A 57,671-nucleotide genomic window follows, 5' to 3' on the forward strand; every position below is an offset into this window, starting at 1 on the left:
CAGTACTTCCCGAGCGAAATCCCCATTGCGGTGGGACGGACAAGCGGCTTCGTGCTCGATGTCAGTCACTGCACACGGCGGCGCTCAGGGAGCATGCGGCAGGACCAAAAGGCGAAGGCACAGGCGCTCTATTCGACGATTCGGCTCGAACGGGGTGGGATCGGCCGGTCATTCAGGGAGGTGCTGGCGACGAGCCTTGCTGTGCAGCCGCCACAGCCTCAGCGGCCCTTCGTGCTGATCACCGATGAGAAGCCCGACTATGCGCGCCTCGTGCGGAAGCTTGCAGCCTACTGGGGTGAGGGAGGAGGGCGACTCGTGCACCTGAGGATTTCTTCACACCTGCCACGGACGATCCACAATCCACTCTTTTCTTCGAACTACACCGATCGCGAGCTCAGAAAGGACCTGGCGAACCACCATCGTGAGAGTGTCTGCTTCAACCGCAATGTCGCAAACGGCATGCTGCGCCTCTGGGCCTACCTTATGTGGCACAACTACTTAAAGCCCTACCGTATCCGCTGGCCGAAAGGCCGAAGACCCGCCACCCATGCCGAGGCGAGCGGCATCGATGCAGCTGCGCTCGAGAACGTATATAGAAGCTTTTTCGAAGAACGGGCGTTTCTGACACGAAGCCCTTTGAGTCCGACGATGGCGAGAAGCTGGAAGAAGGAATGGCGGACACCGGGGAAGGAGAAGGCGGAGTATATTCCTAGGCTGGCGCTCGCTTGAATAGCGTGTGCTTGATTGTCGAGGTGCGTTCTTCTCAGTGCCCTCTTTTACACAAGGTTGAGAGCACTCATCAGGGATTGCCGCCTCCGAACATCTTCGCCATCGCTCCCTTGTTCTTCACCATCTTTTTCATCATCGACCTGCTTTTTTCGAATTTCTTGAGAAGCCGGTTGACTTCCGCCACTGATGTCCCGCTGCCTTTTGCGATGCGGCTGCGGCGTGAAGGCCCGATAATGAGGTGGTTTTGACGTTCTTTCTTGGTCATTGAAAGAAGAATGGCTTCTTCCCACTTCATTTCCTGCAGATCAATGCGGTCTTCATCGATTTGGCCGGCAAGGCCGGGAATCATCTCGAGCATGGATTTCACTGAGCCCATTTTCTTCATTTTATGGATCTGGTCGAGGTAGTCTTCCAGCGTGAATGTTTCCTGGCTCATCTTGCGCTCGAGATCGAGAGCTTCTTTCTGGTCGTAGACTTCCTGCGCTTTTTCGACGAGAGAAACAATGTCGCCCATTCCGAGAATGCGGTTAGCAATTCTATCGGGATAGAAAGGCTCAAGCCCTTCAATGCGCTCGCTGACGCCAATGAATTTTATAGCCTTGCCAGTAATAGATTTAAGCGAGAGTGCCGCGCCGCCGCGTGTATCCGAATCGAATTTGGTGAGGATGACGCCAGTCACCCCGATTTTCTCGTCGAATGCTTTCGCGATATCGACCGCAGCTTGGCCAGTCATTGCATCAGCGACAAGTAGGCTTTCCACAGGCGACATCGCGTCCCTTATCCGGACTAGTTCCTGCATGAGCGGTTCGTCGATCTGCAATCGGCCAGCAGTATCAACGATGATCACATCATGGCCTTCGCGGCGGGCTCGCGCGAGCGCATTGCGCGCGACCTGCACCGCATCGTTCGAATCTTCGCGATGAATGTCCACCCCGACCTGTCCAGCCAGCACCGCAAGCTGTTCCACTGCCGCAGGGCGCACAAGGTCACATGCCGCAAGCAGCACTTTTCGCCCTTTATTCTTGAGCATATTAGCTAGTTTTGCAGCAGTAGTTGTTTTGCCCGATCCCTGGAGGCCCAAAAGCAAAATAACACTCTGAGTATCCGTTCCCTTGAGCGCAAGATCCTGCCGCTCGTCGCCAAGCAGCGCAACCATTCGATCGAAGACAATTTTGATGAACTGCTGTCCGGGCGTTACCGAACGCAGAACTTTTTCGCCTTTGGCTTCTTCGAGCGCGCCATTAATGAAGCGCCGGACGACTCTGACATTGACATCGGCTTCCAGAAGCGCGATTTTAATGCGATCGAGCGCATCTTCGACGTTTTTTTCGGAAATCGAAGCCTTGCCGCTTATGGTGCGAAACACATCGGAAAAGGTTTCGGATATTTTTTCAAGCATACTGCATTCCCGTCCTGATTCTCAGAGATTCCCCTTGAGCCCGATATCCGCAGCAACACTTCGCAGAGCGACAATTGTCTCGCCAATCAGCTCTTCGAGCGGCATATCGAGCATCTGTGCTCCTTGCTCGATCACACTCCGCCGCACGCCCGCAGCAAAGGCCGCCGAACCCCATTTCTTCTTTACCGATTTGACTTCCATGTCGAGCACGCTTCGGGAGGGCCGCACATACGCGCACGCAGCAATAAAGCCAGTCAGCTCGTCGGTCGCGAACAGCACTTTTTCCATGACATGGGCTGGCTCCACATCGCTGCAGATACCCCAGCCGTGGCTCTCCACAGCACGAATGAAGGCCTCATCAAAGCCAGCTGGTGCAAGGATTTCCCGCGCGTGGCGCAGATGTTCTTCCGGGTACTTCTGGTAGTCGATATCGTGCAGGAGCCCTACCAGCCCCCAGTATTCCTCGTTTTCGCCATAGCGATGCGCAAAATGCCGCATGACTGACTCGACGGACAACGCATGGCGCCACAAGGATTCATCATTATTCCACTGTCTCCACAATGCCACTGCCTGATCTCTGGTCATGGGATATACCTCTATAGAAAATTTCTGGAACGCTATTGTAGCCGAAGCACTATTCTTGCGCCAGCCTCTATGGCAGTTCCCGGCGGCGGATCCTGCGAAACAACATATCCGTCGCCATTGATAATTACTGTAATGTCGCTGCGCAAAAGCAAAGGCAGAAGCTGGCGTTTCGAAAAGCCACCAAGATCTGGCATTTTGGCGCCTATGACTGCCGGAGCCGGTTCCTGGATAGTGACAAGCCCGTCGTGCATAGCATTCTGGCTCTTGCCTCTCGGAAGGCCAAGAATGCTGATTGCCGACTCTGCCGCTTCACGCAGAACAGGAGCTGCAATCTGCCCTCCGAGATACGAATCCCCTTTCGGTTTCACAATGGCTACATAGATAGCGACTTTCGGATTATCGGCAGGCAGAATGCCCAGCGTGCTTGCGATAAAATCTGTCTCCGAGTAGGCACGGGTTTTCGGATCGATCATTTGGGCGGTGCCTGTTTTTACTGCCATGCGGACATCGGGGACTTTCGCTCGCCAACCTGTACCTTCAAGGCTAGCCGCGGATTCCATTGCAGTAATGATTGCTCTCGATGTCTCGGGAGCAATAACCTTGCGGAGTGCAACCGGCTTATGATTGTATAGTATTTTGCCATCTGCTTGTTCGATGCGCTGTATTGTCTCTGGCTTGAGCAGGATGCCACCATTTGCGACTGCTGATGCCGCGGTTATCATCTGGAGCGCAGTCACGCGGATTTCCTGGCCGATAGCCACCGTTGGTTTCGTGCGAGCAGACCACTTTGCCGGCTCTCTCAGGCTACCTGGATTTTCTCCTGGAGATCCGATACCTGTTTTTTGCGTAAATCCGAAGTTGATGAGACGTGAGTAAAATTCAGCTTCCGACATCCGGTCAGACGCATAGCCGGCGCCAGCATTGCTGCTTTTTGCCAGTATTCCCGCCAAATCCAACATGCCATACGAGTGCAGATCTTTGATGATGATTTGCTCGCCCGAGGGAAGGGTCTTGCGGTATGCTCCATCGCAATTGAATTGCGTTTTCGGTGTTATCAGGCCCGCATCGAGCACCGAAGCCATCGAAAATATCTTGAACACGCTGCCAGGCTCGTAGGAATATACGGACATCCGGTCTTCGCGCTCTGCTTCCTTGAAGGCACCGAAATTGTTCGGATCGAAATCGGGCATCTGGACGTATGCAAGCACTTCGCCAGTGTTGACATCCATCGCCATCAGAAACAGCGATTCAGCGTGATTCTCGTTGAAAGCTTTTCGTGCTGTCTGTTCAAGCGCATATTGAAGATGCGCATCGATGGTGAGGTAGATGTCGCTGCCCCGAACATTTTCGCTGCCTGCCCCTGACAATTCCGTATCATATTTATATTCTACCCCTTCGAGGCCGCGATTCCCTTCGCCGGTGAAGCCAATGAGATGCGAGGCAAGCCTTCCTTCAGGATAGATGCGCCCGCTGATCTCCTCAATGAGAAAACCTGCAAGCTGACCCTTGTCTGCCTGGCTGAGAAGCGGCTTGACTGTATCAATGTCCAGTCTTTTCGCAAGATACACGAAATTCTGGCTGGAGTCCCTGATCTTCTGCTCGAGTGCGTCGGCACTGGTGTTGAGCGCACTCGCGACAATGCGCAAATCCTCATGTATCCGGAACGGATCGATTTCATTTTTCCGGATTGCAATATTGAATTTCGGAATATCGAATGCAAGAACGTTCCCGTTCCTGTCAAGAATTCTGCCTCGCTCGGTTACAGTATTTGTTGACTTTTCTGTTTTGTCCGGGCCTTCGATAGCCAGTACTGCATATCGCACGAGCACTGCTGCTGCAAAAGTGAATAGCACAAAGATGAGCAGACGCAGCCTTCGATTGAAGCGAGCCTGTGCATGATTCTCCATTCAGTTTACCTCTGGGGAATTACTTTGCCGACAAAGGCATCAAAAGTTACAAGTCCGAAATCCCTCGAGTCAATCGATTCGATTCCGTTATCCCCGATCAAAAAATATACTGGCATTGGTTGCTGTTCACGGATTTCGCCAATTCGCTTGATCACTATTTCGTTCGTGCCAGGGCGCAATGCAGCGACAACCTCACCGCGCACAGGGCGTCCCCAGCGGACTATATACCTTCCTGAAGGCAGCCGAATTCCATATGCAGCCTTGAATATGAATACTACCTCCCCGTTGCGGTAATGCGGCAGCATCGATTTGCCCTGCACAATTGCTGCGTCCGCCACAAAAAATCGCAAAAGAATGGCAACTATCACCACCAGCACGATAGTGATCAGTGTGCTGTCGAAAGATTTTGCTGATGCTGGAGGTCTTTTCCACATATACAGAATTCCTTTCCTGCTATTTTCATGGTACATTTCGACAGCTTAGATTAAATTATCGGCTAAATTCTGCCGATACAAGAGAAGCGATGAATCTACAAATTCAGACTGACGATGCCATACTCGAAGCTGAAGATATTCTCCATAAGCCGCTCGTGTCTGTGATGTCAGGAGAAAATTTTGTAGTAACTACTCCTGCAGCACCCCGCTACCGCTCGAACAAAGAGCGCCCTCATTATGTTCCCCAGAATGTCCCCACAAGCAAAACGCCCAAAGCCCGAGCCAAAAACAGAATAGATTTTCGAACATTGTTCCGTTTGAATGAAAAAAAGAACCATGCGCCGAGATCAGGAAAACCGCAGCGAAACAATAATGCCGGAGCTATAAACAGATTCTCGGTCCAACCTGCGATGTTTCCCCGGACTATTGTTGATGTGCCGTCCGAGCTCGGCACAGGAGTACCTGGCGCAGACAAACATCGGCCGTTCGAGCTCGGCCTAGTTCGGCGCCGCCCGGTCGCGCGCAGCACAATGCGCACATTGCTCCAGGGAAAAATGCTGCATGCATTTGCCAAAATTCGTGCGCGATGGATTATCGCTCTTGCCCTGGTGCTCGCCGCCGCAGGAACCGGATTTCTTGCTGCTTCGATAATCTCGAACTCTCATCCTATCATATCCCTTCCAAACGAAAATTCCGCCCAGGATGCCCTTATCGCTATGCTCGAGCCAGAGCCTTCTGCTGTCCAAAACAGCGACACAGCGCTGCCGCCTCTACCCTCCCTTCTGGTCGAACGATCCTATACTGTGCGGCGAGGCGATACACTGCAGACTATTGCGCGGCAATTCGGCCTGCGCGAAGACACCATCATTTCAGCAAATTCCCTCAATTCGAAAACTCAGCTTCAGGTCGGCAAAACTCTCAAGATTCCGAATATGAACGGCGTGTACCACACGGTTAAGCGAAACGAAAGCCTTTCCACAATTTCCCGTGCATATGGCATCGAAATGGTGCGCATTGTTGATGCCAATAACCTAGCTTCGTCAGCGTTGCGGGCGGGCGACCGCCTTTTCATACCGAACGCAAAGCTCGATTCTTCAGTCCTGCGCAATTTTTATGGCGACACCTTCATATGGCCTGTGCGCGGCCCGATTTCATCCCCATTCGGATATCGCACAAATCCGTTCAGCGGAGAGCGCACGTATCATGCAGCAATCGATATTGTGGTGAACAGAGGCACATCCGTCAAAGCCACCCGCGAAGGCAAGGTTGCCGACACCGGATACAATGCAGTATTCGGCAATTATGTGATCATCCGTCATACCGATGGCTACCAATCGCTCTATGCACATCTCGATGCAATTCTTGCCCGCAAAGGAGCACGCGTGAATCAGGGCGAGGTTATCGGGCGCTCCGGCAATACCGGCCAGAGTACAGGGCCGCACCTCCACTTTAGCATTTTCCGCAACGGGCAGGCGGTGGATCCGCGGAAATACGTAAAATAATCCGCGGCTCTGTCTGCTAATGTGCACACAAAGCCATCCTGTTGTTATAAAATATCATACATTTCGCCCAATTCACCCTACCCTGAAACTAGGCCAGATTTTATCTAATTTTTTATAAAATATACATTTAATTTATATTTTCTGCGCTTCCATGCTTTTGGCACAGCTCTTGCAGACTATTCTTCCGAGAACTGCATACGGAGGAACCATCATGACTATTACCGACAACGACGAAAGCCTTTCTCTCTATTTCGATTCGATCCGGAAAATCCCTCTTGTAACCCGACAAGAAGAATCCATACTTGCTTCCAGAATCGCCAGGGGCGACAAGAACGCCCTCAAAAAACTCATTGAAGGGAATCTTCGCCTGGTTGTACGCATTGCAAAATCGATGTGGATGCCGCCCCACTCCCTTATGGACCTCATTCAGGAAGGCAATATAGGGCTTGTAAAAGCAGCGGAACGCTATGATGCTTCGAAAAATGTCAAATTCTCGACCTATGCGGTTTGGTGGATTCGCCAGGCAATATCTCGCTCGCTCGTGAACACAGGCAGGCAGATCAGAATTCCCCATCGCAAGGAAGATGCACTCAGGCGTCTCAATGCGATTCAAATGCGCAAGAGCCTTGAAATCTCGCGCGCGCCGACTGAAAAGGAACTAGCGGATGAACTTGGGTGCAGCGAGGCTGAAGTCTCCAACATCATGCATCTCGGAGACCAGCCGATTGCGCTGGAACAATCCGGAGATGAAGAATTGTCAATACTCGATATCTATGAAGACTGGCGTTACAACCCCGAAAGAGAGATCGAGAGAGCCAGCATAAGCTGGCAAACCGCATGGCTTTTGTCAAACCTCCCTTCGCGAGAGCGAGAAGTCCTCTCGCGGCGCTACGGTTTTGCAGAGGGACGCACCGAATCGCTCAAAGCAGTGGGTGCGGTCGTTGGCTGCTCTGCTGAAACAGTGCGCCATATCGAAAGCAGAGCGCTCAAGAGCCTGTGGCATACAGCCGCACGTGTCGGCCTGACTGCGTAAAACAGCACAGCACCAGAAGAAAGCCCGGCTTGATGAATGGTGCGCGCCGGGGTACCATACATTCTGTGGGCACAACACAGAAGAGACACACCCAAAAATATTCCTTGGTGATAGCCTGTGCGGCATTCGCGGTATTTGCATTGTTCGCGCTTATCAATGCCTGCACCCCTAAAGATTCAAGCAAGAAGCAAGCGCAATCGAGCCGCTATGGCACGCCTGAATATGTGATCGAGCTGCCCCCGGGCTATGAAGACCTCAAAGTCATTCCTGAAAGCCAAAAAGAGCCGCTGACCCAGCCGCCGGCCAATCCGGAGTCCCTGTCCGGCTCTCAGCCTGGAGCACCAGGTGCCGGCGCATCAGTCGCAAGACTTGCCCGGCCTGAAGGCACAGTGCCTTCAGGCGCGCCGGTACTGATCATTGTCATCGATGATGTCGGCTACAACAACGGTGAGCTCAAACCGTTTCTCGAGCTGCCCTTTCCGATTACCTTTGCGGTTTTGCCGCAGCTGCCGCACAGCGCAGATTCTGCGCTCTCAATCCAGAAGGCTGGCAAGGAAATGATTCTCCATCAGCCCATGGAAGCGCTCGGGGGAAACGATCCGGGTCCGCATGCTGTGTATCTTTCGATGGATGAAGCAACTATCGCCAAGACTGTCGCAGAGAACATCGACAGCTTTCCCTATCAGCCCAAAGGCATGAACAACCATATGGGTTCGGCGGTAACCCGCGACAGAAATGCGATGACCCCTGTCCTGAAACTTGTCAAAGAGCGTGGCATGTATTATCTTGATTCTCTCACAACGCCCGGGACAGCGATTTCGGAATTGTGCCGGGAGCTTGGAACACCATATATGGAGCGCAATGTGTTTCTTGACAACAAGAGCGACCGTGAATCGATTCTTGCAGCGATAGAAGAAGGCAAGCGCATTGCGCGCAAGCGCGGTGCAGCCGTAATGATCGGCCATGTATGGTCGACAAACCTCGCCGCTACCCTGATGGAAATCTATCCCGAACTGGTCGAGCAGGGCTATTCGCTTTCGACTATAAGCCAGTACATGCAACTGCAAGCAGAAGAGAATTCCGGACATGCGGATTCTTGGAATTGAGACTTCCTGCGATGAATGCGCCGCTGCAGTCGTAGAAGACGGCCGGCACATACTCTCGAATGTCGTCATGACACAGATTCCTCTGCATGAGCGATACCAGGGAGTAGTGCCGGAAATCGCAAGCCGTGCCCATATTGAATGGATTTTGGGAGCGGTCAGACGCGCTTTGGCGGAGGCACAGCTCGATATCGACGACATCGATGGCGTCGCTGCGACAGCAAAGCCGGGGCTCATCGGTTCGCTTGCGGTCGGGCTTTCGTTCGCAAAGGCTTTTGCATGGGCTCGGGGGCTTCCGTTCAAAGGCATAAACCACATGCTTGCGCATCTCTATGCACCACAGCTTGAGGAAACGATCGAATATCCTTTTCTGGGCCTTCTGGTGTCCGGCGGACATACCATTATCTGCCGCGCTGACGATTTTGACTCGATTGCGGTTCTAGGCACTACCATCGACGATGCTGCAGGCGAAGCCTTCGACAAAGTCGCAAAGTACTATGGGTTCGGCTATCCTGGCGGCCTTGTAATCGATCAGCTTGCTGAAAGAGGCGACGAAAATGCCTTCAAGTTCCCCCTGCCCTCCTTGCATAAAGGAGAACATCGCTACGATGTATCCTATTCTGGCCTGAAAACAGCCGTTATTCATCATCTGCATTCGTACCTGCAGCCAGGAGCAAGCATAAGCCCGGAAAACATCGCCGCAAGCTTCCGGAAAACCGCAATCGACACACTGCTTTCGAGGCTCTATCGGGCGGTCCGCGACACAGGTATCCGGACAATCGTCGCAGGAGGAGGCGTCGCTGCCAACGCCTATTTGAGGCGCGAGCTTGCAGGCAAGAAAGACCTACGCGTATTCTTCCCCCCGCTATCGCTATGCGGCGACAATGGAGCGATGGTCGCAGGCATTGCTTGGCACTATTTCTGCCGAGGAGAAGCTGATGGCTGGGATCTTGCGCCCAGTTCGCGCGTTATGGATTTCAAATGGAGACAGAACCACCCATGATGCCCGCCAGCATGAATATCGAAAAAATCAACCTCGAAGAAGCGGCGCGCATCGCGCTCGCCGAATGCATCGAGCTTAAAAAACAAGAAAATGTGCTCATTATCGCCAATCCGGATACCGAGCAGGCGGAAATTGCCCAGGCCTTCTTCGAGCAGGCTGAAGAAATGGGCGCTTCCCCCCGCCTTCTCTTTCAGCCTGTCAAGACGCAGGCAGATTACGCCGAGGACGAAGTCATAGAAGCGATTGAAGCAGCGCCGCCCGTCATTCTCTCTATCTCGACCGAAAAGCTCGGCAAGGATCGAAAGCGGCTCTCTTCGCCGCTCAAGGCGCCTGATGGCCGCAGCTTCGACCATATTTTCCATTATCTTCTGCATGGAATTTCCGCGATTCGGGCAATCTGGACGCCGGGTATCACCAAGGACATGTTCATTCGAACCGTTCCTGTCGATTACCTGAAAATGCGCGCCGCTGCCGACAGGCTCTCCGCTCTTTTGACTCAGGCGTCTGTGGTCATGGTCAAAAGCCCTGGTGGCACCGACATTTCATTCAGTATTCAAGGGCGTAAAGCCATGCGCGATGATGGCGACTTCCGCTCGGCAGGCAAGGGCGGCAATCTTCCCGCGGGTGAGGTATTCATTTCTCCTGCCATCAAGTCCGCTGAAGGAACCATTGTGTTCGATGGCTCAATTTCGGATATCGAAGGAGATATCGTTATCCAGAAACCAATTGCATGCACAGTGTGCGGAGGCTATGTGATGGGAATCGAGGGCGGAGAAGAAGCCGACCGCCTGGAGAAGGCTTTGATGCGCGGCTTGAATATGGCGTCGCGGCTTTTGCACCAGCAGGGAATGGCACCCGAGACAGCCCTGTCCTATGGCACGAATGCGCGGCACATCGGCGAATTCGGCATCGGGCTTAATCCTGCTGCCCGCATAGGCGGCAACATGCTTGAAGACGAAAAAGTGCTTGGGACAATTCATTTTGCGATTGGATCGAACTATGACGAGGATGCGCCCGCGCTCATCCATCTCGATGGGCTCGTGAAATCGCCGACTGTCGTGCTTCTCATGCCAACGGGCGAAGAAATAACCATAATGGAGCATGGCGCACTTTCGATGGTTGCGGCGCTGACGGAATAATAGCTCGCTTTATTTTCAAGCCCACAGCATTTCCAGACTCGCTTTTATTTTAGGCCCGCTGCCTTCCTATTTCACAAGTGCACAGAAATCGTTATACTCGCACCATATGGAACAGAAGAAAGCAATTCATTGGGCTGACCAGACAGCCGAAAAGATTATCCAGACCTGGGGCGATAAAGAGCTCTATACCTGCGCCTCCGGCATAACTCCTTCCGGAACTGTCCATGTCGGCAATTTCCGCGAGATGATCTCCGTCGAACTTGTAGTGCGCGCCCTGCGGCGTCTTGGCAAGAATGTGCGTTTTATCTACAGCTGGGACGACTATGATGTATTCCGAAAAGTCCCTCTCAATATGCCCAATCCCGAGATGCTTGAGAAATATCTGCGTTTTCCCATAACCATGGTGCCCGATCCCTGGGGGCGGGATGAATCCTATGCCCGGCACCACGAAGTCGATGTCGAAACAATCCTGCCCGAAGTGGGGATTTATCCTGAATTCATTTACCAGGCAAATCGTTACAGAGCAGGCACCTATGCAGAAGGCATGCGCCGCGCGCTCGAAATGCGCGAGCACCTCAAAACGATCCTCGACAAGTATCGCGACGAAGACCATAAAATTCAGGGCGAATGGTGGCCGGTCGCTGTGTTCTGCTCGAACTGCAACCGCGACACAACCGAAATAGACGGCTGGGACGGCGACTGGGGCCTTACCTACCACTGCGAATCCTGCGGCCACAAAGAAACCGGAGATCTTCGCACGCTTAAAGGCGCCAAGCTTGTATGGCGCGTCGATTGGCCCATGCGCTGGGCGTATGAAAAAGTAGACTTCGAGCCGGCAGGCAAGGATCACCACTCGCAGGGCGGCTCCTTCGACACCTCCAAACATGTGGTTGAAGACGTCTATGGGCGTAAACCGCCAGTCACCTTCCGTTACGACTTTATCGGCATCAAGGGCTCGCCGGGCAAAATGTCCTCGTCCAAGGGCAAAGTGGTCGACCTGCCGGACCTCCTCCGCGTGTACCAGCCCGAAATCGTGCGGTACCTCTTTGCGGGCACACGGCCGAACACGGAATTCGTCATCAGCTTCGATCTCGATGTTATAAAGATTTACGAAGACTACGACCGAACCGAGCGCATCTACTGGGGCACCGAAAAAGCAAAGAATGAAGAAATCGAGGCGCTCGAGCGCCGCATCTACGAACTCTCGCAGGTCGAAAGCGTTCCCGAAGAGATGCCCTACCAGATTCCTTTCCGCCACCTGTGCAACATGCTGCAGATTCACCAGGGCAATATCGACAGCGTTATTGCACTTCTGCCTGATCTGAAGCCGTCGCAGGAAGCACGAGTGCGCAGGCGAGCTCAGTGCGCATGGTACTGGATTACTGAATGTGCCCCCGAAGATTTCCGCTTCTTCCTCCGCAAGCCTGGCGAAAAGGCCGAGCTCAGTGAGCTCGAGGAAGCCGCGGTGTGCCGCCTGCGCGATGAAGTGGTCGCCAAGCTTGATCAGTTCGCTCAGGAAAATGAAGTCGCGGAAGCGATTTATGCGGTTGCCCAGGCGAGTGGTATCGAGCCGAAGCAGCTGTTCCGGGCTTCCTATCAGGCGCTTATCGGCAAAGATCAGGGGCCGAGGCTCGCAGGCTTTCTGAAGGCCATCGGCAAGGAAAAGGTGCTGTCGATTCTCGAGCAGTACTGAGAGCTGCTCAGCGGTAGGGCGGCTTTCTGACCGGAAAGCCGCCCAAGGCGTGCCGCCCTTATGACGCGCGGCGCACTTGAAGCTCAACGCAGCCTGCTCGCAGCGCACCAAAGCTTTATTTCATTTTTGCTCATTCACGTGCGCTTTTCTGCGCCTCATCCTCCAGGAACCGCACATCTTCTTCAAACGTGCTCATAGCCCGCAGCCAGAAATCTGGCGTTTCGATATCAAACCCCGCTTTTCGCGCCACCTCTACCGCGGGCAGAGAACCCGTGGCCCTGAGCAGCTCGCGGTAGCGCCGCGCGAACGAAGAGCCCTGCTCCTTATAGATTTGGTACAACCCCACTCCGAACAGCTGTCCGAACGCATACGGGAAATTGTAGAACGACAATGAGGGAATATAATAATGCCCCTTCACCGCCCACATGTATGGGTGCTTAAGCTCGGGCTCCATCGCGTCTCCGTATGTTCGGTTCTGCGCATCGAGCATGAGGGCGCACAGGCGGTCTGCGGTGATTTCGCCATTTGCTCGCTCTTCGAACACGGCCTTTTCGAAATAGAAACGCGAAAGGATATCGACGATGACCTGGCACGCATCCTGCAAATGCATTTCGATGAGCGGCAGCCTCGCGGATTGGTCGAGCTCGGCCATCGCGGCGTTGGACACAAGCGTTTCGGAGAAAATCGATGCTGTTTCGGCAAGTGTCATTGGGTACTGCGACAGCAGCATCGGCAGGTCTTTTATGGTTTCATAGTGCCAGGCGTGGCCGAGTTCATGCGCGATGGTTCCGAGCGAGGAGAATGAACCATCGAAATTGCAGAACACGCGAGGCTGCCGCGCTGCCGGAAAATGCGTACAGTAGGCGCCGCCGCTCTTTCCTTCGCGCGGCTTTGCGTCGATCCAGAAATGCTCGAATGCATGCGCAGCGAATGCGGCCATATCCGGATCAAATGTCCCGAACTGCCGGACAATGAAGTCCCTTGCTTCGTTCCATTGGAATGTGGGCAGCATCGCGCCCTGCCTTTCCACCGGCCCGAACAGGTCATAGAATGCAACCCGCTCGAGCCCCAAGAGCCGCGCCTTGGCTTTGAGATAGCGCCGCCACATAGGGAGCGATACTTCCATTGCGCCAATGAGGGCATCAAGGGTTGCACGCGAAATTCGTGCCTGCGCGAGCGATGCTTCGAGTGCGCTTTCCCAGCCTCGCCTTTTATTGAGCGTGGAAACAGTGCCTTTGACTCCATTAAGGGCTGCAGCAACCGGCATTTCGACCGACTTCCAAATGCCCAGTTCGAGCCTGTACGCTTTCTCACGCACCGCACGGTCGGGATCATATGCAAGGTTTCGGAGTTCGACCATTGTTTTTCGTTCGCCTGTGGCTTCGTCCCATACTGCGCTGGTATTTGCCAGAATTGATTCCTGCAGGCGCGACCATGCATCGGCTCCTGAGCGCCCAAGATCTGCTGCAAGGTCCTCAAGTTCCGGAGCCATCTGATGCTTTTGAAAGAAAAGCGCTTCTTCGAGTACAAAGGCGTACGGAGCAAAACGCGCGTCCGATGCAATCGCTGCCTTCAGCTGTTTTTCGTGCTGTGCAAGCATGTTCCTGAACTGCACGAGCACCGTCGTCGCGGGCACCAGCAGTTCTTCTATTTTGTTGAGCTCGGCAATAACCACAGGATTCTTTGTTTCGGTACTGAACCGCGCATAGACATATGCTGAAAGCGTGTCCGCAAGCACTTCGATCTGGTCGAGTTCGGCAAGAAGCGCCCAAAGCCAGTCCGCAAATGCCGCATCGCCGACCGGCGGCGAAGATTCAACCAGATAATTCTTTGCTTTTTCGAGCATTGCTTTGATGCGCACCTTCGCTTCCCGGTATTTTTCCGATTCAAACCCAGGAAAGACATCATCGAGATTCCATGTGGGCACATTCAATGTTTCTGCCATGATTTCTCCCTTTCAAATTCAATTCAAATCCAATGCTGGTTGCCGTCAGACCAGTCCATGAGCTCTTCAGGCTTGAAGAACAGGGATATTTCCCGAGCTGCGGCCTCGGGCGAGTCGGAGGCGTGGATAATGTTGATATTCGTATGCATCGCATAATCACCGCGAATAGTACCGGGATTCGCCTCTTCCGGCTTAGTCGAGCCGCACATCATTCTGAGGATTTTGATCGCCTGGTCTCCTTCGAGCACCATCGCAACGACCGGGCTGGAAGTAATGTACGCGACTAGCTCATTAAAAAATGGTTTTCCTATGTGTTCCGCGTAATGCTTTTCTGCGAGTTCCCTTGTAATTCGCATTATTTTGAGCCCGATGATATCGAATCCTTTCCTTTCGATCCGGGATATGATTTCGCCTGCGATACGCCGCGACAGGACGCCAGGCTTCAGCATTGCAAATGTGCGCTCTATTGCCATTCAAAAACCTCCGTAATGGCTTTCAGCATATCATGGCTTTTTGGAGATTGTCACCGCTAGATGCTATGAACCGGCGCAACCGGCGGGACTGCTTGCCATCCATTGATTGGAAAGCACCGAAGGTTCATGATACTAAGGATGAACCGGGAATTCCATTATTATGTTGTGTGCTACCTCGCCAGAAAGGCTGGGTTTCCTCCGGAACATGCAGAAACTATCGCGCTTTCGAGCCAGATGGTGGATGACAGCAAACTTCCATGGAAAATAGAAGGCGAACAGAATAGCGGCCATCCGCATACGCTTCCGGCTGACCAATCCGCCAGCTTCATGACCGAAGTGACGCAAAATTACCTTTTCTGGGATCCCAAAATCGCAAGAGATGTCTATCTACCCTTTCATTTCATCCCGGGCGATCCTCAGCTTGCGGCCATGAAGCGGAAAGACAGGAAACTGCATCCTCTCGCGGTCACCGCAGACAGCCAGAATGCAAGAGCCCTCCTTGTCGACGCGCTCCGCAGCGGAAACCTCTTCAGAATCGGCATTGCGCTCCATTCGTATGCCGACACATGGGCGCACCAGAACTTTACAGGAACAGCCGACCCCTTCAATGAGCTCGAAGCGCGCAATATTCTTCCCGCAGTCGGGCATTTGCAGGCAGGAACCACTCCTGATCAGCCCCAGGCTTTGTGGAGGGATATGCGACTTGCTGCTTCATACGAAGATATTTCGAACAGCGCGCGATTTCTTGAGGCAGCGCGCATGATATACCGCTTTTTGAGCACAGCGCAGCACAAAAAATTCGAGGACGAGGCATTTGTCACAGGTCCTCTGGAAGAGCTCTGGCTGAACCGCCGGACATCGAAAAATGACAGCCTCGCTGCTGCCAGTGATTATGTGATATATTTCGACGTGCCTCCGTATGATCCGGATAAATGGTTCAGAAGCCTCGAGGCAAGACAATTCGATACGCGCGAATTGCTCAAGGCAATTTCGGCAGAGGGCTTCGGAACAGAATGGCTCGGTGCCTTTTCCGGCCAATCGATGGTTAGAGGGACGATTTCGATTTCGAATTATAGCGATTCTATGTTTGCACAATGGAACGCCGCAGCGAGCGCACATAGAGATGCGTTTATGAAATTGATGCACACGAAAGGAATTCAAGTTCTATGATGACATTTGACTCAAGAAACCAACACAATCAACAAGATGGCGAGGAAAGATCAGCTGAACAGAGAAAATACCGGATTTTTGCGCTGCTTTTTGCCTTGACGGCCTTTTCTCTCGTTTTTTCTTCATGTATGTCGGTCCCGAGAGATGTCGCGGTTTCGGGCCTTTTCGATCACTTCGAAAGAACACCGCAGGTGCTCGCGCGGGCGGAAAGTGCATTTTTGCGGGATATGGCCGCATCATTCGATGATTCGACGATCCAGGCGCTCATTTCAATGACTTCGGAGAATCCGGACAATGGGCAAAAGCCTATCAATCGCGATCGCTTGGACAAGACGCTCGCACGGGCGGAAGCGGCAGGAATCGGCATCTCGTGGAACAGCAAGGAGAGTCCGAGCATCGAAGCAGTATTTGCAGGCAATTTCCCAAGCCTTTTTACATCGCTTTCATTCAGCCTCGATGGCAACTGGAAAAGGATTGAGGGAGGATATGCCTCGAAGTCCGGGAAGCTGTATGTCCGCGACCCATACGCCGGCAAATTGCATTTCACTACATGGGCACCGGAGCAGCTGAACAATTCGATATCTGCAGCTTCCTCGATAGCTGAACGAAGCGGTTTGCTTGCATCTGCATCCGATCTTGCCATCTACCTCGATGCCAAATCCGCTCTGGTCTCGCAGTTGCCCATTCTGGACGGCGTCACTCTTCCTTTCGATGGCATTTTGCTCACCGCTGAGCGAGATCGCACAAGCCCGAAAGGCGCCAATCCGCATGCGCGATATACCGCCATATTCAAAATCCAGATGAAAGATGAACAGACTGCCCGGACATATCGACCCATCATGCGCGTAATGTGGGCACTCGTTTCAGGGAAGCTCACTGCTCTGGGTATTCCGGTTTCTCCCGAGACCTCTATCGAGCAGCAGGGTTCGCTGTTTGCTACTACCCCCATCAGCATGAGTGCCCGTGAAATTGTGAATGTTTTTCTGGCGCTGTCGAACATGAATGGAGGAAAAGCGGCCAGCGGATTAGTGGCTGCTCCACGGCAATAACCCTTGTGGCGCAGGTTGAGCTTTTGCAAACGCAGCTATCAGGTCGACCAGGATTGCCGGCACCTTGAATAAAGGATCGGTAAAGGCCGCATAATTCTCGTCTTCTCCATGTACTTCTTTGAGCACATAATTCATGCCAGGAACGATCTTTATTGCGGCTGAGGGCTTGGCATCAGCCAGCTTTGCGAAAGCTTCGCGGCTGACTTGCATGTCGTTCTCACCATACACAAGCAGGACCGGCACTGGCACTTTTTTCAGTTCTTTTACAGGATCAAAGGCAAGCCATGAAGCGAGCCATTCTTTTCTGCTGGGGGAGAAGAAATCGGCAAGAATTTCAGGAACGGGGATGAGAGCGCCAGTCTTGATGAGCGTTTGTGCAGCTTCCATGGCGGTGTTGCGGATTTCCTCATCCTGGTCTTCGAGCGAGCCTGCAAGGGCTTCCATCGGACTCTGCCCGCTAGAATCAAGCATAATAAGGCCATCGACTAGATCGGCATCCTGGCCGAGCTGGTTCAGGGCTGCGAGCGCCATCCACGCGCCTTCATTCATCCCTGCAAGGATGAGCCTGCCTTCCCGCGGAAGCGCTGCGGCAGCACGAATGACTGCAGCAAGATCCTTCACATGCTGGGCAAAACTCGTCATATGCCCGGATTTCTCCAGCATATAGGCCTCGGCCGCCCCCCGTCGGTCATACCGGAAACTCCCCACATTGCGCGCGCGCAAGCCTTCAGCAAGCTGCAGAAGCGTATCTGTCTTGCCCGGCACTTCGAAATTGTTGCCATTGCGGTCTGTTTTTCCTGCGCCTGCAACAAGAATCACAAGGGGAAAAGAGGCAAAAGCAGCAGGGTTCAGTTCGGCGGCAGCATGCACCGGGAATGTGATTGTTGCTGGAAGAAGCCCGCCTTCTGCAGGCACCTCAAAGGGCATTTCGCCTGGCTTCAGCTGTGCTTCCTGTTTTTGCACATAAAAAGAACCTTTCCAGGAACGACCGCGCACCGTGCCGACGATTCCGCCCTTTTTGGCACTTCCTTGCGGGGCAAATGTGCCAGAATAACTTCCCGAGAACGCGAGCTCCTCTTCTGCTCCTGTCGCATCAAGCACGAGCGAAAGGCTGTCAGCGTTCAGCGAATATCGATCGACAGGATACGAAAACATGCCTTGTTCCGGAATATCGACCAGCATCCCCCTGCCTGCTGAAAGAATGCGGATGACGAAGTCAAAGCTGTAATTGCCCGACTGCCCTGTCTGGACCGGCTGAAGAATGAGTTTGCCTGCCCACGTGCCCGGCGCGATTTTGGCACTTGTATCGGCCTGAGCGGCTGGCGCTTCGAAGGATGGAACAGCTGCGACTGGAGTTTCTGAAGCTGGAATTTCTGGGGCTGGAATTTCTGCGATCGGTACTGGTGATATCTGAGAAGCCGAAGACATCTGCGCGCAAACTGCTCCCCCCGCACCAGCTGCCAGAAAAAGGAAAATCGTAAGAAACCTGATTGCCAGGCTGCTTTTCGGTATCATTTTCTCAAAAAGCGACCAATCTCTGAAATGAATGCATTATATACTGTCTCGGCATCCGGGCTGCCATCGATGGTCAAAAGAAGGCTCCTGTTGCCATACCATCCAATAAGTGGCTCAGTTTCTTCGTGGTACGCATTGAGCCTCGCCTTGACAGTTTCTTCCTTGTCGTCATTGCGAATGTAGAGCTCGCCGCTGCAAAGGTCGCAAATTCCTTCCACTTTTGGCGGCTTTGTCACGACATGATAGATCGCTCCGCACACCTTACACACCCTTCGGCCGGTGAGCCTGAACAGAATAAGCTCATCCTTGACTTCGAAATCGACAGCGGCATCCAGCGAAGAAAAACCAGCAAGGGCTTCAGCTTGTGCAATCGTTCGCGGGAAACCGTCGAGAATGTAGCTTCGCTGCGCATCGGGCCAGGAAAGCCGGTCTTTTACGATCGCGATAGTGAGCTCATCCGGAACAAGCCCCCCAGCTGCCAGAATAGCCTGAACCTTGAGGCCCAGTTCAGTCTTTTCCTTGACAGCTGTGCGGAATATGTCTCCTGTGCTTATCTGGGGAATGCCAAGGCGCTCTGATACCATTCTCGAAATTGTGCCTTTGCCGGCACCCGGAGGACCGAGGAAAACAAGTTTCATTGAATCTATGCTCATGTTATCTATATACACCATTTCGTGATATTGAAAAAGGGCGATGCAGCGCGGAATTCAGCCCCCAAGCCTGAAAGCTGGAGCGTATTCGATACTGCTGGAAAGTTATTCCTGATCGGATGACCAGCTTTTGTGCATTCGGTAGCGAAAAATAATCTCCATCTTGTCACGAATGGAAGCTGTCGGCAAAACAATTGTAAATGCTTGCTTTGTGCGGAAATCGGTGCTTGAGGGGGTCGCGACGATATGCGGATCGAGCATCGCGCACACGTTCTCAGCCTCGATCTTTTCGAGATAGGGCCTCGCTGCTGATTCTTCGTCTCTCTGCACGACATGGATACAGTGCCGCCAATCCACACCGGATTCCTGGGCCTCCTTTTTCCATATGCGCATGTCTTCGGAGATATATTTCGCGGCAATGGGCAATACATCGGAGCCTATGAGATGTGTAAGCTCGAGCGACAGACCGCTATGCATGCCAATGAACCTTCGTACGATTTCGATGGTATCGGCTTGCATACCCAGATCGAGCACTTTGATGAATGGGTCGAGAATGCCTTCAACTTGCATTCTTGCAATAGAAAGGCGGAATGCATATTCGGTTTTAAGCGGTTTTGCCGGGTCGGGCGAACCTTCCGGCACAACAATCACAAAGTCCGATGTGCTCATCTCCGAAGCGAGAAATCGTACGGCAACGGTGAGATGGGTAAGCTGGAATGGATCGAAAGAGCCAATATAGATGCAGGCGCGAATTTTTCCTCTGTCGGCTCGGATTATCTTTGGATATTCGGAAAGGTCCACAGGCACGAGCAAGCCGCTTGTCATTTTTCGATCGATGCCGTCGAGCCCCTGAATGAGCAGATTTTCGTAATATGAGTAGTCCCTGATCTCGGCACACGAGAAATACCCCGTATTTGCGTTTTGATCAAAGACCTTCTTGAGCTTTCGAGCAACGATATCTACGCTCGCATGTGAAAATCGCGAAGGCCATCTTGGGCGGGAACAGGGCTTCCCGGGCGTATCCCATTCAAATGATGCCATACAGAATCAAGTATTAAATAAAAATCTTTTCAATGCAATGCTTCTTTCAAAGATTTAAATGGGCGGCGAATTCTTGCAGCTTACGCATATGTATGGCGACCCTCAAATGCATTGTGCCAAGCGCATGTATGATTGCCTGCATATGCGCGCCACCTTGCATATTCGCGCCGTCCTGAAAATGTAGTATTTCTTATTTTAATATTAAATATGAAAATATTTTATAATAGATAATTTTTTATCATATAAATAACTCCATATCATATTTATATTATATAAAAATTGCTTGATATAATTTTATAGATAATTTTTTCTTGACAAAAACAGCAACATGTAGCAAAATTATTATCAATGGCCGCACCATGCGGCGATTGCGAAAAGGAGGCACCATGACAAAGACCGCATCCAATACAAAAATGCCTGACATCGATTCGATAGTCGACTCATGCAAAGAAAAGCCTGGCAGTCTGCTCAGCGCTCTGGAGCAGGCTCAGCAGAATGATCCCAGGAAATACCTTTCGGAGGCGACGCTTCGGAGAATATCGGCTAAACTTGGAGTGCCTCTTTCCAAGGTTTATTCAGTAGCTACATTTTATTCTTTTTTCAGCCTGAAGCCGCAAGGCGAGCATGTCATTGTCGTATGCAGAGGAACCGCATGCCATACGAGGGGGTCTCTGGCCCTTCTCAACGAATCCCTCTCCCGCCTCGGCATCAAGGAATTCAAGGAAGAAGAGGAAAACTCGGCCACTAGCAGCGACAGTTTTGCGACAATCCGCACTGTTGCCTGCTTTGGCCAGTGTGCGCTCGCTCCGGTCATTATGGTAGATGGGAAGGTGCTCTCCCGCATGACAGTCGGGAAGCTCGTCTCTTTGATTGAAAAAATGAAGAAAGGGGGCGAGAAATGAAAAACGCCAGTGATCTGGGCTTTCTTGCCCAAACAGGGCTTGCTCGCATCCATGGAGATAAACCATGGATTTCGGTCGGGATGGGTACCTGCGGTATAGGCTCGGGAGCAGACAAAGTCTGGGAAATACTCAATCAAAAAGCAAAAGCAAGCGAAATTCTGGTGCGCAGGGTTGGATGTTTCGGTTTTTGCGCCGCAGAGCCCGCTGTCATGACATGGATGCCGGGAAAACCGGTGCTCTTTTTTACCGATGTCGATGAGCAGAAGACCAGGCGAATCCTCGGCGGACTGGAAAATTCAGCTTCATACGACAAAATAGCCAAACTTGCGGAAGCCAAAATCGAGGAATGGGATTTCAGAACCTCAAAGATCGAATTCGGTCACGGGTACGCCCAGCTCCCAGCATGGAAAGATCTCAATTTCTTCAAGGGTCAAGAGAAGATTGTTCTGCGCGATGCGGGGCTCATCGACCCGGAAAGCATCGAGGACTACATCGCGGTTGGTGGATATGGCAGTCTTGTCCGCGCGCTTACCTCCATGCCCCCCGAATCGATTATCGAAGAAGTGCGCAAATCGGGCCTGAGAGGCCGTGGAGGCGCTGGATTCCCGACATGGAAAAAATGGTCAATTATGCGGCAATCGCTGCTCGACAATCCAGGCGAAGGGTACATCATCTGCAATGCGGACGAAGGCGACCCCGGAGCCTACATGAACCGCAACGAAATCGAATCCGACCCGCACATGCTCCTTGAAGGTATGATCCTCGGCGCCTATGCCATGGGCGCAACGCGCGGTGTGGTCTATGTTCGCGCTGAATATCCGCTTGCCGTGTACCGGCTCACCAAAGCGATTGAAGATGCCCGCGAGCATGGACTACTAGGGATTAACATTCTCGGGACCAAATTCTCGTTCGATATCGATATTGTGACAGGGGCAGGCGCATTTGTCTGCGGCGAAGAGACAGCTCTTATCGCTTCTATCGAAGGCAATGCGGGAAGGCCCCGCCCCAGACCTCCCTTCCCTGTCCAGAAGGGCCTTTATGGCAGACCTACATCCATAAACAATGTCGAAACATGGTGCAATATTCCTGTCATCATCGCCCGCGGCGGAGAGTGGTTTGCAGGTTTCGGGACACCGACCAGCACGGGCACCAAGGTGTTCTCATTCGTCGGCAAGGTTCGCAACACAGGCCTAGTGGAGCTGCAGCTCGGCAGCACACTTGAAAGCGTCATCTATGGCATTTGCGGCGGTATGGGCCCCAAGAAAAAGATAAAGGCGGTACAATGCGGCGGACCCTCGGGCGGCTGCGTGCCCGCAAGTCTTTTCAAAACGCCGATCGATTATGAGCATCTTGCGGAACTGGGCGCTATTATGGGCTCAGGCGGCATGGTCGTCATGGACCAGGACAACTGCATGGTCGATGTCGCACGCTACTTTACCGGCTTTGTAGTCGGCGAGTCCTGCGGAAAATGCACGCCCTGCCGCGAAGGCACCTCCCAGATGCTGCATATTCTGCAGAAAGTGTCCGATGGCGAAGCTACCGAATCGGATCTCGATACACTCCAGGATCTGGCACTCACTGTGAAAGATTCTTCTCTTTGCGGGCTTGGACAGACTTCAGCTAACCCGGTGCTCACCACCCTCAGATATTTCCGCGATGAATATATTCAGCACATAAAAGGAAAACGCTGCCCCGCAGGCGTATGCGAAAACCTCTATATCGCGCTGTGCGAATCTTCATGCCCATTGCACATGAATATTCCGGGTTATCTGCAGCTTCTGAAAGAAAACCGCATAGAGGATGCGTTCGAGCTTACCTTGCGGGAAAATCCCCTGCCCGGAACAATCGGCCGCATCTGCCACTTCCATTGCCGCATGCGCTGCCGCAGGGACATGCTGGATGAACCTGTTTCCCAGGGAGAAATCCACCGCTACCTTGCCGATACGATGTACAAAATGGGCCGCGAAAAGCAAATCTACGCCAATATCATAAAAGAAAAATTCCCGTCGACCGGTAAGCGGATTGCGATTATCGGCGCAGGGCCAGCAGGCCTCACTGCAGCCTCCTATCTTGTGCGCCTTGGGCATGAGGTGACTGTATATGAAGCGAGCGACGAGCCTGGGGGCGTGCTCCGCTGGGGAATCCCTGCCTACCGGCTGCCGAAAGATGTTCTCAAAAAGGAAGTGAGCTTTATCGAAAAGCTGGGCGTGCGGTTCGTGTACAACACGCGAATCGCAGAACCGGAACAATGGCGCCGGCTCTCTGACAGCAATGATGCGATTATCGTTGCTGCTGGCGCTTCCGCAGAGCTTGAACTCGGCATTCCAGGGGAAGATGCCCAAGGTGTGTACAAAGCCTGCAATTTCCTGGGCATGCTCGCAAAAAAAGAAAAAGTGCATACAGGCGGCGAAGTCGTCGTCATCGGCGGGGGAAATTCCGCAATCGATGCAGCTCGATCCGCATTGCGGCTCGGTGCGACGGTTACCGTAGTATACCGCCGCTCGAAAATCGACATGCCCGCCAATGAAGAAGAATTGAAAGGTGCGCTCGAGGAGGGAATCGATCTTATCTGCATGGCCTCCCCTGTCGAAATAGTCACAAAGCAAAAAGAAGGCAAAAAGACCGTAAAAGCGGTCCGTATCCAGCGCATGAAAGCAGGACCAGTCGATTCTTCCGGTCGGCCAACGCCGATCCCCACAGACAAAATTGACGAAATTTCTTGTTCGACGCTCATCGTCGCGATTGGGGAAAAAGTCGAGATTCCGGGTATCGAATCGCTCGGCGTAGAGCGCCTTAAAAATGGCAGAATAAAAGCAGATCCATTTTCTCTCGTCACATCAAATCCGAAGGTGTACGCAATCGGTGATGCCACGCTCGGCCCGGCAACCGCTGCAGAGGCGATGGGGCAGGCAAAAACGGTTGCAGAAATTATCGACCAAGCACTGACTGGCAAAAAGCGTTTCGATCAGCTGTTCCGCCGCTTTGACTACCGCATGGAAATCCCGCTCAAGATAAGCAAGGAAAAGATGACGCGCGCAGGCATGCTTCCTGTGAATGCGCGGAAGAGCAATTTCATGGAAATCAACCTCGGGTATACCGGCGAGCAGGCGCGAATCGAGGCTAACCGCTGCTTGCGGTGCGATGTCCGCGAACACAGGCGCGAGCCGCGCGGCACGCTGGTGCGTGAATAAAAGGAGGCGGGTCATGGAAGAACAATTGATTGAAATCACTATAGATGGCCAGAATGTGCGTGTCGATCCTTCTGCAAACATTGTTGAAGCGTGCGCGCACGCAGGCGTCAAAATTCCGACGCTGTGCTACCTCAAAGGCATTTCGCAAAATGCCTCATGCGGTGTCTGCGTCGTAGAAGTGGAGGGAGCAAAATCCCTCGTCCGCTCCTGTGTGCAGAAGCCTGTGCCAGGCATGAAAATCCGGACATCGAGTCCGCGCGTCATCAGGGCGCGAAAAACAGCCGTGGAGCTTCTCCTGGCAAATCATCCTGACGACTGCCTCTCCTGCATTCGATCCGACACCTGCGAACTGCACACGATTGCCAATATCCTCGAAGTGCGCGCAGACCGTTTCCCCGGATACAAGAAGTATCCTATGCCCGATACAACCTCGGAAGGCATTGTTCGCGACGATTCGAAGTGCATCCTCTGCGGACGCTGTGTTGCTGTCTGCGAAGAGACCCAGGGTGTTCATGCAATCGCTTTCAGCGGGCGCGGAGCACGTACAAGAGTCAGCACATTTTTGGATCGTGGCCTGGCTCAGAGCGCCTGCGTGCAATGCGGCCAGTGTTCTGTCGTATGCCCGACAGGCGCCATAACAGAAAAGGATGAATCGCGCGAAGTGTTCAGCGCCATAGAAGATCCAAGGTTGACTGTCGTAGTCCAAACTGCACCAGCGATTCGCGCATCCCTTGGTGAAGCGCTCGGACTTCCCGCAGGAAGTCTTGTAACCGGCCAGATGGTAGCAGCGCTCAGACGTCTTGGCTTCAACCGGGTATTCGATACTCAATTCACTGCTGACCTCACGATTATGGAAGAAGGAAGCGAATTGCTCGAGCGCCTGTCGAAAGGCGGGACCTTGCCGATGATCACTTCGTGCTCGCCTGGATGGATCAATTTTATAGAAGGATTCTATCCTGATCTTTTGAGCCACCTTTCCACCTGCAAGAGCCCACAGCAGATGTTCGGCTCGGTTGCAAAGACATACTATGCGAAAAAAGCAGGGCTTACCCCTGACCATATGCGCGTTGTTTCTATAATGCCTTGTACAGCAAAGAAATATGAGGCAAGGCGCAAGGAAATGGATGGAGCCTGGGGCTGGTGGAAGGAACAGGATCCCGGCAAGGTGCCTGCACGGCCATTCTTCGATGTCGATTGGGCGCTCACCACAAGGGAGCTGGCGCGCATGATAAAGCTCGCAGGCATCGATATATCGCGATTGCCTGAAGAAGAATTCGATGATCCGCTTGGCCAGTCGACAGGAGCAGGTACAATATTCGGGACCACGGGTGGAGTGATGGAAGCCGCTCTCCGCACAGTGTACGAACTTGTCGAAAAAAAGCCGCTCGAGAATATAGAATTCACCAAAGTTCGCGGGTTCGAAGCGATAAAGACTGCCGAGGTAGTTGTAGGGGGATCGCCGGTACGAGTTGCGGTAGCGCATGGTTTAGCCAACGCCCGTGTATTGCTCGATGAAATACGCGCGGGCAAGAGCCCCTATCATTTTATCGAAATAATGTCCTGCCCCGGCGGCTGCGTTGGCGGCGGCGGGCAGCCCGTTCTTGCTGATCTCGAGAAGAAACTCGCGCGCAGTCAAGCGCTCTATGAGGAAGACCGCAAGCTCGCGATACGCAAATCCCATGAGAATCCAGCCGTACGTGCGCTATACCAGGAATTTCTGGGCAAGCCGCTCGGGCATCTCTCGCATGAGCTTCTGCATACGAGCTACAAGGCGCGCGTTTTCTAGAGGGTTAACCTTCACGAAGGTGCCCCTGTTCTTGTAAAATCGGTGCAATTTCGCAAAAGACCGATGGACAGGGGCTCTTGCGCTCTTGTATATATTTCTCATGCAGCAGCGTGTTCGCTTTAGGGCGGTGGTATTCGATGTCGACGGTACTCTTTACCCTGCTTCAGCCCTTTATCTGCGTTGCATAGACATTTTTGTACGGCATCCGAGGTTGGTCGAGGGCTTTTCTGTCGTCCGCAAAGAATTGCGCACGCTGCAAATGCGCAGCGACTATACTCCGCGCGATGCGGAAGAGCTGCATCAGTTGCAGGCATCGCTGCTTGCTCAGCGCATGCATATTCCCCAGGATCAGGTACGCAAGCTTATGGAATTTTTCTTCTATGCTACGTTGCCTGAGCGTTTTGCCTCGATCCGCCCGTTCTCTGGTGTCAGAAATGCTATCGAAACAATCCGCCGTAGCGGTATCGCGGTTGCGGCGCTTTCTGACCTGCCGCCAACCGAAAAAATTGAGGCGTTGGGGCTTTCGGATCTTCTAGAACATGCGCTCTGCGCAGAGGAATTTGGCGTGCTGAAGCCGCATCCCTGGGTTTTTGCAGCGCTCATAGAAAGACTCGGATACGCGCCTTCCGAAATTCTGTATGTGGGGAACAATCCTGTCTACGATATCCAGGGTGCAAAAAATGCCGGCATGGCAGCAGCTCGGTGCGGGCGCCCGACCGCGCTGGCTGATTTTTCTTTCACAAAATGGAAAAATCTGGCAGATTGGGTACTGACCAATCGAGCCTGAAGTGATTGCCGTGCTGCGAAAATTATATTGAAAGGCACCCGACGAAATCCCTGCGCGTCCAAACTTATATCACAGAAAATTCTTCCCCATCCTGAGCAAATCGCAGGTTCTCCTGGCTCACTATTCTGCGGCTCATATGTGTTCCCAACAGTAATCGCCCTGAATTTCCGGCAAGCCCATGCACGCGTGCAGCGGCTATGAGCTGGGCTGGGCTCATGTGGACATCGCTTTCTTTTTCGCCATTGGTATCGCACAGAATGAGCTTTGCTCCAGATTCGAGAAGCGTGTGAATACCTTCGAACATTGCTGTGTCGGAACTATAGGCAAAGAGCGCTTCTTTCAGGGCTCGCTTAGGGGACGGAGGCGGGCCTGCGGTGGCTCCAGCGATGAGAGAAAGGGTTGGAAGCGAATGTTTTGTGCGCATGAAACTGAACCAAATATTTCCTTTCACAGCAATTATATCGCCTTCATCGACCTCGACAAGCTTCGCCCTTTCCGAAAAATCGCGAATGTATTGATGCTCCGGAGGAATCGCAAGCCGCAGCAAGGCAAGAAGATGCTCGCGCAGGCCAGCAGGGCCGATTATTGCAAGCATGCTTCCCTTTTCGTAATGGGAATCGGCTTCGCCCGCATAGAGCCAGTTAAAAAAGAAGAATGGAAAGCCGAAACAATGATCGCCATGTATGTGGCTAATAAACACTGTATCGATCTGCGATGGCCTCATATCGCTGTGATTGAGAGACTGCAGAATATCAGGCGGCGTCTCGATAAGCACATGACCATCGATCGCTATTGCGTTATACGGCAGACCTTCGTTGTAAAAGCCGCCATTCCCCAATATCCGAATTTTCATGATCGCCACACCTCCGCGACCGCAGGCTGTCCCTTCAGAAACTCGAGATCGCTGTCGTTCGCTGAACATGTCGTGTGAGGCCCCGCTTCAATCACAGCTTCGCCTCCCTTGATGAGCGGAACATGGAAAAGGACCTTGCACTGCCCATGCAGAGAATATATCGCATCGCGGAGCTGATAGAGGCTGGTTTCATCGAAAATAGCAGAAGCCTGGCTTGGTTCAGCCCGATCAGTAAAGCCGGCCTGCCCTGTCGCACGCACACTATTTGCAAGCCGGATATGCAATTCCCGCCAGGATGCTTTCCTGAGCGATTCAGGGTCAAGAATGGCCTGGATTTTGAGCGAAGGGGCTCTTCGGGAATTATCATACATCCCGCTTACGCACAGGACACGGTCTTTTATAAATGCTTGCTCGTTTTTCTCCAGCATATCGGGAAATATGACAATATCGATGGAGCCATGATAGTCTTCGAGCTTTCCGAATGCCATGCGCTTGCCATTCTGGGTCGTATGTGTGCGGAATTCCTTGAGAAGGCCAATGACCGTGTATTCGCGATTGGCGCTTGCCTGATCGAGGCGGCCCAAATCGAGTGTGGACGAACGCTCCCATATCGTGCGGTACTCATCCATAGGATGTGCTGAGAAGAAAAAACCGAGCAGTTCTTTCTCCGCCTGCAGCATTTCCTGGTTGGAAAACTCGTCAGCTGGCTCGAACTGGAATGCGGGATAGGGCCCCATGTCTTCAAGCTCGAAGAGTGAACCCTGGCGCGAGGCTTCGAATGCGCGCTTGCCTTCAACGTACTCGATCGCCCGCTCGAGATTCTGCACAAGTTCGCGCCGCTTGTGCTTCATGGAATCGAAACAGCCCGCCAGAATGAGCGATTCAAGTGTCTTGCGATTGAGACCTGCCGGGCTCATCCGGGACAAAAAATCGATAAAGTCAGAAAAGCGGCCATTTTGCTCGCGCTCGAGCTGGATTGCCTTTGCGATTCCTTCGCCCACGCCTTTTATTCCCAGAAAACCATAGATGATCTGTCCGTGGTCGACGCTGAAATTGGCATCGGAACGATTGATGTCCGGAGGGAGCACCGACAGGCCCATCGCCCTGGCTTCGCTGATATACTCTGTCAGCTTGTCGGTATTGCTGATCTCGTTGGTGAGGTTTGCAGCCATGAATTCGGCAGGATAATTCGCTTTGAGGTACGCGGTCCGATAGGCTACAACCGAATACGCTGCAGCATGCGACTTATTGAACCCATAGCCGGCAAAGGGCGTCAGAATCTCGAAAATGCGCTTGGCATCTTCGCGCGAGTAGCCGCGGGATATCGCGCCTTCGATAAAGGGCCCTTCCTCTTTCTGAAGAATTTCCGGTTTTTTCTTTCCCATTGCGCGCCGGAGGAGGTCTGCGCGCCCGAGCGAATAGCCTGCAACTTCGCGCGCAACCTGCATGACCTGTTCCTGGTAGACTATGACGCCGTACGTGCCTTTCAGGTATTTTTCCAGCGAAGGATGCGGATATTCAATTGCCATTTTCCCGTTTTTCGAGTTGATGAACTGGTCGATAAAATCCATAGGCCCTGGCCGGTACAGGGCATTCAAGGCGATCAAGTCTTCAATGCTCGATGGCTTGGCTCGCTTGAGAATCGACTGCATGCCCTGCGATTCAAACTGGAAAATAGAGGTGCTCTTGCCCTCACTGAGCATCTTGAATGTCTTCGGGTCATTATCCGGGATTTTCTCTTCGTCGATATCGATGCCGCGCCTCCGGAGGATGTCGAGCGTATTGCGGATGAGCGTAAGAGTCTTGAGACCGAGAAAATCCATTTTCACAAGGCCACAATTCTCCAGATACTCCATCGTGTATTGCGTCGCGACAAGGCCTGTCTTCGGATCTTTGTACAAGGGGACATAATCGGTGAGCTCGCTCTTGCTGATGACGATGCCAGCCGCATGCAGGGAGCTATGCCGATGCAGGTTTTCGAGCCTGGCAGCAATGGAAAAGAGCTCGGCATAGGATGGATTTTCTGCAAGGGCAGCCAGTTTCGGTTCCATTTTGAATGCCTTTGCGAGTGTCATCTTGGGATCGTCGGGGACAAGCTTTGCGATCTGGTTCGCCTCTTCGAACGGTATATCGAGCGCGCGCGCTACATCCTTGATCACTGCTTTTGCTTTCAGCGTCCCGAAAGTGATAATCTGCGCGACGCGGTTCTGGCCATATTTCTGCGCGACATATTCGATTACTTCGCCTCGTCGTTCGAAATCGAAATCGACATCGAAGTCGGGCATTGATACGCGTTCGGGATTGAGAAAACGCTCGAACAAAAGATCGTATTTCAAAGGGTCGATATCCGTAATTCGCATGGCATACGCGACAATAGAGCCTGCACCGGAGCCTCGCCCCGGCCCGACAGGAATGCCATGCTCTTTAGCCCAATGGATAAAATCCCATACTATAAGAAAATATCCTGTAAAGCCCATTTTGGTTATGACATCGAGCTCGTATTCGAGTCGAGCAGTCGCTTCGGGGCTTGGATTCGGATAGCGCTTTGCAAGGCCTTCGCGGGCAATGTGGCGCAGATAGTCATCCGGATCGGAGAAACTCTCCGGCACCTGATAATCCGGCAAAAGCGGACCAGGAAATTCGATTTCAAGCTGGGCCATTTCATTGATTTTCAGAGTGTTAGCGAGCGCTTCGGGAACTTCGGAAAAAAGCGCTGCCATTTCATCCGGGCTCTTCAGGTAAAACTGGTCGTTTGGAAAGCGCATCCGGCTGGGGTCGTTACGCTTGCGGTTGGTGCCGATGCAGAGAAGGATGTCTTGTGCGACTGCATCCTCGCGCTCGACATAGTGAAGATCGTTTGTCGCGACAAGGGGCGCATCAAGGAGCTTTGAAAGCCGTATGAGCTCTTTGTTGACAATTCGCTGTTCGTCGAGCCCGTGGTCCTGCAGTTCGAGATAGAAATGGTCGGGGCCGAATATTTCTTTATAATAACCAATTTTTTTCGCGGCTTGTTCGATTTTGCCGGCCAGGATGAGCGAAGGTATTTCGCCGGCAAGGCAGGCAGTAGAAGCGATGAGCCCTTCGGAATGCGCAGCGAGCAGCTCGTCGTCGATGCGGGGTTTGTAGTAGAAGCCCTCGGTGAAGGATCGGGAAGTGAGCTTGAGAAGGTTGTGGTAGCCAGTCTGGTTTTCAGCAATCAAAATCAGGTGCCAATATTTGTTGCCATTCTCGGTTCCCGTCTTTTCGAGGCGGGATCCGCCGGCTACATAGAATTCGCAGCCGATAATGGGTTTGATCCCCGCTTTTCTGCATTCGTCCTGGAACGCCATGACACCGAACATGTTGCCGTGGTCCGTGATCGCAAGCGCCGGCATGCCGAATTCCTTGGCTTTTTTTATCAGTTTCTGGACAGGAGCTGCCCCGTCAAGCAATGAATAATCGGTATGGTTATGAAGGTGCACAAATTCTGCCATAATCCCAGTATAGCCGAGTTTGCCCATTTTAGAAACCTGTGCTATGATTCTAAAAACAGGAAGCAAGTGATTTTTCACTTCGGCAAGGAGCATTCGAATGGAAATACTGGAATTTGCTAGCCCTCGTACTCTGGATGAGGCGCTGCATCTGGTCCGCGATCGGCACGGAACAGCAATCGGAGGCGCAGCCTGGCTTCGTATGAATACCAAGACAATGCCGCTTGGAGTGGATCTTAGCGAGCTGGGGCTCGATTATATCCGCGAAGCCAATGGCTCTATCGAAATCGGCGCGATGACGACCTATCGCGAGCTGGAAACAAGCCCGCTGCTCGAAGCGCGCTTTGGTGCACTTTTCCGCAACACAGTGAGTCATATTGTCGGTATTCAGCTGCGCAACATCATCACTGTCGGCGGAACTCTTGCAGGCCGCTACGGCTTTTCGGATTTGAATACTACGCTCTGTGCTCTCGGCGCAAAAGTTGTCTTCTATCCAGGGAAAATTGCGGATGTGGCAAGTTTCATCCAGGATGGCGAAGAATGGCCATTTCTTATTGAAAAAGTGCTGCTGCCAGTATCGGCCAGGGCTAGCTATCAGCAGATGCGGATTACCGCAAATGATTTCCCCATCATCAATGCCGCTGCTGCATGGACAGGTTCGAGCTGGCGCATTGCAGTCGGTTCGAGGCCGGCTGCTTCGCGATTGTGCAAAAAAGCCATGGTCTTGCTCGGAAATGAGCCATATCCATCGGATGAAAAAATCGGACAGGCGGCTGTCGCGGCAGCCGAAGAGCTGCAATTTGGAAGCGATATCAGAGCTAGTGCGGAATATCGCAGAGAAATTCTGCCTGCGCTTATGCGCCGCGCGCTCATGGAGGTACGAGGATGATCATTACGCTCTATATAAATGGCAAAAAGGAATCAGTCGAATGCCAGCCAGGGGAAATGTTGACCGAAGTGCTCAGGCGGGCAGGCTATGTGGAAGTGAAGAAAGGCTGCGATACGGGCAACTGCGGCGTATGCACTGTGCTGCTCGAAGGCAAGCCGGTCCTTTCCTGTTCGTATCTTGCAATTCGCGCTGATGGAAAGCAGATCACGACAATTCAGGGAGCAGCCAAGGAAGCCGAAGAATTCGCACACTTCCTCACTGCGGAAGGTGCCGACCAGTGTGGATTCTGCGCGCCTGGTTTTGCACTCACGGTGCTGGCGATGAAAAAAGAGCTGCCCAACCCGAGCGAAGGCGAAATCCGCCACTATCTCGCTGGCAACCTTTGTCGCTGTTCTGGCTACGAAGGGCAGATCCGCGCGATTAAAAAATATCTGGAGGCTGAACATGCGTGATTACCATACTTCAACGCCCCCGGCAAGCACCAAAGAGCTCGATGCAACACAGAAATTCAACGTGGTAGCCCACAATATTTCCAAAGTAGACGGAGAAGGTCTTGTGCTCGGCCGCCCGGCCTATACCGATGACCTCGCGCCGCAGAATGCACTCTATGTCAAGCTCGTCCGGAGCCCGCACGCCTTTGCGCGCATCCTGTCGATCGACGCGAGCGAAGCGCTCAAGATGCCAGGTGTTGCATGCGTCCTTACATGGAAGGATTGCCCCCGCATCCCCATTACGAGAGCAGGCCAGGGCAACCCCGAGCCAAGCCCCCACGATCGATTCATTTTGGATGAGTATGTGCGCTATGTCGGCGACGAGGTAGCCGTTGTCGCTGCAGAAAACGAAGCGACCGCAGAAAAAGCCGCGAGCCTTATCAAAGTCGACTACCAAGTGCTCGAGCCAATACTCGATTTCGAAAAAGCCCTCGACAACCCCATCATTATCCACCCCGAGCCGGAAATCCACGAGATGTTCCCCATCGGATTCGAGCCCAAGCGCAACATCGCCGCCGCCTACCACATGGAAATCGGGGATGTCGAAAAGGAACTCGCCACCTCGCCAGTCACCGTGGAGACAACCGTCCACACCCAGGCCCAGCAGCATGTCGCCCTCGAGCCCCACACAGCCTTTAGCTATCTCGACATACAGGGCAGACTCGTCATCGTCACCTCGACCCAGAACCCCTGGCACACGCGGCGCCTCCTTGGACTTGCCTTCCAGATGCCCCTCAGGCAGATTCGCATTGTAAAACCGCGCATCGGTGGAGGCTTCGGCGGCAAGCAGCATATCCATATCGAGCCCTATGTCGCCATGGTCACCATGAAAACCGGCAAGCCCGCGCGCCTCGCCCTCACCCGCCGCGAAGTCTTCGAGGCCACCTTCACCCGCCACGAAATGCGCGTCAAAGTGAGGCTCGGCGCCGACCCGGACGGCGCTCTCCGTGCGATCGACATGCAGGTACTCTCCAATACCGGTGCCTATGGCGAGCACGCCCTCACCACCTTCATGGTCGCCGGCTCCAAGACCCTGCCGCTCTACAACAAAGTAAAAGCTGTGCGTTTCGGCGGCCATGTCGTCTACACCAACAAAGTATCCGCCGGCGCATACCGCGGCTATGGCGCCATCCAGGGGCTCACCGGTCTCGAATCCGCAATGGACGAACTTGCGCACAAACTCGGCATGGACCCGGTCGAACTGCGCCGCAAAAACATGCTACACGAAGGCGAAACAAGCGAAGTCTTCCGCATCATGGGCGAAGGAACCGAAGGCGTCGCAATGATTATCGAATCCTGCAAGCTCGAGGAATGCATCCGGCGCGGTAAAGAGCTCATCGGCTGGGACCCTACGCACCTGGTTCAGGAAGTCGCGCCAAGCAAAGTCCGCGCCAAAGGTATGGCCATCGCGATGCAGGGCTCCGGAATCCCCCTCGTCGACATGGGTTCTGCCCGCATCGAACTGCAGGATGGCGGCTTCTTCAAGCTCCATGTAGGAGCTACCGACCTCGGCACGGGCTCGGACACCATCCTCGCGCAGATCGCGGCTGAAGAGCTCGGCGTGGACATGAAGGATATCGTCATTCATTCGTCCGATACCGATCACACGCCCTTCGATGTCGGCGCGTACGCGTCGAGCACAACCTATGTGTCCGGCTCTGCGGTTCTCCGCGCCGCGAGAAGCCTCAAGCAAAAGCTCATCGAGGCTGTTTCTTTAAAATTCGGGGTCAGACCCCAAGATTTAACTTTTGAAGATAAAGTGTTCAGGACCATCGACGGCTCGAAAGAGCTCTCACTGAACGATTTCAGCTATGACACGCTCTACCACGACGGTGCAAAAATGAAGACAATTGAGGCAACAGAGTCCTTCTCGGGCGATAAATCGCCGCCGCCCTACCTCGCAGCCTTCGTCGAAATCGAGCTCGACAAGGAAACCGGCAAGGTGGATGTCGTAAACTACGTCGCTGTTGCCGATGTCGGTACGCCGATCAACCCGAATCTGGCCAAAATTCAGATAGAAGGTGGCCTCCTGCAGGGCATCGGCATGGCACTCTATGAAGATGTGCGTTATTCGGACAAGGGCCACATGCTCAGCCATAACATGATGACCTATGCCATACCCTCGCGCGAGGATGTCGGCCGCATCACAGTCGAGCTTGTCGACAGCTATGAGCCGTCCGGCCCATTCGGCGCAAAATCCGCTGGCGAAATCGGTATCGATACGCCGCCTGCAGCCATAGCGAATGCAATCCGCAACGCAACCGGTGTGCGCCTCACACAATACCCCTTCACGCCTGAACGAGTGCTGATGGCGATCCGGCAGGCCGAAAAAGGCCAGAAAGGACAGACATGAGTGAGCTGAGAAAATGGATTGCGGCGCGACTTCGACGCGGGGAGACAGTGGTACTTGCCGCGGTCACCCGCGTTTCTGGCTCGACATCAAGAGGTACCGATGCGCTGCTCGCGATGGACAGCACAGGCGCGATGAATGGTACAGTGGGCGGCGGTTTTACTGAAGGGCAGACGATAGAAGCAGCGCGACGCATGCTGGGGCTTGGTGGGTCGCAGGCAGGCGCTCAGACCACCACGGCCCAGCCACCAGGCGCCAGCCAAGACCTCGACTTCGATTTGACGCCGGAGACAAATCAAACCCAGATGATCTGCGGAGGGCGGCTCAGGATTCATCTTGAAAAGCTGGAGCCGCAGAGCGCGGCGGCCCGTGCCCTTCTAGCCTGCATTGACAGCGTCGAGAACGGCAGACCAGGTGCCTTTGTCGTCGTCAAGACACATTGTGCGCAGTACAGTTTTGCGCTCGATAATAGAGGCAATGATACCGCAGTAATCCCTGCGCCCCTGCTTGCTTCTCTTCGAGCGAACATGCCCGGATTCGAAGGCGCTGCCGAATTCGAAATCGAAGACCCTTCGAACGCTGTGCATGAAACCGCGCATGTTTTCTGGCTCGGCCTGCTTCCTGACCCCGTTGTGTACATTTTTGGCGCTGGCCATGTCGGCAAAGCAGTCTGCGATTTTGCAAGCCTCGCTGGTTTCAGAGTCATAGTCACCGACGACAGGCCCGAGATGCTCACCACGGAGCGCTTTCCTCATGCAAGCGATTTGCGGCTCATTCATAGCTTCGAAGATGCGCTGACCGATGCTTCGGGAGCGCCGGCAGTCAGCATTGGGCCGCAGGACTGCGCACTGGTGCTCACCCGAAAACCTGATATCGACAAGGCCATGCTCGCCCAGGTATTGCATACAAATGCCGGCTATATCGGACTTATAGGCTCGAAAAGCAAGCGCGACGGTGTCTTCGCTGCACTTAAGGCCGAAGGATTTGCCGATACAGATATTGCGCGCGTGCATGCTCCCATCGGCCTTGCCATCGGAGCGCGCACACCAGAAGAAATTGCTGTGAGCATCCTCGCTGAAATCATTGCGGTACGCGCCGGCATACCAGCCACAGCGAGTATTTCGCCCCATTCAGGCGCACAAGCCCCTGCAAGCACAAAAGTCGCGTCCAGATGAACAGCACGCGCTTCACAAACCCCGCCGCCGTCATCCTGGCAGCAGGGCGCTCTTCACGCATGGGCGCGACAAAACCACTTATGCTCATCGATGACATGCCGATGCTCATGTATGCGGCGAACGCCTTCCGAGCAGCTGGAATCGATTATATTATTGTCGTAACAGGATTTGATGCAGAGCGTGTGGCTGCTCTGGCGCGCGAAGGCGCTCTGCACCCGGTTCATAACAGCAATTTCGACAAAGGCATGTTCACATCAGTATGCGCCGGCATTGAAGCGGTTCCAGATGAATTCGACAGCGCATTTGTTTTGCCGGTCGACATTCCCTTTGTTTCGCCGGAGACTCTGAAGCGCCTGCAAACCAGTGCGAACCGCGAGCACGGTGCGAGCGCAAAGGAGCGTGGTGCGCCCAGCGCAGGAGGCATAGACGGCATGCCTGCGGCCGCGCGCAGCCGGCCCATTGTTATCCCGCGGCATACGGGCAAGCCCGGACATCCGCCGCTCATACACCGCTCGATATTCGGCCAACTGCGCGGGTGGCGCGGCCCGCATGGGCTTGGGGGATTTCTGAAAGCTCAGAGCTCCCTTGTTGCTTACCTCGATGTCGAGGATCCTTTTATACTGCGCGATATCGACACACCCGATGATATGCAAAAGATCATTTCTGACAGAAACCTGCACGGGGTTGCCATGCCCCACTCCTGACGAAAGCCATTGTTTTTCGAGCTGCGATATTTTACCATAGCCCGAAAGGAATCACTGCAGAATGAATATCGCCGAAAAACTCTCACAATTGGTCAAATTCCGCACTGTTTCATCTTTCGATCCTGAAGAAGAGGATGATGGTCCCTTCGCCGCACTCATTGCAGCACTGCCTGAACTCTTTCCTCTGGCGCACGCCAGGCTCGAGCGCATATGCATTGGCTCGCGAGGCATAGTCTACCGATGGCAGGGCACTGATCCCTCGCTGAAACCGGCTATTTTCTGCGCTCATTTTGATGTGGTCCCAGCCTCGGAAACCGACGCGTGGGATGAACCACCTTTTTCGGGAGCTATCCGAAATGGCTATGTATGGGGTCGGGGAACACAAGATATAAAAGTCCAGCTTGCCTGCATTCTTGAGTCGGCGGAACAGCTTGCTGCAAATGGTTTCCAGCCACAGCGCACCCTTTATTTTGCCTTTGGCGGCGATGAGGAAGTCGGAGGAACAAGGGGTGCGGGCGCTATTGCCAAATGGTTTTCCGAACAGCACATCCATGCTTCATGGGTGATCGATGAAGGCAGCCCTGTCGGGCAAGGGCTGGTTGGCTTTGTGCGCAAGCCGCTTGCACTCATCGGCATTGCCGAAAAAGGATATGCCGATATCATCATAGAAGCACAGGGCCAAGGCGGGCACGCTTCAATGCCGCCGCGCCACACTGCCCTGGGGGCAGTCGCTCATGCGCTTGCAGCTATCGAAGACAATCCTTTCCCCGCTCGTTTGACAAAAACGACTGATGGGTTCCTCGCAGCGCTCGCCCCCCACGCAATCGCACCGTACAAACAAATTTTCGCGCTTCGGCGCATTCTTTCGCCCTTTATCCTGAAGGCGTTCTCCGCCATGCCTTCCACAAATGCCATGGTCAGAACAACCTGTGCCGCAACGATGGCGCAGGCAAGCCCGAAAGAAAATGTGCTTCCGACGTTAGCGCAGGCTGCAGTCAATGTGCGTATGATTCCCGGGATGAGCTCGGCGGAAGTAGTCGAGCACTTCAATCTGCTGGCCTCGCCTTTCGGCGCAAAAGCATACATCAAATTCCCGGAACATATGGTGGAAGCATCGGAGGAATCTTCAACTTCTTCGGAAGGCTGGATTGCGATTGCAAAGGCAGTTTCAGAAGCATTTCCAGAGGCTGTTCCGGCGCCATTTTTGTTTACCGCGAGCACGGATACCAAGCACTATCGCGCCCTGACCGATGACATCTATCGCTTTACGCCGCTCATACAGACGCAGGAAGATATCGCGGCTGTCCACAATGTCAACGAAAAAGTGAGCATCGAAAACCTGGAGCGCTGTGTGCGTTTCTATCGTTCGCTTATGCAAGGTTGCTGAAAAATGGCGCGGCATGATTGTGTTGCGGCGCAGCATTGATGGCTGCGGCAGCGGCCGCATTATTGCAGCCGCGGCAGCCGGCTCAATGGCCGCAGCGGCGTCAGCCCCCGCCTCGCGACCGCGAGCCAAGGTAGGCTTCTTTTACTGCGGGATCGCGTGCAAGCTCGCGCGCAGATCCTTCTTTTACGATTTTCCCCTGTTCGAGGATATACGCGCGGTCAGCAACCTGCAGAGCCTTGAATGCATTCTGTTCGACAAGCAGAATCGTCTTGCCCATGCTGCGGAAGCGCTCGATAATTTCGAAAACTGTCTGAACCAGCAGGGGCGCCAGACCCAAGGATGGTTCATCCATCAGAATGAATTCACCATTGGTCATGAGAGCCCGCCCCATCGCAAGCATTTGCTGTTCGCCGCCTGAAAGCGTGCCTGCTCTCTGCTCTTCGCGTTCCTTGAGTCTCGGAAAAATGGCAAACACCTTCTCTAGGTCAGCCTGAATCGCTTTCTTGTCATTGCGCAGATATGCTCCAAGCATGAGGTTGTCCTGCACGCTCAGGTTTGCGAAAATAAGGCGCCCCTCAGGAACATGACAGATTCCTGATTTTACGATCAAATCAGGCCGCCTGGGCAAAGCGCTGCCATTGTAAAGAACACTACCCCGTACCGGCTTCAGAAACCCTGAAATGGTATTTAAAAGCGTAGACTTGCCTGCCCCGTTGGCGCCGATAATCGTGACGATTTCGCCCTTCTGCACAGAAAGCGAAACCCCTTTGAGAGCCCGGATTCCGCCATATGCCACATGCAGATTCTGTACTTCAAGCATCGGCAGCCTCCAGACTCGTCCCCAAATAGGCTTCGATTACCTGCGGACTCCTGGAAACCTCATCAGCAGTTCCCTCAGCAATTTTCTCTCCAAAATTGAGCACGACAATATGCTCGCACACGCCCATAATGAGGTCCATATGATGCTCGATCACGAGCACCGACAGCGAAAAATCATTCCGTATGCGCCCTATGAGGCGCATGAGCTGCTCTGTCTCATCAGGATTCATACCTGCAGCGGGTTCATCGAGCAAAAGAAGCACAGGATTGAGCGCCAGTGCCCGCACGATTTCAAGCCTGCGCTGCAGCCCATAGGGCAAATTGTTTGCAACAAGGTCACGATAGCCCATAAGCCCCATGATTTCGAGCAGGTTTTCCGCTTTCGCGACAAGCGCTTTTTCCTGCGTCCGGAAACGAGGCAAGCGCAAAATCGCTTCCGCGAATGAATAGCTTGCGTTCATATGGCAGGCAGTGAGCACATTTTCAAACACCGTCAGGTTCTTGAACAGGCGGATATTCTGGAATGTCCGCGTAATGCCCATGTCCGCGATTCTGTATGGTTCAAGCCCAAGAATGGACTTCTCCCTGAACTCGATCGTACCCGAGGTTGGTTTGTAGACACCGGTGATCAGGTTGAAAATAGTGGTCTTGCCTGCTCCGTTCGGGCCGATAAGGCCGACAATGCTGCCCTCCGGCACATCGAAACTCACATCTCCCACAGCAGTGAGGCCGCCAAATTTCTTTGTAAGGTTCCGGATACTGAGTATGGGCGCCATTGTCAGTCCTCCTCTCCGCTTTGTGCATCAGCGAGGAGTTTTGTCTTTGCCTCGCGGAGCGCATTCCGTTCAGCAAGCACCTTCCGGATCCCGGATGGAGTGAGTTCCATTCCGCCCATAAGGCCTTTCGGACGCGACACCATTATGAGAATGACCGCTGCTCCATAGAACACAAGGCGCCAAATCTCGAAAGCCCTCAGCAATTCCGGCAGCGCAGTCAGCACCAGCGCGCCCAGCACCGATCCCGAAATAGAGCCCAGGCCGCCAAAAATTACAATAATAGTGAGCTCGGTGGATTTGGTGAGCGAGAACATCTTGGGCTGGATAAAAGTCATATAATGCGCGAAAAACACACCAGCCACGCCCGCATAGACAGCACTGATAATAAGCGAGATCATTTTGTAGCGAAACACATTGATACCCGCAATCTGCGCTGCGAGTTCTTCCTCGCGCACTGCAATCATATTTCGGCCATGCCGCGACTTGACGAGGTTCGCCAGGAACAGGATGGCGATCACGTCCGCAATCAGAATTACAAGAAAGGTGCTTCTCCCAGGAACACCCGGCCAGCCGCGCGCCCCGCCGAATCGATTCACATTGTTGAAAATGAGGCGAATTGCTTCACCAAAACCCAGGGTCGCGATGCAGAAATAGTCGCCCTTAAGATTCAGGCTTATTCTCCCTATGAAGTAGCTCACAATGCCGGCCGCAGCCCCGCCTCCCACAATCGCCAGAATAAAGGGCAACCCCAGCCCCGCAGGCGTCGATGCAGGAGAGGCGCTAATCCAGGCACCGACATACGCGCCAATCGCCATAAATCCCGCATGCCCGAAAGAAAAAAGCCCGGTAAATCCTGTGAGGAGGCTCAAACCCAGCACCGCAATCATGTTGATGCCGGCGAGCATCAAAATGCCTTGAATATATGTCCAGCTCATGCCCGCCCCCTATGCCTTGTCCTCGGTCACTTTTCCCATGATGCCCGTTGGCCGCAAAACGAGCACTGCAATCAGAATCACAAAGGCGATGAGGTCTCTGAATTGCGACGACAGATAGCCAGCAACGAATGTCTCGATTGTACCAAGAATTACCGAACCAAGCACCGCGCCCGGCAAGCTCCCCAAGCCCCCAAATACAGCCGCAATGAACGACTTCGTGGTGATATTCCCTATTTGCGGATAGACGGTGTACTTCATCCCGAAAAATACGCCCGCGACACCAGCTAAAAAGCCCCCAAGCCCGAACACCGTGAGAATCACCCTGTCAGTGTTGACCCCCATGAGCGCGCATGCTTTCACATTGTACGATGCAGCCTGAATCGCTTTGCCGATCTTTGTCTTTTCGATAAAAAGAATCAGCAGCGTAAGGCACACCGCTGATATAGCGAAAATGATGAGATCGAGCCGCCCTATTGCAAGAGGGCCCAGGGTTATCGGTACTTTCGAGAATACTTCAGGGTAAGTGCGAAAGGTTGGCCCGATGGTCGCTATGACAATGTTTTCGAGCAGAATAGATGCGCCCATCGCCGAAATGATAAAGTAAAGAAAAGGAGCTTTTCGCTCACGAAGCGGCTTGTATGCGATGCGCTCGACGATAATCGCAACGGCGAGCGTGCCGACAGATGCAAGCAGAAAGGCCACAACAAAGGGGAGCTTCAGCAGCGTCAGGCTGAAAAAGCCGAAGTACGCCCCCAGCATGATTACGCCGCCATGCGCGAAGTTCGAAAAATTCATGATCGAGTAGACCAGCGAATATCCAACCGCCATAAGAGCATACACAGATCCGATCGAAAGCCCGTTGATCAATTGCTGGAGGAATTGGACCATAGCCCTTCCTTTGCACTGGAATGCATAAACATGCGAACATTATTGAAATGGCAGAAAAAAGGCAACCAGCGCTGCCGCTGGTTGCCTAGTTGTTCAGTCGTTATTGGGCTGCGTATTTTTCCTGGAAAACGTATTGCCCATCGACGATCTTTATGATCGCGGCATCCTTGCCTTCGGGGTTGTGGGTTTCGGGGCTGATGTGGATTCGGCCCGTAATGCCCTGCACATCGATGCCTTCAAAAGCTTTGGCCAATGCTTCGCCATTCACCTTGCCGGCTTTCTTCAAGCCTTCCACGAGGAGCAGGACTGCATCATGCGCCAAAAAGCCATTCAGCTCGGTCTCTTTTCCGTATTTTGCTTTGTATCGGGTTTTGAAATCCTGTACTGCGGGATCGGCATAATCGAGGTGGTTGACAAAATAGCTACCCTCGACTGCCTTGCCGCCCATCGAAATAAGCTGATCCGAAGGCCAGCCATCGCCGCCCATCAAGACCTGCTTGATGCCAAGGTCTCGTGCCTGGTTGGCGGAGAGTGCTACTTCCTTGAAGAAATACGGCATGAAGATGACATCAGGATTGGCAGCCTTGATTTTGGAAAGCTGCGGCCGGAAATCGACATCGCCGGAATTGAAGGATTCGTCAGCGACAATTTTGCCGCCCTTCTTCTCGAAATTCAGCTTGAAGAATTCGCGCAAGCCCTGAGAATAGTCATCGCCCACGTCATAGAGTAGTGCCGCAGTACGTGCGCCCAGCCTATCGTAGGCAAAGCCTGCAGCGACCGCGCCCTGGTACGGATCGATAAAGCAGACACGGAAGTTATACGGTTTGACTTTCCCGTCCTGCACGGTGACTTTTGGGTTTGTAGCAACCGTGGCGATATCGGGCACTTTTGCCTTTTCGAGTATCGGTGCCATGGGAATGGCATTGCCGGATGAGTTCGGACCGATAATGGCGACGACTTTGTCTTGGCCAGTAAGGCGCTTTGTTACATTTACCGCTTCCTGCGGATCGCCCTTATTGTCATAGCCGATTACCTCAAGCTTGTATTTCTTGCCTCCGACATCGATGCCGCCCGCCGCATTATATTCCTCGAACAGCATTTTCACGGTGTTCAGCTCATTTTCTCCCCACACCGCCTGATCACCGGTAAGCGCTCCAAGCCAGCCCACTTTGATGACATCGGATTTTCCGCCACTGCTGCAGCCTGCCAGCACAAGGGCGATAGCCAGCGCTGCAAACAATAATTTCTTCATGCTCAAGTTCCTCCTTGGAAGAGCGATAAAATTCTATTCATTATAGCCGGCACTTGGTGATATCACAAGCCTGATTTTTGCATATCGAGCGATGGCTTGTGGATGACAGGCATGCATGCAGTGACTATTCTTTCTCGAACGGCACGCCGAGCGCCGCAGGGGGTGTGGCGTTCATAGCGCGCAGGACTTTAGCAATGTCGCGCCGCACATTCTCAGGCAAGCGCGCGAGGCTGCGCTCCACCCATTCCGCATTGCCGATGTTGACAAAAAGCAACGTAAGGATCATGAGGGGAAAGGGTGCCACTTGGAGCACTTGCGAGGGTACTGAGGGAAGGCTCGGCTGCAGCACAAGGCCCAGCCACTGCAGGAACGCAAAGAGGTATGCTCCGAATGCTGCCCGGAAGGGCTTCCAGCCGCCAAAAATCGTTATGGAGAGGACAATCCAGCCAATGCCGTCAAGGCCTGAAATCGTGCCTTTCCAGCCCGCCTTTACCGATAGAGAATAAATCGGGCCGGCAAGACCCGCAATTGCGCCGCCAAGTACCGCGTAGAGATACCTCAGACGGTTTACATTGGCGCCGCGCACGAAGGCCGCCGCGGGCCGCTCGCCGATGCCTCGCAGAGTCAGACCCGGCCTGGTTTTGAATATAAAAAACCATGCAAGAATGACGAGGATAAACGAAAGATACGTCATCATGTCCTGCCGGAAAAGAATTGTGCCAAGCACAGGTATCTGCTCGAGTCCAGGAATGGGGAGCTGGGAGATGCGCGGGCCCACCTGACCCATGATTGGGCTGCCAAGAAAGTAGGAAAGGTCTCGGCAGAGCAAGGCAAGCACAAAACCGACCGCTACCTGGGACTGAAGCAGTGTCAGGCTGGCAAAGACGACCACAAGAGATACGAGCGCGCCGATCAGAGCTCCTGCAAGAAAACCGAGCACCACGCTTCCTGTCGAAAGCGCTACAGCAAAGCTCCCCATCGCGGAAAGAAGGATCATGCCGTTCATCGAGAGGTTGAGCACACCTGCTCGTTCGGATATGGTCTCGCCGATTACGGCAAAAAGGACAGGAGCGGCAGAAGCGAGTACACCGCCAAGACTCACAAAAAGCGCAGAATTATTCATGATTTCACCTTCGTTTTCTTGAGAATCCGGGAGCGCACTCCCTGGCCGAGAACGACAAAGAGCACCAGGGTCCCCTGGAGGACGCCAGCGAGCGAGGAGTCCAGCTTGAGAACAATCGGCAGCTGGATCGATCCTACATTGAGCGCAGCAAAGAACAATGCCACCGGTGCGGCAAGGCTTGCCCGGTAGCCGACCAGCATGGCCACCATGAGCCCCAGATAGCCATATCCAGAGGAAATCGAAGGAATGAGGCGATGATAGACCGCTGTCACTTGCACCGCTCCCGCAACGCCGGCAAAAATGCCACAGACCGCAAACGAGGACATCATGTACTGCCAGGTCGGAATACCGAGAATGTGCGCGGATCGCGCGTTCTTGCCCACAGCCTTGAGCCTGAGACCGAAATAGGTGCCTTCGATCATCGCGTACACCACGAGAATGCCGACAATCGCCATCACCAGCGTTGCTGGCGTAAGCCTTGAGGAACCTTGGGCAATTGGCATCCAGAGGGAACGGTCAAAAGGAATTGTCCCGGACATGGAGGCAACTCCTGGCCTTTTCCACGGACCGAAAATGAGCCAGATATTGAGGGCTGTCGCCACAAAATTGAGGCCAAGGCCGCCAAATATCTCGTTCACCCCGCCAAAAGTCTTGAGTGCGCCTGCCAGCATGGCCCACAGCGCACCGCCGAGCATGCCTGCAAGAACCGCAAGCATCAGAATGAGTGTGGGATTCCATCCTGAGTGTTCCAGGAGGCGCATTGCCCATGTGGTAAAAATGGCCCCCAGCGTAATCTGCCCCTCAATTCCGATGTTCCACAGCCCCACCGTGAAGGTGACAAGAAGCCCCGATGTGGCGAGCAGCAGCGGCACCCACGATACAAATACGTTCGTCACCACATCCCAGGAGCCGAGCGCACCGAGCGTAATATATTTGTAGGCGGCAAACGGCTGCGCTTTTGCCAGAAACAGCACGCCGGTTGTTACGATGAGCGCAAAGAGAATCGCACCCACCTTGAAAAGAAGGCGGGTTGCACGGCTGTCACGCATGGGCTGCCTCCGTTTCGAGCGTTTCCCAGTCCTTGCCGCCGATAAGCCGGCCCAGTCGCTCCACGCTCAGCGTGCTCGCCTCCAGCGGCGGGCTCACGCGCCCTGCAAAAAACACCAGCACACGATCGCTGTACTTAAGAATTTCGTCGAGATCGGCCGAGATGAAAATGATGGAAGTCCCCCGGGCGCAGCGCTCCTTAAGCTTGTTCCAGATATAGATTGTCGATTCAATATCGAGGCCCCGCGTCGGGTGTTCGACCAGAATGAGCTTCAAAGGATCGCGCATGAGCGCGAGAAGTGCCCGCTGTTGGTTGCCTCCCGAAAGAGATTCCACCGTGCTGTCAGGCCTTCCTTTAATATTGAACACCTGAATTCGGCTTTTTGCGAGCGCTTCAGCCTTCTTGCGGTCGATAAAAAGGCCTTTCATTCCTTCGGAGAGAATGAAGTGCTCAGTCAGCGTGAGGCCGGGGACAAGCGCCTGCTCAAGCCGCGCTGCAGGCAGGTAGGCCACGCCATGCTTTCGGAATTCGTGATAGGTCCGCCCTGTCATATCCTTTTCGTCTTCGTCGAGACAGAAGGAACCTCCGACGGGCTGCGCGAGCCCGGCACACGCACCAAGAAACAGCGTCTGCCCCGAACCTTCCATGCCCGCAAGGCCTATCACCTCGCCCGCGCGCACCTGCAGGTCTAGTCCTTTGATCTGTATCCTGATGCCTTCAAGGTCAACATGCTTTATATGCAGCACATTACTGCCGAACCGGAGCTGTGCCTTGGGTTCCAGCGCAATTTCCTTGCCAAACATCATTTCGACAAGAGCTCCGGTTGCAAAAGGCGGATCCACAGAGCCGACAAGCTTGCCCTGCCGCAGGACCGAAACCTTGTTGCAGAGCGCTTCGACGTCTTCGAGTTTGTGGGAAACAAAGAGAATGGTCATGCCTTCGGATGCAAGCTTCTTCAGCGTCGCAAACAGTTTTTCCTTCTGCGGAAGGCTGATGCCGGTTGTCGGTTCGTCGAGGATGAGTGCGCGTGCTCCTAGCCATAACAGGCGCAAGATTTCAAGCTGCTGGCGTTCGCCCACCGTGAGCGTGTCCACATACGATTCGGGGTCGATGGAAAAACCAAAGCGGGCTGCAAGCTCCCTGAATTCTCTGGTCGCGCTTTTGTGGTTTGGGATCAGGTTTCCCTTGCTCCCGAGAATGAAATCATCAATAACCTTGAGAGGCGGAAAATCAAGCGGATCCTGATGCAACATCCCGATGCCGTGCCGAATGGCGTCTGCCGGCGAGGCAATCCTGACTTTTTTGCCATCCAGCAGAATGTCGCCGGAGTCGGGGCTGTAGAAGCCGGACAGAATCTTCATGAGCGTGCTTTTCCCCGCGCCGTTCTCACCGAGGATACCATGGATGCTCGATGGAGGCACAGCGAAGGAAATATTGTCGTTCGCGCGCAGAGCGCCAAAACACTTGGTTATTCCACGCAACTCAATGTGCATCGCGACCTTCTTTCTGCCTCTTTCCATATGCGACGGAGGCGCGGAGAGTGCTTTTCGGCTTCTCCGCGCCTCCGTTTATGATGTACAAGAGGCGTGTTGTAGCTGCCTTACTTGGAGACCGACTGGCCTTCCATACCCTGCAGAAGCTGCGGGAGATACCAGATCTGCTGGTCGGTGGCTTTTTCTCCCTTTTTCAGGAAAACGCTCCCGTCTTGGTAATTCAAGGGGCCTGTCCACAGGTTGAGGCCTTTCCCTAGCTCGTCGATGAACTTGTCGATCGCTGCGGAAGCTTCTTTGGACAGAGTGCCTTTGTTGAAGCCCACAGCCGAAGTGTCAGGATTGTTGATATTCTTCCAGTCTGGGCCATTCCACTCAAAGTGGTTCTTCCAGGTTCCGTTCATTGCAGCCTTTGCCGCGTTGGCATAGGCGGGGCCCCAGTTGAAGTAGGGCACTCCGAGCGAAACGCCTTTGCCCTCATCGATAGCTTTGGAGTAATCGTAGGGGATTGCCCAAACCTGCTTGCCCTGGGCGGTGTATTTGGCAGCCTCGGCTACAGCTTCCGTCGTATCGATGCCAGAGATGACGACATCGAAACCGGAGTTAAAGAAATCATCGGCAACCTGTGTCGGATCCGAGGTGACGCCAGGGATATTGAACCAGAACCCAATCCAGGTGACCTTGAAAGTAAGCTTGGCGGGATCCTTCTTGAGATAGTTCACCCAGGCATAACGGGCACCAAGATATGCGGAAGCCGCGAGCCGGCGGGTTTCGTCATTGATAAGGGGGCCCAGAAAGCCGATCTTGCCGGTTTTGGTGGTCATGGCTGCGGCGACGCCGGCGACCATCTTCATGTACTCCATTCGGCCCATGATATTGATCATGTTCGGAAGCGGCTTGTAGTCCTTGCCTTCCTTCCACTGCTGGGAGCCTGAGGTGAGGATGACGAAAATGTCCTTGTGGTCCTGGGCGAACTTGATTGCCTCGTCGGTCATATCGTCCGAGCTGAATATCACGAGCTTTGCGCCCTGGGCGACAAGGCTCTCGCCGAGCTGGGATACCGTGGTTCCGGGGCGGTCCGCCGAATTCGCCTTGTCGATATACACAAGTTTGGTGCCGGGAACCTTTGCGAGAACATATTGCACACCATCATAATTAGCCTGGCTCCATCCATGGTCGTTGTAAGGGCCGACCATCACAAGTCCGATGGTGAGGTTGGGTCCAGCAGCAGGAGGTGCGCTCTGGGCAAAAGCGGCAGAACCCGCGACTATAGCAATTAGCATCAGCAAGAAAAACCTGGAAATGTTCCGCATTTTTCTTCTCCTTATCAATACTTTTCCGGCAACGCCGGACAGCTTGATTTTTTCATGAGGTTGCTGCGCTGTCAAGGTTGAAAGCGACCTTTGGCCCGTTTTTCGCGCGGGGAAGAGAGGGCGAGCGGGCAAGTTGATTTTGGTTGAATGGCTGGTTTCATCAAGGGCGAGCGCTGATGTCGCGCGCGAGAATGAGATAGGTGCTAGCTGTCCATGCAAACGCGCGATCTCGCAATGGTGCCCCTGTTATGGCATCGAAATTTTCGGCAAAGCCCGAAGTCTCGACGAGATCGAGAAACCGCGAGCCGATCTCCTTTGCAAGGTTATTTTCTCCGGAGCGGAAAAGCGCGTCGACCATGAGGAACGTCGATGGAGCCCAGATTGGGCCCAGCCAGTAACCATCACTGGAATAGTTCTGGCTCAATGTCGACTCCGTGGCGATGCCCCATTGTGTGATGTACCCTTCCTCTTCGAGCGACTTCAACAAGGATGTGCGGGTTGATTCTGTCAAGCGATTGCCAAGGAGAAGCTGCAGGTAGGGCAGCAATGACTCATTGGGAATTTCCTCGTGAGTGCCTGAAGCGACAAAGCCCATCCTGCCTCGGCGAGTGAGATGGGATGTCGCAAGGCGCAGAAAAGCCGTCGATTTTTCTCGCCAGGCGATGGCTTCTTTCGACCTTTCTAACTCGTCCGCAAGCACTGCAAGAGTATCCATCTGTAGGATGAGAAAGGTCGCAAGATCAGGCGCCTCTAAGGGCGGCCTAAATATAAAGGGAGAAGCGTTATCCCACCCTGAGTCGTTGCCATGATCGTATTGCGGTACGCCGTCGCCATCATAGTCCCTATATGAAAACCAGAAATCAGTCCAGCGTGCCAGATGTAAGTATGCTTCTTCCTTCATTGCCCTGTCGAGGCATCCGAGCTTGAGCATTCTGCCAATAGCCCAGCCATGGACAGGCGGTTTTGTGAAATTCTGCACCACGCGGCGGTCAAACACCGCGTCGGGGAGTGCGCCGAACTCGTCCTGGTGATCGAAAATCGTCATGATCTGGTTCCATGCCAAGGCTGGGTCGCCGGGGCAGAGCGCCAGAGCGGTAAAACAATGGTCCCAGCTCCAGATACCAGTAAGCCTGTCTTTGGTCGCGAGCACGGTCGGCCGGGTGATGGCGCCTTCAGGGTTTACTATGCAGGACCAAAGAATGTAGCGCGCAATATCCGCAGTCTCCGAAAAAGGCCCCTCTCCCCCGTGCCGAGCGGCAAATGCAAGAAAATCAGCCTCGACCGCGGCTGCCTCATCCTCGAAAGGTGGATGCAACCTCTTGGGAGTCAAGGCTTGCGCAAATTCTTCGATAACAATATCGAACTCGCCTGCAATATCGGGGTGCATTTCGAAACGCATGGGCTGGCTGCCTTGTGCCTGCCACGGAGCATCGACATGGAGCTTTCCGCGCAAGGGTGTCAACATGAGCCGCAAACCCGCACCCAGCATGTTGACAATCCAGCTGCCTTCGCCCCGCGGAATCGCGTACGAAAGCTCGGGGCCAGGGATGGACGAAAGCCTGAGCAAGGTCCCCCTGCCCCTGAATCGGACGGAGGAAGTGGTCGGTATACAGACATCGACAACCCCACTGCGCTCGCTTTTCGTCCCGCCTGGAAAGAGATGCATGATGCTTGGGCTAGCCTCCGCCCGTATTTCACGGCCGCCGTCCGCAGGCAGGTCGATCCTGAAAAGCTGCTGGTAGTCGCCGCGATCCCTGACAGTGCGCAGATAGAGGCCTTCGGGGACATGCCTTGTGGGGTCCGAGGCCTTTATCCACGAAATGGCAAGCCAGGAACCCCTGCGGCTGAACGGCAGGTCCATCACATCAAAATGGACTGTGCTCACCACGCTTTTAACCACGCTTATAGAAGGCGTCCTCGATGGCCTTCCTGTCCACCAGCGAAGTCGAATCGAACCTGATATCGGCTCCCACCAACTTCGTACCGATGCCGACCGAGAAAATGCCCGCGGCCCGTATCGCGTCGATGCCTGCCTGGGCGTCCTCGAACGCGACGCAATCCTTGAGCCTTGCGCCGGCCATCTCGGCCGCCCTGATAAAAATCTCGGGGTCGGGCTTGGGCATGCTGACAGCTGCTGCATCGACTATCCCGTCGAATGTGCCTTCGAGACCGAGCTGCTTGATTATTGCGGGAGCGTTGCGGCTGGCGGAGGCCAGGACAAGCATTCGACCATCGTTCTTGAGCGAGGCAAGAAGGTCCGCCATGCCCGGGAGGATATCGCTAGGACCCACATGCTCGACAAGTTCGCGGTAATAGCAGTTTTTGCGGTCCGCAAGCTCTGCGAGGCTTTCCGCATCGTACTCGGCAGCATGGTCGCCAAGGACAATGCAAAGAGACGCCATCCGCGAAACACCCTTCACCAACTCTCCAGTTTCGGGTCTGAAGGGAATGCCAAGTTCGTCCGCCAGCCGCATCCATGCGCGGGTGTGGAGCACCGCCGTATCGGCAATCACACCATCGAGGTCGAAAATCCATACGAGAGGCTTCGGGCGTTCGTCGATGCAAACAGGCGCGCCGCTTGCAAGATGATAGCGCTTGCCTTCATGCTCGATATCGATTTCAGTGCCCCATACTAGAGAATAGGTCGATGTTTCGGCCGTGTACTCGCAGGCGATCCTCGAGCCGCGCCAGCCAATCGAGAACGCAAGCCGCTTCCATGCAGGCGGCAGCATCGGCCTGAAGGACAGGCAGTCCCTGCCTTCGCGCATGCCTGCAAATCCATATACGACCGATATCCAGCTTCCGGCCATGGCTGCTATATGCACGCCGTCGCGTGAATTTCCATGGACATCGTCCAGGTCCATGCGGGCCGTCTTTGCGAAGTATTCATACGCTTTTCCGGTTTCCCCGCATTCAGCGGCCGCGACGCTTTGGATGCAGTGGGACAGCGAGGAATCGCCTGTGGTCAAAGGTTCATAGAAGCGGAAATTCCGCATCTTTTCGGCCAGGGAGAAGCGCTCGTGCCTGAGGAACATGGCGAGCACGGTGTCGGGCTGTTTGAGCACCTGCCTCCGGTAGATCATGAGGGGGTGGTAATGGAGCAGGAGAGGAAATTGCTCGCGCGGCGTTTCAGCCAGATTCCAAGCGGGCCTGTCCATGAATTGGTCGTCCTGCGGAACGATGCCGGTTTCTTTGTCGAAGGGGAGGTACATCATGTCAGCGGCTTTGCGCCATTCGCCGATTTCCGAAGGAGAAAGCCCGATGCGCTCCGCGAGGGCGCTGAATTCTTCAGGATGTTGATCCTGCAATTCGGTCGCCACTTTCCATGCATGCCGCAGGTTGAATTCGGCCATGAGGTTGGTATACGCGTTGTTGTCCACGAGGGCGGTGTACTCGTCAGGCCCTGTGACGCAGGGGATGCAGAATTTTTTCTCCTTGCGCGGATTGAAAAATCCGAGGCCCATCCACAGCCGCGCCGTTTCGAACAGGAGTTCAGCTCCTCCTTCCAAGAGGATGCCCCTCTCGCCTGTCGCTTCCACATAGCGCATGAGTGCGTAGGCAATATCCGCATCGATATGGAACTGGGCGGTACCTGCAGGATAGTAGGCGCTCGTTTCTTCGCCGTCGATGGTTCTCCAGGGGAAGAGTACTCCCGGCAGAGACAGCTCGCGGGCGCGCTCTCGCGCCTTCCCGAGGATACCTATCCGGTAGCGCACGAGCGACCGGGCTATAGCAGGAGCTTCATAGTCAAAAAACGGCAGGGCATATATTTCGGTGTCCCAGAAATAATGGCCCTCGTAGCCTTCGCCGGAGAGACCTTTCGCGGCTATGCTTGTTCTGCCGTCCCGGCCTGCGGACTGCAGGAGGTGGAAGATATTGAAGCGCAGGCCTTCCTCCATTTTTGGGTCGCCCTGTATCTGTATGTCTGCCCCAGCCCAGAATGTACGCAGATAGTCAGCCTGCAGCGCGGCAATTTCGTCGTAGCCGCGATTTGCCGCATCTTCGGCCGCGGCGCGGGCCTCATCGGCAAGCCGCTTTATCGCATCCGCCGAGCCGTTGACCACCGCGACGAACTTGTCGAGGCGGAAGCGCTCACCACCTGCACAATCCGCACAATACGATGAAAAAAGTGTTTCCCCGCCCGCGGAATGCTCGGCCCGCAGAATGCTCGATCCAGAAAACGACACAACATGCCGCACCGCGACAGCCAGCCCCAGGCCGGAGCGCACGGTGGTGCCCGCAAGCAGAAGGGCTCCATCACGCGCTTCCACCTTGCACCATGAAATCGGATTTGCGTCGATGTGCGAGCCAACCCTGGGGTCCCCTGCTTCTGCCGGCCGGTTCCTTACACTGCCATCCAGGAATGACACAAGCTTGATGGAACACGCGGCATCAGGACTTACCTCGTACCGCATGGCTGCGATTTCCGCCTTCTCGAAGGACGCAAGCCTCTCGCTGTTCACGCGGATAAGCACTCCCGAAGGGCTTTCCCACTCGAGCCTGCGTACGAGCTTCCCCGCATCGAGATCAAGACAGCGCTCATAGGTTTTCAGCCCCGAAGAAAAATCCAGTGGCAAGCCATCGACTTCGAGCTCGATGGAAGCAGCATCAATCACGTTGAGGATGGTCTGGTGGTTCCTTGCATAGCCATACGCCCATTCGCCGTACTGAATGGGCTTTTTTTCAAAGAATCCGTTGATAAACGTCCCACGGTAGACAGAATGGCGCCGTTCTTCATCGGAACCGCGGATTCCGAAATGTCCGTTTCCCACCATGAAGAGTGACTCATACAGCGCAGCCCTGGCGGGGTCGAAGCTTGTCTGGGCAATACATCTAGCCATGTGTCAGACCTTTCTGCAGGATTGCCTGATGGTGAGGTTTGTCGGCAGAAGCCGCAGTCCCCGATGGACCGGGGCACCCCGAATGAGGCGCAGAAGCGTTTCTGCCGCAGTTCTGCCTATGCCTTCCGCCGGCAGGGTTACAGTGGTCAGCGGCGGATTGGCGTAGAGCGACAGATAATCATCGTCGAAACCCACGACAGAAATATCGTCCGGAATGGCGAGGCCCGCGTCTTCCACCGCCCGCATGATGCCGTACGCGACCACATCGTTTGTGCCGAAAATCGCGGTGAGCGGCTGTTTCGAGGAAAGGAGGTCCCGGGCAGCTTCGTATCCCGATTCCTCGGTGAAATTGGCAAAACGTATGTTGGAATCGCACATCTCCACGCCATTGCGGCGCATTTCCCCGCAGAAACCCGCCAGCCTTGCCCTGACCGCAAAAAAGGTCTCCGGAGCATGCGCGATGACACCGATATTGCGATGGCCGAGCGACAGCAGGTAGCGGGCAACGCCAGCCGCGGCCTCGCTGTTGTCGATATCGATCTGGATGAGTCCTTTGTCGGGTAGCGCTCCAATGATCACGAAAGGAAGATTCGAGGCTTCTAGTTCCGCGATGCCCGGATCATCGGCATGGGTGTTGAGGAGAATTGCGCCATCGAAGCTGCCTTTTCTTGCTGTTTCGAGATAATCATGGCGCGACACCCGGAAATGCAGAACCCGCAGGTCATAGCGTTCCTTGTGGATCGGCCGGCTCATGCCCTCGATGAGCCGCATGATATAGGCATCCGAAAATGCCGACTCTGAGTGGCAGACTATGAGGCAGATCGAGCCATCGCGGCTTGTGGCAGTCTCGACCGCCGACATGTCCGGCATATAGCCGAATTCCTTTGCTGCCACGATGACGCGCTGGCGTGTCTCTTCGCTTATGCTCTTGCCCCTCGTATTGTTCAGCACAAAGGAAACCGTTGTCCGGGAAACGCCGGCAATTCTTGCTATTTCTTCCTGAGATATGGATTTGCGCTTTCTGTTGCCCATTTGCTGGCTCGTCCTTTCCGTGTTAGCCTTTGACCGATCCTGCGAGTATTCCTCGTACAAAATATTTCTGGAGGGTAAAGAAAACAAGCATCGGCAAAAGCATTGAGATGAAAGCTGCCGCGGTAAGGTATTCCCACCCTCCACCATATGAATTTACCATATTGCTCATGGTCACTGTCATTGGCGCAACCGCCTGTGTTCCACCTAGATAGATGAGTGCGATCAGAAGATCGTTCCATACCCACATGAACTGGAATATGGCAAGCGAGGCGATTGCAGGTACTGACATGGGGATGATGAGCCTGAAGAAAATCTGCGGATGTGTCGCACCGTCAAGATATGCTGATTCCAGCACGGAGCCGGGCAGGTCCTGCATGAAGTTGCGCAGCAGATAAATGGCAAAGGGCAAACCATAGCCCGTATGAGCCAGCCATATTGCGACAAAGCTCCCGGTCATGCCGAGCGCATTGAACAGCTTGAGTACCGGAATAAGGGTCAGCTGGAGCGGCACGACCAGAAGGCCGATGATCACCAGGAAAATCGTCTCCTTGAATGGAAAGCGCATCCAGGCGAAGGCATAGGCCGCGAACGCCGCGATCAAAATGGGCATGACCGTGGAGGGAATGGCAATGATAAGGCTGTTGATGAACGAAATGCCCATATGTCCTCGTGTCAGCACATATGCGTAGTTCGACAACGTGAACTTGAAAGGCGGCAGCAATGCCGTCCACCATCCCGTGGTCGAAATGAGATTGCGCGGTCTGAATGACGAAACCAGAAGCCCCAGCGAGGGAACAAGCCATCCAGCACAGATGACAATCAGGATAAGGTGCAGAATGAAGCGGGACAATGGACGCTTGGAGGAAGTATGTTTATGCATTGGCTCCTCCCTGCCTGAAACGCTTGATATTCATGATCATGACGGGGATTATCGCTACAAGCAGAATGACGGCGATAGCGCTTGCTCTTCCATAGTTGTGGTAGTTGAACATTTCCTTGTACATGCGGTTTGCGATGACTTCCGTGTTGAGATTGCCATTGGTCATCACATAGACAATGTCGAATATCTTCAGCACGTCGATGATGAGGGTGGTTGCGACAACAGTAATGGTGGGCGCAAGGAGCGGCATCGTGACGAACCGGAATATCTGGAATTCATTGGCTCCGTCGATCCTGGCGGCTTCCAGCACATCCGTCGGAATGCCCTTGATGCCCGCCGACAGAATGACCATGGCAAAACCTGTCCACATCCATATGCCGACAACAATGAGGGCAATATTGTTGGTGGCTGTATTGAAAAGCCAGGCCTGCGGCTGGTAACCCGGGATGACCGCAGAGAGGACGGCGTTGACCGTTCCAATCTGCGGCGCTCCGGCAGGCTGGAAATCATACATGAATTTCCAGATGATGCCCGCCGCGACAAAGGAAATTGCCATCGGCAGGAACACGATCGATTTCGCGACCGCTTCATATTTGACCCTGTCGGCGAGCAGCGCGATGAGCAGTCCAAAGGTCAGTGTCACCAGCGTGAACAGCACGAGCCACAACAGGTTGTTGCGCAGCACGAGGAGCATGTTCCGGTCCGTGAAGACATATTTGTAGTTCGCAAGCCCCACATAGCCCCTCGATGCCGCATCCTTCAGGCTCAGGATGATTGTCGTGATGATCGGGTAGACGAGGAATACCACCAGCAGGACAACCGCAGGCGCAATCCAGAAAATCGCCCGCACAGACGAGCTTCTTTTGTGCGCAGCACTGCCCAGCAGCCGCTCGGAGAGGGTTATGTAGCCGACAAGCAGAAGCGGTACGCCTAGAACCGCCATAGCGAGCATCAGAATCGTCTGTGAATTCATGTTCCCTCCCTGGGCAATATTGAAACGTTCTCCTGCGGGCAAGGCCGCGCAGGAGAACGCAATTACGGAATCAAAAGGCCGGGATCAGTTCTTGTATGCATCTTTGCGGACTTTCTCGAGGTTCGCAAGGATGGAGTCCAGGTCGGAAGGCTTGTTCACATAACTCACGACTGCTGACCAGAATGCATTGTTCATTTCTGGCTTCATCATGTCGGAAGCATCGAATACCACAATTTCGGTATCGTTGAGCAAGGAAGCCGCTCTTTTGGTGAGCGCATCGGGGTAGAATGTGAGGGCTACATTCCTGTTGGTGCCGAGGCCGCCCGTGCCCGCCGCCCAGAATGCCTGGGCTTCCGCGCTGGCGATGTAGTTCATGAACTCTTTCACTTCAGGCGTGGACCTGAATGCCACGAAGAGGTCCGCAGCCACCTCCATCGCCTTCGAGTACTTGGTATTTATGGAAGGGAATCCTACAAAGTTGAAATCGGTGACCGGTTTGGCGTTCGGGAACTGGTTCATGATAAAGCTCTGGATGAAGCTTGCCTGCATATGGAAATAGGCTTGCGGGGGTTCCTGGAAGAGCGGCGCGGCGGCGTTGCCGAAATTGGTCGAGTTGATATAGGCTGCTCCGCCATAGGCCATCTTGGGATCGGCCACAATCTGTCCGAAGGTCTGCCAGGCTTTTTTCATCTCGGGGCTGGTCCAGGAAACCTTGCCCTCATACCAGTCCTTGTACATCTGAGGCCCGTTCTGCCTGAGGAATATGTTCTCGATCCAGTCGGTCCCTACCCAGCCGGAAGCCGAGCCGCTTTCGATACCAACCGCCCATGGTGTCTTGCCCATGGCCTGGATTTTTGCGCTTGCGGCCAGCATGTCATCCCATGTCCAGCCGTTCTTCGGCTCTTCGAGTCCGGCAGCCTTCATCGCTTTCGGGTTGTACCAGACGAGCCCTTTGACGGCGGCTTTCATAAAAATGCCGTAGAGCTTGCCATTGACGCTGCCCAGATCCTTCCAGCCCTGCGCATAGTTCTTTGAAAACGCGTTCATGTCCAGGATTTTGGAAAGGTCGGCAAGCTTGCCCTTGTTCGCGAGCTCAATCATCTTCCCTGGCCCGGTGAGACCAGCCACATCAGGCGGGTTTCCGGCTTCGACACGCGTAGTAATGACCGCGTCGAGATCGCGCGTCCCTTCGAAATCGACCTGGATGCCAGTTTTGTCGGTAAAGGCCTTGCACATGGCATTGAAGACGTCCAGTTCCTGTCCGCCCCAGACGCCGAGTACCGTGATTTTCTTTGCGGGCGCTGCGAAGAGCATCGCGCCGCAAAGCATCAATACAGCGACAATAGCCAGGTTTTTTTTCATTGAAAAACCTCCTTCGAGAATTGAATAGCGTTACTAACACGCTTTAGTTACATCATAAACCCACTTTTCAATTCTGGCAAGTTATTTTTGAAGGAGGCACAAGGCGTTTATAGTGTCACGAACCCTGCATATGAATTTGAAGTGAAGGCCTCTTTCCTTGCGTCTATAAAGAGAGGAGGTCTTCATGCATCATTTTCATTTTTGCCCAAACCCGGCTTGTGCGTATCACCAGCACGCACCGAAAGAACGCTGGTTCGTCGCCGCAGGGTTCTATGTAACCAAAACCTTCGGCAAGGTCCACCGCTTCCGCTGCAGCTTCTGCGGCAAGTACTTCTCTACCCAGACCTTCAGCCTCGATTACTTCGCCAAGCGCAAACTCGCCTATCCCCAGATCGAAACCCTGCTCAGCTCTTCCATGAGCATTCGCGCACTCTCACGATTCTTCTCTGCTTCGTGCGGCACCATCCAGAACCGTATCGACCGACTCGCCCGTCAAGCCATCGCACTCCAGAGCCTGCTCCGTCCCCATGCCAATCCCCACGAATCCGTCTGCATCGATGGCTTTGTCTCCTTCGATGTCTCTC

46 protein-coding genes (1 of these 46 running past the window's edge) are annotated in these 57,671 nt (G+C 54.0%); 20 read left to right on the forward strand and 26 right to left on the reverse strand.

The window, feature by feature from the left end; translation table 11 throughout:
* Positions 1-729 (forward strand): hypothetical protein (locus GAP13_RS04295; RefSeq protein ID WP_503473370.1); only part of this gene is annotated, 729 nt, incomplete at its 5' end.
* 70 nt (positions 730-799) lie between these two features.
* Here GAP13_RS04295 and ffh read toward each other — a convergent pair.
* The 4 genes from ffh to GAP13_RS04315 are packed head-to-tail and all read right to left on the reverse strand — an operon-like array spanning position 800 to position 5,054.
* Entirely contained in the window at positions 800-2,128 is a 1,329-nt protein-coding gene (gene ffh, locus GAP13_RS04300) for a signal recognition particle protein (protein WP_158906552.1), read from the reverse strand.
* A gap of 21 nt (positions 2,129-2,149) precedes the next feature.
* Complete coding sequence (locus GAP13_RS04305) at positions 2,150-2,713, reverse strand: HDIG domain-containing metalloprotein (protein ID WP_158906554.1); 564 nt, start codon at positions 2,711-2,713, stop codon at positions 2,150-2,152.
* Positions 2,714-2,745: 32 nt separating this feature from the next.
* Positions 2,746-4,620 carry a PASTA domain-containing penicillin-binding protein gene (locus tag GAP13_RS04310; RefSeq protein ID WP_158906556.1) on the reverse strand — a complete coding sequence of 625 codons (1,875 nt, stop codon included), beginning with the start codon at positions 4,618-4,620 and terminating at the stop codon, positions 2,746-2,748.
* Positions 4,621-4,625: 5 nt separating this feature from the next.
* On the reverse strand, positions 4,626-5,054 hold the full coding sequence (locus GAP13_RS04315) for a S26 family signal peptidase (protein WP_158906558.1): 429 nt from the start codon (positions 5,052-5,054) through the stop codon (positions 4,626-4,628).
* An 89-nt stretch (positions 5,055-5,143) separates the two neighbouring features.
* Between GAP13_RS04315 and GAP13_RS04320 the strand changes: the two genes are divergently transcribed.
* From GAP13_RS04320 to lysS, 6 genes are all read left to right on the forward strand, one after another.
* The gene (locus GAP13_RS04320; RefSeq protein WP_158906560.1) at positions 5,144-6,556 is read left to right on the forward strand and encodes a peptidoglycan DD-metalloendopeptidase family protein; all 1,413 of its coding nucleotides are present in this window, start codon (positions 5,144-5,146) and stop codon (positions 6,554-6,556) included.
* 151 nt (positions 6,557-6,707) lie between these two features.
* Positions 6,708-7,589, forward strand: a complete 882-nt coding sequence (locus GAP13_RS04325; protein WP_158906562.1) for a sigma-70 family RNA polymerase sigma factor — start codon at positions 6,708-6,710, stop codon at positions 7,587-7,589.
* A gap of 65 nt (positions 7,590-7,654) precedes the next feature.
* The gene (locus tag GAP13_RS04330; RefSeq protein ID WP_158906564.1) at positions 7,655-8,695 is read left to right on the forward strand and encodes a divergent polysaccharide deacetylase family protein; all 1,041 of its coding nucleotides are present in this window, start codon (positions 7,655-7,657) and stop codon (positions 8,693-8,695) included.
* Positions 8,676-9,695 carry a tRNA (adenosine(37)-N6)-threonylcarbamoyltransferase complex transferase subunit TsaD gene (gene tsaD / locus GAP13_RS04335; RefSeq protein WP_158906566.1) on the forward strand — a complete coding sequence of 340 codons (1,020 nt, stop codon included), beginning with the start codon at positions 8,676-8,678 and terminating at the stop codon, positions 9,693-9,695. The genes GAP13_RS04330 and tsaD overlap by 20 nt, the downstream gene beginning before the upstream one ends.
* An 11-nt stretch (positions 9,696-9,706) precedes the next feature.
* Positions 9,707-10,834, forward strand: coding sequence for an aminopeptidase (locus tag GAP13_RS04340; RefSeq protein WP_158906568.1), 1,128 nt, complete (start codon positions 9,707-9,709; stop codon positions 10,832-10,834).
* A 106-nt stretch (positions 10,835-10,940) separates the two neighbouring features.
* Positions 10,941-12,527, forward strand: a complete 1,587-nt coding sequence (gene lysS / locus GAP13_RS04345) for a lysine--tRNA ligase (protein ID WP_158906570.1) — start codon at positions 10,941-10,943, stop codon at positions 12,525-12,527.
* 130 nt (positions 12,528-12,657) lie between these two features.
* On the opposite strand, the gene GAP13_RS04350 is transcribed toward lysS, so the two are convergent.
* A complete protein-coding gene (locus GAP13_RS04350) occupies positions 12,658-14,472 on the reverse strand; it encodes a M3 family oligoendopeptidase (RefSeq protein WP_158906572.1) in 1,815 nt (604 codons plus the stop codon).
* 23 nt (positions 14,473-14,495) lie between these two features.
* Positions 14,496-14,945, reverse strand: coding sequence for a nucleoside-diphosphate kinase (gene ndk / locus GAP13_RS04355; RefSeq protein ID WP_222126146.1), 450 nt, complete (start codon positions 14,943-14,945; stop codon positions 14,496-14,498).
* A gap of 138 nt (positions 14,946-15,083) precedes the next feature.
* Between ndk and GAP13_RS04360 the strand changes: the two genes are divergently transcribed.
* Entirely contained in the window at positions 15,084-16,115 is a 1,032-nt protein-coding gene (locus GAP13_RS04360; protein ID WP_158906574.1) for a DUF6765 family protein, read from the forward strand.
* 128 nt (positions 16,116-16,243) lie between these two features.
* On the forward strand, positions 16,244-17,164 hold the full coding sequence (locus GAP13_RS04365) for a hypothetical protein (RefSeq protein ID WP_158906576.1): 921 nt from the start codon (positions 16,244-16,246) through the stop codon (positions 17,162-17,164).
* Here GAP13_RS04365 and GAP13_RS04370 read toward each other — a convergent pair.
* The 3 genes from GAP13_RS04370 to GAP13_RS04380 form a co-directional block, all read right to left on the reverse strand.
* The gene (locus GAP13_RS04370; RefSeq protein WP_158906578.1) at positions 17,141-18,679 is read right to left on the reverse strand and encodes an alpha/beta hydrolase; all 1,539 of its coding nucleotides are present in this window, start codon (positions 18,677-18,679) and stop codon (positions 17,141-17,143) included. The genes GAP13_RS04365 and GAP13_RS04370 overlap by 24 nt on opposite strands.
* Positions 18,676-19,317, reverse strand: a complete 642-nt coding sequence (locus GAP13_RS04375) for an adenylate kinase (RefSeq protein WP_158906634.1) — start codon at positions 19,315-19,317, stop codon at positions 18,676-18,678. The genes GAP13_RS04370 and GAP13_RS04375 overlap by 4 nt, the downstream gene beginning before the upstream one ends.
* 117 nt (positions 19,318-19,434) lie before the next feature.
* On the reverse strand, positions 19,435-20,370 hold the full coding sequence (locus GAP13_RS04380; protein ID WP_158906580.1) for a hypothetical protein: 936 nt from the start codon (positions 20,368-20,370) through the stop codon (positions 19,435-19,437).
* 386 nt (positions 20,371-20,756) lie between these two features.
* On the opposite strand from GAP13_RS04380, the gene GAP13_RS04385 reads away from it, so the two are divergent.
* The 4 genes from GAP13_RS04385 (at position 20,757) to GAP13_RS04400 (ending at position 27,036) form a co-directional block, all read left to right on the forward strand.
* Positions 20,757-21,272, forward strand: a complete 516-nt coding sequence (locus tag GAP13_RS04385; protein WP_158906582.1) for an NADH-quinone oxidoreductase subunit NuoE family protein — start codon at positions 20,757-20,759, stop codon at positions 21,270-21,272.
* Positions 21,269-24,463 (forward strand): FAD-dependent oxidoreductase, encoded by a 3,195-nt coding sequence (locus GAP13_RS04390; RefSeq protein WP_158906584.1) that lies wholly within the window; start codon positions 21,269-21,271, stop codon positions 24,461-24,463. The genes GAP13_RS04385 and GAP13_RS04390 overlap by 4 nt, the downstream gene beginning before the upstream one ends.
* Positions 24,464-24,476: 13 nt before the next feature.
* A complete protein-coding gene (locus tag GAP13_RS04395) occupies positions 24,477-26,249 on the forward strand; it encodes an NADH-dependent [FeFe] hydrogenase, group A6 (RefSeq protein ID WP_158906586.1) in 1,773 nt (590 codons plus the stop codon).
* Positions 26,250-26,349: 100 nt separating this feature from the next.
* Positions 26,350-27,036, forward strand: coding sequence for an HAD family hydrolase (locus GAP13_RS04400; protein WP_158906588.1), 687 nt, complete (start codon positions 26,350-26,352; stop codon positions 27,034-27,036).
* A 64-nt stretch (positions 27,037-27,100) separates the two neighbouring features.
* On the opposite strand, the gene GAP13_RS04405 is transcribed toward GAP13_RS04400, so the two are convergent.
* Both GAP13_RS04405 and dnaE read right to left on the reverse strand, forming a co-directional pair.
* Entirely contained in the window at positions 27,101-27,889 is a 789-nt protein-coding gene (locus GAP13_RS04405) for an MBL fold metallo-hydrolase (protein WP_158906590.1), read from the reverse strand.
* Positions 27,886-31,362 carry a DNA polymerase III subunit alpha gene (gene dnaE / locus GAP13_RS04410; protein ID WP_158906592.1) on the reverse strand — a complete coding sequence of 1,159 codons (3,477 nt, stop codon included), beginning with the start codon at positions 31,360-31,362 and terminating at the stop codon, positions 27,886-27,888. The genes GAP13_RS04405 and dnaE overlap by 4 nt, the downstream gene beginning before the upstream one ends.
* A gap of 97 nt (positions 31,363-31,459) precedes the next feature.
* Here dnaE and GAP13_RS04415 point away from each other — a divergent pair, with 97 nt between their 5' ends.
* From GAP13_RS04415 to GAP13_RS04440, 6 genes are all read left to right on the forward strand, one after another.
* Entirely contained in the window at positions 31,460-32,248 is a 789-nt protein-coding gene (locus tag GAP13_RS04415) for an FAD binding domain-containing protein (RefSeq protein ID WP_158906594.1), read from the forward strand.
* Positions 32,245-32,700, forward strand: coding sequence for a (2Fe-2S)-binding protein (locus tag GAP13_RS04420; RefSeq protein ID WP_158906596.1), 456 nt, complete (start codon positions 32,245-32,247; stop codon positions 32,698-32,700). Before GAP13_RS04415 ends, GAP13_RS04420 begins: the two co-directional genes overlap by 4 nt.
* Positions 32,693-35,092 (forward strand): xanthine dehydrogenase family protein molybdopterin-binding subunit, encoded by a 2,400-nt coding sequence (locus GAP13_RS04425; protein WP_158906597.1) that lies wholly within the window; start codon positions 32,693-32,695, stop codon positions 35,090-35,092. The genes GAP13_RS04420 and GAP13_RS04425 overlap by 8 nt, the downstream gene beginning before the upstream one ends.
* Positions 35,089-36,264, forward strand: coding sequence for an XdhC family protein (locus GAP13_RS04430; protein WP_158906599.1), 1,176 nt, complete (start codon positions 35,089-35,091; stop codon positions 36,262-36,264). Before GAP13_RS04425 ends, GAP13_RS04430 begins: the two co-directional genes overlap by 4 nt.
* Positions 36,261-36,968 (forward strand): nucleotidyltransferase family protein, encoded by a 708-nt coding sequence (locus tag GAP13_RS04435; protein WP_158906601.1) that lies wholly within the window; start codon positions 36,261-36,263, stop codon positions 36,966-36,968. Before GAP13_RS04430 ends, GAP13_RS04435 begins: the two co-directional genes overlap by 4 nt.
* A gap of 61 nt (positions 36,969-37,029) precedes the next feature.
* Complete coding sequence (locus tag GAP13_RS04440) at positions 37,030-38,355, forward strand: M20/M25/M40 family metallo-hydrolase (RefSeq protein WP_158906603.1); 1,326 nt, start codon at positions 37,030-37,032, stop codon at positions 38,353-38,355.
* Positions 38,356-38,455: 100 nt separating this feature from the next.
* On the opposite strand, the gene GAP13_RS04445 is transcribed toward GAP13_RS04440, so the two are convergent.
* The 15 genes from GAP13_RS04445 to GAP13_RS04515 all read right to left on the reverse strand — a co-directional run bounded on the left by GAP13_RS04445 (position 38,456) and on the right by GAP13_RS04515 (position 57,087).
* Complete coding sequence (locus GAP13_RS04445; RefSeq protein ID WP_158906605.1) at positions 38,456-39,175, reverse strand: ABC transporter ATP-binding protein; 720 nt, start codon at positions 39,173-39,175, stop codon at positions 38,456-38,458.
* Complete coding sequence (locus GAP13_RS04450) at positions 39,168-39,950, reverse strand: ABC transporter ATP-binding protein (RefSeq protein WP_158906607.1); 783 nt, start codon at positions 39,948-39,950, stop codon at positions 39,168-39,170. Before GAP13_RS04450 ends, GAP13_RS04445 begins: the two co-directional genes overlap by 8 nt.
* Positions 39,951-39,952: 2 nt before the next feature.
* Positions 39,953-40,885, reverse strand: a complete 933-nt coding sequence (locus GAP13_RS04455) for a branched-chain amino acid ABC transporter permease (RefSeq protein WP_158906609.1) — start codon at positions 40,883-40,885, stop codon at positions 39,953-39,955.
* Positions 40,886-40,894: 9 nt separating this feature from the next.
* On the reverse strand, positions 40,895-41,773 hold the full coding sequence (locus GAP13_RS04460) for a branched-chain amino acid ABC transporter permease (protein WP_158906611.1): 879 nt from the start codon (positions 41,771-41,773) through the stop codon (positions 40,895-40,897).
* Positions 41,774-41,873: 100 nt separating this feature from the next.
* Entirely contained in the window at positions 41,874-43,025 is a 1,152-nt protein-coding gene (locus GAP13_RS04465) for an ABC transporter substrate-binding protein (RefSeq protein ID WP_158906613.1), read from the reverse strand.
* 124 nt (positions 43,026-43,149) lie between these two features.
* The gene (locus GAP13_RS04470) at positions 43,150-44,148 is read right to left on the reverse strand and encodes an ABC transporter permease (RefSeq protein WP_158906615.1); all 999 of its coding nucleotides are present in this window, start codon (positions 44,146-44,148) and stop codon (positions 43,150-43,152) included.
* Positions 44,145-45,197: an ABC transporter permease gene (locus GAP13_RS04475; RefSeq protein ID WP_158906617.1), complete on the reverse strand. Its 1,053-nt coding sequence runs from the start codon at positions 45,195-45,197 to the stop codon at positions 44,145-44,147. The genes GAP13_RS04470 and GAP13_RS04475 overlap by 4 nt, the downstream gene beginning before the upstream one ends.
* On the reverse strand, positions 45,190-46,689 hold the full coding sequence (locus GAP13_RS04480) for an ABC transporter ATP-binding protein (RefSeq protein WP_158906618.1): 1,500 nt from the start codon (positions 46,687-46,689) through the stop codon (positions 45,190-45,192). The genes GAP13_RS04475 and GAP13_RS04480 overlap by 8 nt, the downstream gene beginning before the upstream one ends.
* Positions 46,690-46,796: 107 nt before the next feature.
* Positions 46,797-47,999: a BMP family lipoprotein gene (locus GAP13_RS04485; RefSeq protein WP_158906619.1), complete on the reverse strand. Its 1,203-nt coding sequence runs from the start codon at positions 47,997-47,999 to the stop codon at positions 46,797-46,799.
* 160 nt (positions 48,000-48,159) lie between these two features.
* Positions 48,160-49,860, reverse strand: a complete 1,701-nt coding sequence (locus tag GAP13_RS04490; protein WP_158906620.1) for an amylo-alpha-1,6-glucosidase — start codon at positions 49,858-49,860, stop codon at positions 48,160-48,162.
* A 31-nt stretch (positions 49,861-49,891) separates the two neighbouring features.
* Positions 49,892-52,840: a beta-phosphoglucomutase gene (gene pgmB / locus GAP13_RS04495; RefSeq protein ID WP_158906622.1), complete on the reverse strand. Its 2,949-nt coding sequence runs from the start codon at positions 52,838-52,840 to the stop codon at positions 49,892-49,894.
* 3 nt (positions 52,841-52,843) lie between these two features.
* A complete protein-coding gene (locus tag GAP13_RS04500) occupies positions 52,844-53,872 on the reverse strand; it encodes a LacI family DNA-binding transcriptional regulator (RefSeq protein ID WP_158906624.1) in 1,029 nt (342 codons plus the stop codon).
* A gap of 22 nt (positions 53,873-53,894) precedes the next feature.
* A complete protein-coding gene (locus GAP13_RS04505; protein WP_158906626.1) occupies positions 53,895-54,752 on the reverse strand; it encodes a carbohydrate ABC transporter permease in 858 nt (285 codons plus the stop codon).
* Positions 54,745-55,725: a carbohydrate ABC transporter permease gene (locus GAP13_RS04510; protein WP_158906628.1), complete on the reverse strand. Its 981-nt coding sequence runs from the start codon at positions 55,723-55,725 to the stop codon at positions 54,745-54,747. The genes GAP13_RS04505 and GAP13_RS04510 overlap by 8 nt, the downstream gene beginning before the upstream one ends.
* 84 nt (positions 55,726-55,809) lie before the next feature.
* The gene (locus GAP13_RS04515) at positions 55,810-57,087 is read right to left on the reverse strand and encodes an ABC transporter substrate-binding protein (RefSeq protein WP_158906630.1); all 1,278 of its coding nucleotides are present in this window, start codon (positions 57,085-57,087) and stop codon (positions 55,810-55,812) included.
* A 184-nt stretch (positions 57,088-57,271) separates the two neighbouring features.
* On the opposite strand from GAP13_RS04515, the gene GAP13_RS04520 reads away from it, so the two are divergent.
* Positions 57,272-57,671: part of a hypothetical protein coding region (locus GAP13_RS04520; protein ID WP_503473371.1), annotated on the forward strand (this coding region is incomplete at its 3' end). 268 nt of the annotated region lie beyond the right edge of the window; the window shows 400 of its 668 annotated nt.

It is taken from the genome of Rectinema subterraneum, from assembly GCA_009768935.1.
Classification (GTDB): Bacteria; Spirochaetota; Spirochaetia; order Treponematales; family Rectinemataceae; genus Rectinema; species Rectinema subterraneum.

Coding starts and splice junctions, on each gene's coding strand:
- GAP13_RS04470 (WP_158906615.1), bottom strand. CDS start 44,148: ATGAATAATTCTGCGCTTTTTGTGAGTCTTGGCGGTGTACTCGCTTCT.
- dnaE (WP_158906592.1), bottom strand. CDS start 31,362: ATGGCAGAATTTGTGCACCTTCATAACCATACCGATTATTCATTGCTT.
- GAP13_RS04405 (WP_158906590.1), bottom strand. CDS start 27,889: ATGAAAATTCGGATATTGGGGAATGGCGGCTTTTACAACGAAGGTCTG.
- GAP13_RS04315 (WP_158906558.1), bottom strand. CDS start 5,054: ATGTGGAAAAGACCTCCAGCATCAGCAAAATCTTTCGACAGCACACTG.
- GAP13_RS04510 (WP_158906628.1), bottom strand. CDS start 55,725: ATGAATTCACAGACGATTCTGATGCTCGCTATGGCGGTTCTAGGCGTA.
- GAP13_RS04375 (WP_158906634.1), bottom strand. CDS start 19,317: ATGAAACTTGTTTTCCTCGGTCCTCCGGGTGCCGGCAAAGGCACAATT.
- GAP13_RS04395 (WP_158906586.1), top strand. CDS start 24,477: ATGGAAGAACAATTGATTGAAATCACTATAGATGGCCAGAATGTGCGT.
- GAP13_RS04360 (WP_158906574.1), top strand. CDS start 15,084: ATGAACCGGGAATTCCATTATTATGTTGTGTGCTACCTCGCCAGAAAG.
- GAP13_RS04430 (WP_158906599.1), top strand. CDS start 35,089: ATGAGTGAGCTGAGAAAATGGATTGCGGCGCGACTTCGACGCGGGGAG.
- tsaD (WP_158906566.1), top strand. CDS start 8,676: ATGCGGATTCTTGGAATTGAGACTTCCTGCGATGAATGCGCCGCTGCA.
- pgmB (WP_158906622.1), bottom strand. CDS start 52,840: ATGGCTAGATGTATTGCCCAGACAAGCTTCGACCCCGCCAGGGCTGCG.
- GAP13_RS04475 (WP_158906617.1), bottom strand. CDS start 45,197: ATGCGTGACAGCCGTGCAACCCGCCTTCTTTTCAAGGTGGGTGCGATT.
- GAP13_RS04325 (WP_158906562.1), top strand. CDS start 6,708: ATGCTTTTGGCACAGCTCTTGCAGACTATTCTTCCGAGAACTGCATAC.
- GAP13_RS04365 (WP_158906576.1), top strand. CDS start 16,244: ATGTCGGTCCCGAGAGATGTCGCGGTTTCGGGCCTTTTCGATCACTTC.
- GAP13_RS04515 (WP_158906630.1), bottom strand. CDS start 57,087: ATGAAAAAAAACCTGGCTATTGTCGCTGTATTGATGCTTTGCGGCGCG.
- ndk (WP_222126146.1), bottom strand. CDS start 14,945: ATGGCAATAGAGCGCACATTTGCAATGCTGAAGCCTGGCGTCCTGTCG.
- GAP13_RS04480 (WP_158906618.1), bottom strand. CDS start 46,689: ATGCACATTGAGTTGCGTGGAATAACCAAGTGTTTTGGCGCTCTGCGC.
- GAP13_RS04435 (WP_158906601.1), top strand. CDS start 36,261: ATGAACAGCACGCGCTTCACAAACCCCGCCGCCGTCATCCTGGCAGCA.
- GAP13_RS04415 (WP_158906594.1), top strand. CDS start 31,460: ATGGAAATACTGGAATTTGCTAGCCCTCGTACTCTGGATGAGGCGCTG.
- GAP13_RS04450 (WP_158906607.1), bottom strand. CDS start 39,950: ATGGCGCCCATACTCAGTATCCGGAACCTTACAAAGAAATTTGGCGGC.
- GAP13_RS04465 (WP_158906613.1), bottom strand. CDS start 43,025: ATGAAGAAATTATTGTTTGCAGCGCTGGCTATCGCCCTTGTGCTGGCA.
- GAP13_RS04350 (WP_158906572.1), bottom strand. CDS start 14,472: ATGGCAGAAACATTGAATGTGCCCACATGGAATCTCGATGATGTCTTT.
- GAP13_RS04455 (WP_158906609.1), bottom strand. CDS start 40,885: ATGAGCTGGACATATATTCAAGGCATTTTGATGCTCGCCGGCATCAAC.
- ffh (WP_158906552.1), bottom strand. CDS start 2,128: ATGCTTGAAAAAATATCCGAAACCTTTTCCGATGTGTTTCGCACCATA.
- GAP13_RS04460 (WP_158906611.1), bottom strand. CDS start 41,773: ATGGTCCAATTCCTCCAGCAATTGATCAACGGGCTTTCGATCGGATCT.
- GAP13_RS04400 (WP_158906588.1), top strand. CDS start 26,350: ATGCAGCAGCGTGTTCGCTTTAGGGCGGTGGTATTCGATGTCGACGGT.
- GAP13_RS04445 (WP_158906605.1), bottom strand. CDS start 39,175: ATGCTTGAAGTACAGAATCTGCATGTGGCATATGGCGGAATCCGGGCT.
- GAP13_RS04440 (WP_158906603.1), top strand. CDS start 37,030: ATGAATATCGCCGAAAAACTCTCACAATTGGTCAAATTCCGCACTGTT.
- GAP13_RS04420 (WP_158906596.1), top strand. CDS start 32,245: ATGATCATTACGCTCTATATAAATGGCAAAAAGGAATCAGTCGAATGC.
- GAP13_RS04390 (WP_158906584.1), top strand. CDS start 21,269: ATGAAAAACGCCAGTGATCTGGGCTTTCTTGCCCAAACAGGGCTTGCT.
- GAP13_RS04370 (WP_158906578.1), bottom strand. CDS start 18,679: ATGATACCGAAAAGCAGCCTGGCAATCAGGTTTCTTACGATTTTCCTT.
- GAP13_RS04340 (WP_158906568.1), top strand. CDS start 9,707: ATGAATATCGAAAAAATCAACCTCGAAGAAGCGGCGCGCATCGCGCTC.
- GAP13_RS04320 (WP_158906560.1), top strand. CDS start 5,144: ATGAATCTACAAATTCAGACTGACGATGCCATACTCGAAGCTGAAGAT.
- lysS (WP_158906570.1), top strand. CDS start 10,941: ATGGAACAGAAGAAAGCAATTCATTGGGCTGACCAGACAGCCGAAAAG.
- GAP13_RS04305 (WP_158906554.1), bottom strand. CDS start 2,713: ATGACCAGAGATCAGGCAGTGGCATTGTGGAGACAGTGGAATAATGAT.
- GAP13_RS04310 (WP_158906556.1), bottom strand. CDS start 4,620: ATGGAGAATCATGCACAGGCTCGCTTCAATCGAAGGCTGCGTCTGCTC.
- GAP13_RS04505 (WP_158906626.1), bottom strand. CDS start 54,752: ATGCATAAACATACTTCCTCCAAGCGTCCATTGTCCCGCTTCATTCTG.
- GAP13_RS04500 (WP_158906624.1), bottom strand. CDS start 53,872: ATGGGCAACAGAAAGCGCAAATCCATATCTCAGGAAGAAATAGCAAGA.
- GAP13_RS04385 (WP_158906582.1), top strand. CDS start 20,757: ATGACAAAGACCGCATCCAATACAAAAATGCCTGACATCGATTCGATA.
- GAP13_RS04485 (WP_158906619.1), bottom strand. CDS start 47,999: ATGCGGAACATTTCCAGGTTTTTCTTGCTGATGCTAATTGCTATAGTC.
- GAP13_RS04425 (WP_158906597.1), top strand. CDS start 32,693: ATGCGTGATTACCATACTTCAACGCCCCCGGCAAGCACCAAAGAGCTC.
- GAP13_RS04380 (WP_158906580.1), bottom strand. CDS start 20,370: ATGGCATCATTTGAATGGGATACGCCCGGGAAGCCCTGTTCCCGCCCA.
- GAP13_RS04490 (WP_158906620.1), bottom strand. CDS start 49,860: ATGGACCTGCCGTTCAGCCGCAGGGGTTCCTGGCTTGCCATTTCGTGG.